The 57,671-nt window shown below is 44.4% G+C and carries 42 protein-coding genes and 4 tRNA genes (2 of these 46 cut by a window edge); 30 read left to right on the top strand and 16 right to left on the bottom strand.

What is annotated here, in order from left to right:
- Positions 1 to 1,317: the 5' portion of a glycosyltransferase family 4 protein gene (locus O9X84_RS11690; protein WP_269519950.1), read on the bottom strand. 3 nt of this gene lie to the left of the window's left edge; only the first 1,317 of its 1,320 coding nucleotides appear in the window; its start codon is at positions 1,315 to 1,317; the stop codon falls past the left edge of the window.
- Positions 1,318 to 1,705: 388 nt separating this feature from the next.
- On the opposite strand from O9X84_RS11690, the gene O9X84_RS11685 reads away from it, so the two are divergent.
- Positions 1,706 to 2,551 carry an HDOD domain-containing protein gene (locus O9X84_RS11685; RefSeq protein WP_269519949.1) on the top strand — a complete coding sequence of 282 codons (846 nt, stop codon included), beginning with the start codon at positions 1,706 to 1,708 and terminating at the stop codon, positions 2,549 to 2,551.
- A 76-nt stretch (positions 2,552 to 2,627) separates the two neighbouring features.
- Here the strand turns inward: O9X84_RS11685 and O9X84_RS11680 are convergent, their stop codons facing one another.
- A complete protein-coding gene (locus tag O9X84_RS11680) occupies positions 2,628 to 3,443 on the bottom strand; it encodes an acyl-CoA thioesterase (protein WP_269519948.1) in 816 nt (271 codons plus the stop codon).
- 169 nt (positions 3,444 to 3,612) lie between these two features.
- Here O9X84_RS11680 and O9X84_RS11675 point away from each other — a divergent pair, with 169 nt between their 5' ends.
- Together O9X84_RS11675 and O9X84_RS11670 are read left to right on the top strand one after the other, a co-directional pair.
- Positions 3,613 to 4,938 carry a spinster family MFS transporter gene (locus O9X84_RS11675; RefSeq protein ID WP_269519947.1) on the top strand — a complete coding sequence of 442 codons (1,326 nt, stop codon included), beginning with the start codon at positions 3,613 to 3,615 and terminating at the stop codon, positions 4,936 to 4,938.
- Positions 4,939 to 5,031: 93 nt separating this feature from the next.
- A complete protein-coding gene (locus O9X84_RS11670; RefSeq protein WP_269519946.1) occupies positions 5,032 to 5,838 on the top strand; it encodes an alpha/beta fold hydrolase in 807 nt (268 codons plus the stop codon).
- 28 nt (positions 5,839 to 5,866) lie between these two features.
- Here O9X84_RS11670 and glgC read toward each other — a convergent pair whose 3' ends face one another.
- Positions 5,867 to 7,132: a glucose-1-phosphate adenylyltransferase gene (glgC, locus tag O9X84_RS11665; protein WP_269519945.1), complete on the bottom strand. Its 1,266-nt coding sequence runs from the start codon at positions 7,130 to 7,132 to the stop codon at positions 5,867 to 5,869.
- A gap of 427 nt (positions 7,133 to 7,559) precedes the next feature.
- Here glgC and O9X84_RS11660 point away from each other — a divergent pair, with 427 nt between their 5' ends.
- Together O9X84_RS11660 and O9X84_RS11655 are read left to right on the top strand one after the other, a co-directional pair.
- Positions 7,560 to 8,093, top strand: coding sequence for an SRPBCC family protein (locus O9X84_RS11660; protein ID WP_269519944.1), 534 nt, complete (start codon positions 7,560 to 7,562; stop codon positions 8,091 to 8,093).
- A gap of 35 nt (positions 8,094 to 8,128) precedes the next feature.
- Positions 8,129 to 9,289 carry an MFS transporter gene (locus tag O9X84_RS11655; RefSeq protein ID WP_269519943.1) on the top strand — a complete coding sequence of 387 codons (1,161 nt, stop codon included), beginning with the start codon at positions 8,129 to 8,131 and terminating at the stop codon, positions 9,287 to 9,289.
- A gap of 33 nt (positions 9,290 to 9,322) precedes the next feature.
- Here the strand turns inward: O9X84_RS11655 and O9X84_RS11650 are convergent, their stop codons facing one another.
- The 6 genes from O9X84_RS11650 to O9X84_RS11625 are packed head-to-tail and all read right to left on the bottom strand — an operon-like array spanning position 9,323 to position 16,294.
- Positions 9,323 to 10,222: a hydroxymethylglutaryl-CoA lyase gene (locus O9X84_RS11650; RefSeq protein ID WP_269519942.1), complete on the bottom strand. Its 900-nt coding sequence runs from the start codon at positions 10,220 to 10,222 to the stop codon at positions 9,323 to 9,325.
- A gap of 5 nt (positions 10,223 to 10,227) precedes the next feature.
- A complete protein-coding gene (locus tag O9X84_RS11645; RefSeq protein ID WP_269519940.1) occupies positions 10,228 to 12,246 on the bottom strand; it encodes an acetyl/propionyl/methylcrotonyl-CoA carboxylase subunit alpha in 2,019 nt (672 codons plus the stop codon).
- Complete coding sequence (locus O9X84_RS11640) at positions 12,246 to 13,055, bottom strand: enoyl-CoA hydratase/isomerase family protein (RefSeq protein WP_269519938.1); 810 nt, start codon at positions 13,053 to 13,055, stop codon at positions 12,246 to 12,248. Before O9X84_RS11640 ends, O9X84_RS11645 begins: the two co-directional genes overlap by 1 nt.
- A gap of 11 nt (positions 13,056 to 13,066) precedes the next feature.
- The gene (locus O9X84_RS11635) at positions 13,067 to 14,674 is read right to left on the bottom strand and encodes a carboxyl transferase domain-containing protein (RefSeq protein WP_269519937.1); all 1,608 of its coding nucleotides are present in this window, start codon (positions 14,672 to 14,674) and stop codon (positions 13,067 to 13,069) included.
- A 46-nt stretch (positions 14,675 to 14,720) separates the two neighbouring features.
- The gene (locus O9X84_RS11630; protein WP_269519936.1) at positions 14,721 to 15,890 is read right to left on the bottom strand and encodes an isovaleryl-CoA dehydrogenase; all 1,170 of its coding nucleotides are present in this window, start codon (positions 15,888 to 15,890) and stop codon (positions 14,721 to 14,723) included.
- Positions 15,887 to 16,294, bottom strand: a complete 408-nt coding sequence (locus O9X84_RS11625; RefSeq protein ID WP_032095765.1) for a MerR family transcriptional regulator — start codon at positions 16,292 to 16,294, stop codon at positions 15,887 to 15,889. Before O9X84_RS11625 ends, O9X84_RS11630 begins: the two co-directional genes overlap by 4 nt.
- Before the next feature lie 358 nt (positions 16,295 to 16,652).
- Here O9X84_RS11625 and O9X84_RS11620 point away from each other — a divergent pair, with 358 nt between their 5' ends.
- The 4 genes from O9X84_RS11620 to O9X84_RS11605 all read left to right on the top strand — a co-directional run bounded on the left by O9X84_RS11620 (position 16,653) and on the right by O9X84_RS11605 (position 21,890).
- Positions 16,653 to 17,828, top strand: a complete 1,176-nt coding sequence (locus O9X84_RS11620) for a thiolase family protein (RefSeq protein WP_269519935.1) — start codon at positions 16,653 to 16,655, stop codon at positions 17,826 to 17,828.
- A 323-nt stretch (positions 17,829 to 18,151) separates the two neighbouring features.
- Positions 18,152 to 19,102: an alpha/beta hydrolase family protein gene (locus O9X84_RS11615; RefSeq protein WP_269519934.1), complete on the top strand. Its 951-nt coding sequence runs from the start codon at positions 18,152 to 18,154 to the stop codon at positions 19,100 to 19,102.
- The gene (kynU, locus tag O9X84_RS11610; protein WP_269519932.1) at positions 19,095 to 20,330 is read left to right on the top strand and encodes a kynureninase; all 1,236 of its coding nucleotides are present in this window, start codon (positions 19,095 to 19,097) and stop codon (positions 20,328 to 20,330) included. The genes O9X84_RS11615 and kynU overlap by 8 nt, the downstream gene beginning before the upstream one ends.
- 117 nt (positions 20,331 to 20,447) lie before the next feature.
- The gene (locus O9X84_RS11605; RefSeq protein WP_269519931.1) at positions 20,448 to 21,890 is read left to right on the top strand and encodes a diguanylate cyclase; all 1,443 of its coding nucleotides are present in this window, start codon (positions 20,448 to 20,450) and stop codon (positions 21,888 to 21,890) included.
- Positions 21,891 to 21,973: 83 nt separating this feature from the next.
- Here O9X84_RS11605 and O9X84_RS11600 read toward each other — a convergent pair whose 3' ends face one another.
- Positions 21,974 to 23,629 carry a DUF342 domain-containing protein gene (locus O9X84_RS11600; RefSeq protein ID WP_269519930.1) on the bottom strand — a complete coding sequence of 552 codons (1,656 nt, stop codon included), beginning with the start codon at positions 23,627 to 23,629 and terminating at the stop codon, positions 21,974 to 21,976.
- 181 nt (positions 23,630 to 23,810) lie between these two features.
- Positions 23,811 to 25,241: an exodeoxyribonuclease I gene (gene sbcB / locus O9X84_RS11595; protein WP_269519928.1), complete on the bottom strand. Its 1,431-nt coding sequence runs from the start codon at positions 25,239 to 25,241 to the stop codon at positions 23,811 to 23,813.
- A gap of 330 nt (positions 25,242 to 25,571) precedes the next feature.
- Between sbcB and O9X84_RS11590 the strand changes: the two genes are divergently transcribed.
- The 5 genes from O9X84_RS11590 (at position 25,572) to O9X84_RS11570 (ending at position 32,691) form a co-directional block, all read left to right on the top strand.
- On the top strand, positions 25,572 to 25,991 hold the full coding sequence (locus O9X84_RS11590) for a CBS domain-containing protein (protein WP_269519927.1): 420 nt from the start codon (positions 25,572 to 25,574) through the stop codon (positions 25,989 to 25,991).
- A gap of 330 nt (positions 25,992 to 26,321) precedes the next feature.
- Positions 26,322 to 27,653, top strand: coding sequence for a Na+/H+ antiporter NhaC family protein (locus O9X84_RS11585; protein WP_269519926.1), 1,332 nt, complete (start codon positions 26,322 to 26,324; stop codon positions 27,651 to 27,653).
- A gap of 65 nt (positions 27,654 to 27,718) precedes the next feature.
- Positions 27,719 to 31,705 carry an ATP-dependent RNA helicase HrpA gene (gene hrpA, locus O9X84_RS11580; protein ID WP_269519925.1) on the top strand — a complete coding sequence of 1,329 codons (3,987 nt, stop codon included), beginning with the start codon at positions 27,719 to 27,721 and terminating at the stop codon, positions 31,703 to 31,705.
- 130 nt (positions 31,706 to 31,835) lie between these two features.
- Positions 31,836 to 32,138, top strand: coding sequence for a PilZ domain-containing protein (locus O9X84_RS11575; RefSeq protein WP_163107205.1), 303 nt, complete (start codon positions 31,836 to 31,838; stop codon positions 32,136 to 32,138).
- A gap of 343 nt (positions 32,139 to 32,481) precedes the next feature.
- Positions 32,482 to 32,691 carry a DUF2061 domain-containing protein gene (locus O9X84_RS11570; protein WP_269519924.1) on the top strand — a complete coding sequence of 70 codons (210 nt, stop codon included), beginning with the start codon at positions 32,482 to 32,484 and terminating at the stop codon, positions 32,689 to 32,691.
- Between the two features lie 149 nt (positions 32,692 to 32,840).
- Here O9X84_RS11570 and O9X84_RS11565 read toward each other — a convergent pair whose 3' ends face one another.
- On the bottom strand, positions 32,841 to 34,034 hold the full coding sequence (locus tag O9X84_RS11565) for a class I SAM-dependent rRNA methyltransferase (RefSeq protein WP_269519923.1): 1,194 nt from the start codon (positions 34,032 to 34,034) through the stop codon (positions 32,841 to 32,843).
- 269 nt (positions 34,035 to 34,303) lie between these two features.
- Between O9X84_RS11565 and O9X84_RS11560 the strand changes: the two genes are divergently transcribed.
- Positions 34,304 to 35,281 carry an NAD(P)H-quinone oxidoreductase gene (locus tag O9X84_RS11560; RefSeq protein ID WP_269519922.1) on the top strand — a complete coding sequence of 326 codons (978 nt, stop codon included), beginning with the start codon at positions 34,304 to 34,306 and terminating at the stop codon, positions 35,279 to 35,281.
- Between the two features lie 17 nt (positions 35,282 to 35,298).
- Here the strand turns inward: O9X84_RS11560 and rnhA are convergent, their stop codons facing one another.
- Positions 35,299 to 35,769, bottom strand: coding sequence for a ribonuclease HI (gene rnhA, locus O9X84_RS11555; protein ID WP_269519921.1), 471 nt, complete (start codon positions 35,767 to 35,769; stop codon positions 35,299 to 35,301).
- A 241-nt stretch (positions 35,770 to 36,010) separates the two neighbouring features.
- On the opposite strand from rnhA, the gene dnaQ reads away from it, so the two are divergent.
- The 9 genes from dnaQ to O9X84_RS11510 all read left to right on the top strand — a co-directional run bounded on the left by dnaQ (position 36,011) and on the right by O9X84_RS11510 (position 42,696).
- Positions 36,011 to 36,715: a DNA polymerase III subunit epsilon gene (dnaQ, locus tag O9X84_RS11550; RefSeq protein WP_269519920.1), complete on the top strand. Its 705-nt coding sequence runs from the start codon at positions 36,011 to 36,013 to the stop codon at positions 36,713 to 36,715.
- Between the two features lie 96 nt (positions 36,716 to 36,811).
- Entirely contained in the window at positions 36,812 to 38,284 is a 1,473-nt protein-coding gene (locus O9X84_RS11545; protein ID WP_269520007.1) for a TIGR03503 family protein, read from the top strand.
- A 206-nt stretch (positions 38,285 to 38,490) separates the two neighbouring features.
- Positions 38,491 to 38,567 (top strand) — tRNA-Asp (locus tag O9X84_RS11540).
- Positions 38,568 to 38,595: 28 nt separating this feature from the next.
- A tRNA-Asp gene (locus O9X84_RS11535) sits at positions 38,596 to 38,672 on the top strand.
- A 41-nt stretch (positions 38,673 to 38,713) separates the two neighbouring features.
- Positions 38,714 to 38,790 (top strand) — tRNA-Asp (locus O9X84_RS11530).
- 57 nt (positions 38,791 to 38,847) lie between these two features.
- Positions 38,848 to 38,924: transfer RNA gene (locus O9X84_RS11525), tRNA-Asp, on the top strand.
- Positions 38,925 to 39,095: 171 nt separating this feature from the next.
- The gene (locus O9X84_RS11520; protein WP_269519919.1) at positions 39,096 to 40,646 is read left to right on the top strand and encodes an EAL domain-containing protein; all 1,551 of its coding nucleotides are present in this window, start codon (positions 39,096 to 39,098) and stop codon (positions 40,644 to 40,646) included.
- A 125-nt stretch (positions 40,647 to 40,771) separates the two neighbouring features.
- Positions 40,772 to 41,470 (top strand): lipoprotein-releasing ABC transporter ATP-binding protein LolD, encoded by a 699-nt coding sequence (gene lolD / locus O9X84_RS11515; protein WP_269519918.1) that lies wholly within the window; start codon positions 40,772 to 40,774, stop codon positions 41,468 to 41,470.
- On the top strand, positions 41,470 to 42,696 hold the full coding sequence (locus O9X84_RS11510) for a lipoprotein-releasing ABC transporter permease subunit (RefSeq protein ID WP_269519916.1): 1,227 nt from the start codon (positions 41,470 to 41,472) through the stop codon (positions 42,694 to 42,696). Before lolD ends, O9X84_RS11510 begins: the two co-directional genes overlap by 1 nt.
- A 156-nt stretch (positions 42,697 to 42,852) precedes the next feature.
- Here O9X84_RS11510 and O9X84_RS11505 read toward each other — a convergent pair whose 3' ends face one another.
- The gene (locus tag O9X84_RS11505; RefSeq protein ID WP_269519915.1) at positions 42,853 to 44,199 is read right to left on the bottom strand and encodes a dicarboxylate/amino acid:cation symporter; all 1,347 of its coding nucleotides are present in this window, start codon (positions 44,197 to 44,199) and stop codon (positions 42,853 to 42,855) included.
- A gap of 114 nt (positions 44,200 to 44,313) precedes the next feature.
- Here O9X84_RS11505 and O9X84_RS11500 point away from each other — a divergent pair, with 114 nt between their 5' ends.
- Complete coding sequence (locus tag O9X84_RS11500; RefSeq protein WP_269519914.1) at positions 44,314 to 46,863, top strand: beta strand repeat-containing protein; 2,550 nt, start codon at positions 44,314 to 44,316, stop codon at positions 46,861 to 46,863.
- 109 nt (positions 46,864 to 46,972) lie between these two features.
- Here the strand turns inward: O9X84_RS11500 and astB are convergent, their stop codons facing one another.
- Positions 46,973 to 48,313: an N-succinylarginine dihydrolase gene (gene astB / locus O9X84_RS11495; RefSeq protein WP_269519913.1), complete on the bottom strand. Its 1,341-nt coding sequence runs from the start codon at positions 48,311 to 48,313 to the stop codon at positions 46,973 to 46,975.
- A 376-nt stretch (positions 48,314 to 48,689) separates the two neighbouring features.
- On the opposite strand from astB, the gene topA reads away from it, so the two are divergent.
- Genes topA through O9X84_RS11480 form a run of 3 tightly spaced genes read left to right on the top strand, consistent with a single transcriptional unit; the run spans position 48,690 to position 52,386 of the window.
- Positions 48,690 to 51,365 carry a type I DNA topoisomerase gene (gene topA, locus O9X84_RS11490; RefSeq protein WP_269519912.1) on the top strand — a complete coding sequence of 892 codons (2,676 nt, stop codon included), beginning with the start codon at positions 48,690 to 48,692 and terminating at the stop codon, positions 51,363 to 51,365.
- A gap of 23 nt (positions 51,366 to 51,388) precedes the next feature.
- Positions 51,389 to 51,928, top strand: coding sequence for a DUF2058 domain-containing protein (locus tag O9X84_RS11485; protein ID WP_269519911.1), 540 nt, complete (start codon positions 51,389 to 51,391; stop codon positions 51,926 to 51,928).
- Positions 51,929 to 51,939: 11 nt separating this feature from the next.
- Complete coding sequence (locus O9X84_RS11480; protein ID WP_442864530.1) at positions 51,940 to 52,386, top strand: GNAT family N-acetyltransferase; 447 nt, start codon at positions 51,940 to 51,942, stop codon at positions 52,384 to 52,386.
- A gap of 75 nt (positions 52,387 to 52,461) precedes the next feature.
- Here O9X84_RS11480 and O9X84_RS11475 read toward each other — a convergent pair whose 3' ends face one another.
- On the bottom strand, positions 52,462 to 53,358 hold the full coding sequence (locus O9X84_RS11475; protein WP_269519909.1) for an AraC family transcriptional regulator: 897 nt from the start codon (positions 53,356 to 53,358) through the stop codon (positions 52,462 to 52,464).
- Positions 53,359 to 53,567: 209 nt separating this feature from the next.
- Here O9X84_RS11475 and exaC point away from each other — a divergent pair, with 209 nt between their 5' ends.
- A complete protein-coding gene (gene exaC / locus O9X84_RS11470; protein WP_269520006.1) occupies positions 53,568 to 55,088 on the top strand; it encodes an acetaldehyde dehydrogenase ExaC in 1,521 nt (506 codons plus the stop codon).
- A gap of 468 nt (positions 55,089 to 55,556) precedes the next feature.
- A protein-coding gene (locus O9X84_RS11465) for a TonB-dependent receptor (RefSeq protein WP_269519907.1) crosses the window boundary here: on the top strand, positions 55,557 to 57,671 show its 5' portion. Its footprint extends 219 nt past the window's final position; only the first 2,115 of its 2,334 coding nucleotides appear in the window; it begins with the start codon at positions 55,557 to 55,559; the stop codon falls past the right edge of the window.

Raw genomic sequence — 57,671 nt, 5'->3', positions numbered from 1 at the left:
TTTATTTTTTTCTTCTATCCACTGCGACATATACTTAGTCGCGTTGAGACTTTGATGCCACAGCAAGCTTTGCAGAAATAGTGATTTTCGATGAGTTTCTAGCCCGCTAGCGAGTAGCTTCAATTGCTCGGGAAGCGAAAATTCAGAAGCCTGCGATTTGTATGCGTTAAGCACATCTGCGGTTCTAACGCTGGCGCCCTGCCAGGTTTTTTCGTCGTTGTACAGTGTTACGGCATGTTCGACAAAATCATCCACTGCGTTTTTGTCCATCAATGCTGAGCAAATAGCGCCCGGCCATTGAGCAGACATCGTCTTTATTGCTTCGCTGAGGCCTATATTTTCAGGGGTGCTACCTTCCACATTTCCTTCAATGATGCCTTCGGCACTCAGGTCTTCAATGATGCCTTCGGCACCTAACCACGTAGTGACGCTTGGGGTTTGGGTGCGCATGGCATCAAGTAGCTTCCCTTTTATACCTGCGCCAAATCGAATGGGGGCAAGCAGTACGCGCGCGCTTGAAATAACATCCTGTGCACTATCTGCCCAGCCCTTAATCATAAAGCCTTGTGCTTCATTATGAAGTTGAGAGGCTTTCTTTGGTAAGTAAGCGCCGTAAATATGCAGTTGGGCTTGAGGTATTTTTTTACGAATTGCAGGCCAGATGTGCTGTTTAAGCTGCAGTACTGCATCCCAATTGGGGGCATGTCGAAAGTTCCCAATATGCACGAAATGTTGGCGCTGTGAGAACGCTAAAGTGTGTAGGGGAGGGGCTTCAACAAAAAGGGGATGCAAACGCAGTTGTGCCTTAGGCACGCGATAGTGGTTCTCGAGTAAGTGCTTTTCATACTGCGAAATGACTAATGTAAAGTCGCTGCGCAGAATGGCGGCAACTTCTCGCTGCGCCAGGTCACTATTGAGGTCAGCATGAGATGCATCGCCGGCGTTTTTTACTGCTTCATGCCTTGCTTGGCGAAGGCTGTGCAGGTCTTCCGTGTTTAAAACTCTAAGCGCATTAGGGCACGCTTCTTTTACTCGCCAAGAAAATTGCTCTTCTGTCATGTAGCGGTCAAAAATAACAATGTCGGGATTTATTTCACTTATGCGCTCGTTAAAGCTACTGCAGTTAAGAGCAATTGCTTCGCTGCCAACATCAAATTTTGTTAAGTCTGCTTTGTGAATACTGTCAGTTGCAGCAGTGAGAAAGGTTACTTTGTTGCCCACGTCACGATTTTGCTTTATCAGCGACAGCATGTTTTGCCCCGCAGCAGACGATTTTGGCTCAGGCCATACGTAACCAATTACCACTATGTTTAACATACAAAGATTTATTCCCAGTAAGATATGCGCGGACTATATCAAAACAACTGACATATGTTGAGAGTGAAGACATTGAACGATAGTTATTCCAATAAAAAGGGTTAAATTAAAATAAAAGAAGATTATAAGAAATCAACGCAGCACAGCGCTGAAATGCTACTTTGTTCTACTAACTTGATGAAAGATATCCATTTATTTAGTAGTGCTTGTATCCTTTGGTCTAACGGTATGATTTTAAGCTGTTGAAATTATTGGCAATTATACTTTTTGCTAACATAACAACTGTTGACCATTAGACGAAATACGCCTATACCTAAAGTATTGACGGAGGATCGGATCTCTCTAACAACACAAATACCACATTGGTTGCATTGGAGTGAGTGCACACATGAACATAGATGAATTAGTTTCGACAGCCGAAGACTTATTCGTATTACCAGACTCAGTTTTACGCTTGAAGCGCTGTATGGATGATTCAGCGTCAAGCATAGATAACATTAGCGAGATTATTGCTTTTGACCCGTCTCTAGCCGCACAGATTCTGAGGGTAGCAAATTCCGCACTGTATCGGTTCCCTAATCAAATAGAAACAGTAACCAAAGCTATACAGGTGGTGGGTACACGCTCAACTTACGACTTGGCTTTGGCCTACGGCGTGAGTCAAGCCTTTGGGAATGTTGATGCCCAAATTATTGATTTGGATAAGTTTTGGGAACACAGTGTATCGTGTGGCTTGTTGGCTAAATATTTCGCGGATATAAAAGCGCTCAAAGAGCCTGAACGATTTTTTGTCGCAGGGCTTCTGCATAATATCGGTGAACTCGTTGTCGTTTCAACTCTACCAGAGGCAGCGAAACGCTGCCTGAATTACAACGAGCAAGTCACACCCGCTGAACTTCAGTACGGCGTATTGGGGTATACCTACAGCGAGGTTTCGGCTCGCCTCGTTGAAAAGTGGGGCATTCCAAAAAGTATTTCGGAGCCAATTGCGAATATTCACAATGTGCAAAGTGAATCGCAATCAGATGCAAATCGCATACTCCAGCTTTCCTATGCGCTTTCACTGGACAATGTAAACCCTGAAATTTACCCCAGCTATCACAATTTAAAACCAGAACTGCACGAGCAACTTTTGTTGCAAAAAAACGATTTAGAAGACGCGCTAGATATCACCAATATTCAGTGTATCTCAGTAATATCGTTGTTTAACCCTAATGCGTTCATGCTGTATTGATAGCGTATGAAACTGCAAAGGCCAGCATAACGCTGGCCATCAAAGCTTATATATCAAAAGACTGGGCGCCAAGAGGCTAGTCGAACACCGCCACAGTCTGTCTACTTATCGCAATAACTTCGTTATCTTTGTCCCAAATGGTTGCCTCTGTATGCCCATAACCATCCGCTGCCTGCCGAGTATGTGCTTTATAAGCAAACCAGTCACTTGGTGACACCGGTTTGTGGGGGTGAATAAACTCTAAGTTCCAGCTCACCGTACTTGCCGGGGCAGGAAGCTTCATCATTTGCAGTAGGGTGGGCGGCCAGGCATCAATCATTGTGATGATATGAGCGTCAGTGATCTGCGCTGGTGGCTGCTTAAAACGCATGAACCCGTGATAGATAGTGGTTTTTTTGCGAGTAAACGGAATACCGCCATCTTCTATAGCGAGGTCGAAATAGCGCAAGAACTTGGGCGTTATTTTAGGAATTTGAGGAATGAATTTTGCCTTGTTAGGCGTAGACATCAGGTGGGTTTCGGTATTTTCCACTCGTATGCCCGACTCTCGACCCATGCCAAAACAGGCTTGGGAAAACACACAACTCTTACCATTTTGCATAGCGTGAGCTGTGTATTGAGACACATTTTTTCCCATTCTCAACAGCGTAACTTCTATTGAAAAAGGGGTGTCGAGCATAAGCGGCCCAACAAAGTTGGTGGTAAACGAGCGCAATACCCTATCATCGTTTATTTGTTGTTTCACTGCGGTGTACAACATGCCAGCCGAAATACCGCCGAATGCAGTTCTACCTTGTCCCCACGTTTTAGGGATCACAAGATTGTCTACCTTCCATGTGTTATCAGAAGTTTGTGTAAGGGAGGGAATATCTAACAGTTCATCTACTGTCATAACTGCCTATCTGGTCTGATGAGTCTTAAGTCAAATATCCTACCCTAAGCCGTAGGGAACAAAAAGCCTCAGTTACAAATTTTCGTTATGTTTACAAATAAGTAACAATTAGTTGCCAAATATTTTACCTCATGCGTAGACTGTCCTATCTTCATTTAAAAGGACTGTTATGGCCCATACAAGCGTTGAAGGTTTACCTGCACAAGAAGCGGGTGTATCTCGAAGTTACCGCAACTACGTACTTTTTATTCTCACACTTGTCTATGCATTCAATTTTATTGACCGTCAGATAATAGGTATTCTTTCTCCCTTCATAAAAGCCGATTTAGGTCTTGATGATGCGCAATTAGGATGGCTCAAGGGTATCTACTTTGCGTTGCTATACACGGTGATGGGAATTCCTATTGCTTGGCTTGCCGATCGCTATAGCAGAGTTAACATTATCGCCATTTCACTGACCTTATGGAGTGGTTTTACAGCCGCTTCAGGCCTAGCAGGTAATTATCTTCAGTTAGCCATAGCTCGCATTGGGGTAGGTATTGGAGAGGCTGGCGGAAGCCCACCTTCCCACAGTATTATCTCCGACTTATTCCCGAAAGAAAAACGAGCGGGCGCATTGTCTATTTATTCACTGGGGATCCCGTTTGGCATAATGCTCGCGTTTTTTGCTTCAGCGTTTTTCTTACAAGGCGGCTCGGCCGATTGGCGAACAGTAATGTACAGCGTTGGCATACCAGGCGTACTGCTTGCCCTGCTGCTTAAATTTACGGTGAAAGAGCCCACTCGCTCTGTTACCGCTCCTTCGCAAACAGAAAACGAAAATAAGCCAAGCGTTAAGAAGTCGTTAAAGCAATTGCTTAAAATTCCTACGTGGTGGGGGATGGCGTTGGGTATTTCTTTTGGCTCATTCGGTAACTATGCAATTTCGACCTGGATTATTGATTACTATGTACGTGCCTTTGCTGGCTTAGACATTACCCAGCTGCTGGTTGTTTTCGGCATCATTAACGGTACCGCTTATGCACTAGGCGTATGGTTAGGCGGCTACATCGCTGATAGATGGGGCAAGCACAATAAAAAAGCGTATGCACTGTTACCTGCTATTATGCTTATTGTGGGTTTACCCGCGTTTTATGCCTCTTTACAAGTGCAAGATTTATGGTTGTCTGTAGGGCTGATGGCGCTGCTTTTATTCACCAGTGGTTCGTATTTAGGTCCAAGCTTTGCAATGGCGCAAACGCTAGCACCCATTAACGTGCGAGCAATGTCTACCGCCTTGTTCTTTTTTGTGCTTAACATTATTGCTCTTGGTGGCGGACCAACGCTAACCGGTATCATCAGTCAATCCCTCGTGCCATCGTTAGGTGAGACAGAAGCGTTAAGGCAAGCACTGCTGTATCTCGTTATACCCTATGCATTGTCAATTGCGGTATTCCTGTGGACAAGCACAAAGATTGTGAAAGACTGGGAAATGGCAGAATCGAGAGGGTTATAGTACTATCTCGCCAACGTTCACAATACTGTATGATTAAGGGGCTGTAAGCCCCTTTTATTTTGAAGTCTTTTTATCAGGTTCAGGAGTGACACGGTGTCATCAGCAGAGTTAAGTTTTCACTTCGCCCATGCCAATGGCTTTCCCGCAGGAAGCTACAATACCCTATTTTCAGAATTGCCAAACAACTTTAATCGTTTACATGTTGAGCGCTTTGGTCACGATCCAAAGCTTCCCGTAAATGGTAACTGGCGCAATCAGGTACAAGAACTTATTCGCCACATAAGGGCTGAGAATAAGGACGAGCGCGGTGTATTCGCGGTTGGTCACTCTTTTGGTGCGGTAATATCGTACATGGCCGCGTGTGAGGCGCCGGAATTATTTAGAGGCCTAATATTATTAGACCCTCCCCTTGTTGTGGGGCCAATGAGCCACTTTTTTAGATTGGCCAAGTACACGCCATTAATCAACAAATTAACCCCGGCTAAGTTAGCTCAAACAAGAAACACACAGTGGCCCGCTAATACCGATATGGTGGCTTACTTTCATGGAAAAGCCTTATTTAGAGATATGGATAAACGCTGTGTAAGAGATTACGTTAATGCTGTAACAGCAAATGAGTCGGGCGGTATCTCATTAACATTCAAAGCAGATGTGGAAGCGGCGTTGTTTAGAAACGTGCCCCATAACCTTGGAAAGTACAGGGGTAAGCTTAAGTGTCCAGCAGTGTTAGTAACTGGTTCAAAAAGTAAGGTATGTAGACCAGAAATGTATTCTCGATTACTTCAGCATAACGCAATAACGCACATCGAGCTTGAAGGAGGGCACATGTTTCCGCTAGAGCACCCAGAGGCGGTAGCTAAATTTATTGCTACCACCTTACAACAATGGAATGCTTCGTAAACGAGGGTATAGTTAAATTGCTAGGCGCTTAGTATGCGCCTACGTGTTGACCTAACATTTCACGAGTAACGAGTACTACGCCTTTTTCCGATACTCGGAATCCTCTGGCACGGTCTTCCTCATGGTCATAGCCAATGACAGTGCCTTCAGGGATAACGCAGCCTCTGTCAATGATTACCTTTCTCAATTTGCACCCGCGCATAATTTCAACACCAGGCAGTATGACTGCATCTTCAATCAATCCGTATGAGTGCACGCGAACGTTTGAAAAGCAGATTGAATTTCGAAGAGTAGAGCCAGAGATAATACAGCCGCCAGACACCACTGAGTTGATGGCTTCGCCCCGTCTATCATCGTCTTCCCACACAAACTTCGCAGGTGGCAATTGTTCTTGATAAGTCCAGATAGGCCATTTTTTGTCATAAAGGTTAAGCTGCGGAACCGGTGATACCATTTCCATGTTAGCGTCCCAGAATGAGTCAAGTGTACCCACATCTCGCCAATACGCTTTCTCACCGTCGTCGGCTTCAAAGGGAAACGCATGAACCAAGTGCTCTTCAATGATGGAAGGAATGATATCTTTACCAAAGTCTCGTTGAGAGCCTCTGTTCTTAGAATCTACACGCAGCTGTTCAAATAAAAACTCAGTATCAAAGACATAATTGCCCATTGATGCCAGACAACGAGTGTCGTCGTGAGGAAGCGGAGTAGGGTGTTCCGGTTTTTCTTCAAAGCCGTTTATACGGTATGACTCATCTACCGACATCACACCGAACGAGCCAGCAGCCTCCTCAATAGGTACAGACATGCATGACACCGTCATTTTAGCGCCAGATTCAACGTGTTTAGCCAGCATGTCGCCGTAATCCATACGATAAATATGATCGCCTGATAAAATCATCACATACTTTGGAAGTTCATCCCTAATGATATCAATATTTTGAAATACCGCGTCTGCGGTTCCCTCGTACCAATTATCTGAAAAACGCTGAGAGGCTGGTAGAATTTCTACAGATTCACCTAACTCTCTTTTGAAATGGCCCCAACCGCGAACAAGATGGCGAATAAGAGAGTGGGATTTGTATTGCGTGACAACACCAACGCGTTTTATTCCCGAGTTAATACAATTTGATAAAGGAAAATCAATGATTCTGAATTTACCACCAAAATATAGCGCAGGTTTTGCTCTCCATTCTGTGAGCTCGTGTAACCTAGAGCCTTTACCACCAGCTAGAATTAACGCATAGGTATCACGAGTAAGGTTGCTTATGTAACGAGAACTTCGGTCAGTCATCTGTTAAAAACTCCTGTTTATTAAACGGTGCAGGCCTAAAACGATGGAAGTGCTATCGCGATTAGGTTGGCTGTATGCGCTCTTTGATTATAAAATTCTAGGGAAGCACGCTGACAGACACGTGGTCTTTCTACTACTCATATTACAGAACAACCGTGAAAATAATAGGTTGAATTGATAACTTTATATGACTTTTCCATTAACATTTATGTCGATGATGGCGCTTTATTTTGTTTTATACATTTAAGAGTAAAGCGCCCTAGGTGTATTGGGCTTATCAGGACCGAGCCATTATGGCAATTTTGCGGGGTACTTCGGTTATTTAATAAGAACACTTGTCAGTTAAAAGCGTTTTCGTGCAAATGCACAATGACATTTGTTAATTAAATGTTATATTTTAATGCCAGTGACTAAAGAGGAGTAGAACATGGGTGTATTAAAAAAGTTGTTGTTTACGATAAGTGGTTTGATTGTTCTTGTGATTGTCTGCAGCTTCTTTATGTCTCAAAAATACTCCGTGGAACGCAGTATCATCATTGACGCAGAAACGTCAGAGGTCTATCCGTACTTAGTGAACTTAAAGCAATGGGAAAAATGGGGGGTATGGTTCAAACGAGACCCAAATATGGAACTTACCTATGAGGGGCCAGACCGGGCCATCGGAATGCGACTTGAGTGGAAAAGTAATACCGAGGGCGATGGGGAAATGGAAATCACCCAACTAGAGCACAATAGCAAAGTAGGTTACACACTTTATTTCCCAGAAATGGATATGGGGTCTAACGGCGTTGTAGAAATTGAAGCCATTGAAAGTGGAAGCCGGGTAACCTGGCGCGATGAAGGTACAGTGGATAACAACCCGATTAACAAGCTGTTTGTTTTATTTATAGATGACATTATAGGCCCCGATTTCGCAATGGGCTTAGAGAATTTGAAGACTGTGGTTGAAAACAATGCGTAAATACTCAGCCTCTTAATAAAAAACGAATTTACACGATGGCTAAGAAAAAGCACCTATTGGTAACTGGCTTATCCTTTAATAAATTAGCCGATTTACTTATTTCTGCGAAAACCACGCTTCCCGCCTTACTCATTATTCTGGGCGCTCCGGCTTGGATGGTAGGGTGGTTGGTTCCAATACGCGAATCTGGTGCACTCTTGCCTCAAGTGCTCATTAGCATGTATCTACGTAACAATGTCGCTAGGTATGTAGTGTGGCGTGTGGGTATATGTATTCAAATTGCTGCAGTGGCGGGAATATTGTGCTCTGCACTCTTTCTTGAAGGTTTTAACGCTGGGCTGTGTATTTTAGGTTTTCTCATACTGCTGAGCTTAGGTCGTTCTGCATGCTCGTTAACCGTTAAAGACATTGAAGCAGATGTAGTGCCTAAAGGGGAACGGGGTAATCTTGTTGGATTGGCGTCTACTATTTCAGGCGTAATGACGCTGCTGGTTGCAGTTCCTCTACTCATTTTTAATGATACGTTTAAAGATAATGCCTTACTGGGCGTTTTATTTTGCGCTGTGTTGTCGTTCACGATTACGCTGTTATGCATGTTCAATTTGAAAACAAAGGTAGAGGACAACGGCGATGATAACGGAAAAATGTTTTCTATCCGTTTCGATAAAACCGTTTATCAGTTTGTCTTTGTGCGAGGTCTCTTTGTTCATTCTGCGCTGGTTGCCCCATATTTTATGCTAGAAAACGGTGATAATGCGCAAAAGTTATTACCCATTTATATTGCCGCTCAAGCATTAGCATCGATGTGCTCTTCGTTACTTTGGGGAAAGGTTGCCGACCACAGCGCTAAGCTAACACTGCAAATAGCGGGCGTGCTTACTGTAGCTGCTTGCGTGGGGCTACTTATTATAGAGTCTGACACGCTTATTATTTCTGCCATTTTGTTCTTTGTTTTGTCTATCGCCCACTCAGGTGTTAGAACGGGACGAAAGACATACAGTTTGGATGTGAAAGAAGGGCAGGAGCGAACAGAGCTTGTCGGGTTTTCTAACACTGCTATTGGGGTTATCTTACTCACCTTCGGTGCGGTATATGCCGCGATAAGCCCACTTTTGTCGTTCTCGGTGGTGTATATTATGACCGCTATGATGGTGTTAGCCACTATGGCCACGCTCATATTACCAAACGAAAAATAAACTCAAGTCGCGCTCATCGCTCAAGCCTGCGCGCTAGTTAGTTAAGAGCGCGTTTGCCACTTTGGAGGCAGGAGATTTATTGATCACCTTTGAGATAAAGTCTGTTGCTACAAGCAGCTTTTGCATATCAATATTTGTTTCTATGCCCATGCCATTTAACATATAAAGTACATCTTCAGTAGCCACATTACCGCTTGCACCTTTAGCGTAAGGGCAGCCGCCTAAGCCTGCCGCAGCAGAATCAATGGATGCCACTCCGTATTGCAACGCTGCGTAAATATTGACAAGGGCTTGACCATAGGTATCGTGAAAGTGAACGGCAACATCGTCGACGGACAACACAGTTAACACACTATCGAGTAAGCGCTGAGTTGCCGCAGGTGTACCTGTGCCTATGGTATCGCCTAATGATATCTCATAGCAGCCCATGTCGAGTAGCTGCCTAGATACCTTTGAAACCGCACTAGGCGCTATTTCACCTTCATAAGGGCAACCCATCACACATGATACATATCCACGTACTTTGATGTTATGGGCACTGGCTTTTTCAATAACGGGTTCAAATTTCTGCAAACTCTCGTCAATTGAACAGTTTATGTTTTTCTTAGAAAACGACTCAGAGGCAGCACCAAAAACTGCTACCTCTGTCACTCCAGCCTCTATGGCAGCGTCCAACCCTTTAACGTTTGGGGTTAGGGCTGAATAGACAATAGCGTTGGCTTTGTTGATGCCGGCAAATACGTTGCCAGTGTCAGCCATTTGCGGTACCCACTTAGGGGAAACAAAACTTCCAGCCTCAATGCGTTTTAGCCCTGTTTGAGACAGCAAGTTGATAAACGCAATTTTGTCATCAACCGTTACGATGGACTTTTCATTTTGAAGACCATCTCTTGCCCCAACTTCAACAATACTGACGTGCTGTGGTATACCCATGGCGACTACGCTCCCTGTGCGTCGGCACTTGTGAATTCAAGCAGCGCCGCGCCGCCGTCTACCAATTCACCGGGCTCAAAGTAAAAGCTATCCACAACACCATCGCTAGGCGCTACAATGCTGTGTTCCATTTTCATGGCTTCCATAACGAGGATTGGCTCTCCTTTTTTAACCATTTCACCGCATTTCACTAGGTGGGCCACTATGGTGCCATTCATAGGGGCATCGAAATTCGTGTTACCACTATTTTCATCGTCATCGCCCTGTGAAGGAGTAACAACACTGAAGTTAATATGCGTATCTTGGTTGTATAAGCCAAAATCGCCATCGCTGACTGCGACGGTGTAATTCGATTTACTCCCTGCTACGTCAACACTAAGCTTGTGCTCATTCAGAACGCCGCTGACTTTAACCGTTGAATTTGCCGTGGTAATTTCCCACGCCGCAGATGCATCGGCATTAAACACATGACACACCGTTACCGTGAATTCTTCTTCGCCAACTAATAGCGTAAGCTGTTCTTTGTGGGACGCGTTCGCACGCCATGCACCGGCCGTAAACCACGGTGATGAGCTTGCGCTGTCAGCAGCTAAGCCTTTTTCAAAACGGCGACGTAATACGGCTAATATCGCCATTACCGGTAACTTTGCCTGAATGTCGCGCTTAGCCTCAGCAAATAATGCGTCGTTGTGTTTTTCAACAAAGGTTGTGGTTAATTCTGCAGCCTCAAATGCGCTATTACTTGCTACGCGCTTTAGAAAATCGATATTGGTTGTTACACCCGCAATATGATAATCGCCAAGGGCATGCAGTAATCTTTTAAGCGCGATATCACGAGATTCACCCCATACCACAAGCTTTGCAATCATAGGGTCGTAATAAACACTCACCTCGTCACCTTGCACAACACCGGTGTCTACTCGTATAAGTGAAGACTCTTCAGGTGGTTGCAACAGATGCAGAACACCGGTGGACGGTAAGAAGTTATTGGCTGGATCTTCAGCGTAAATACGGGCCTCAAAAGCGTGACCGTTTAAAGTGAGTTGCTGCTGGGTTTTGGGAAGCGTATTGCCTTCTGCTACACTCAGCTGCCACTGAACTAAGTCTTCGCCTGTAATCATCTCCGTTACAGGGTGTTCTACCTGAAGGCGGGTATTCATTTCCATAAAGTAGAACGAGCCGTCCTCATCTAACAAAAACTCGACGGTGCCAGCACCTTCATAATTAATCGCTTTTGCTGCCAATATTGCCGCTTCACCCATACTTTCCCGAATGCTCTGGGTCATGTTTGGCGCAGGCGCTTCCTCAATAATTTTTTGATGACGACGCTGTACCGAGCAGTCGCGCTCAAATAGGTACACACCGTTGCCATGGCTATCGCAGAATACTTGAATTTCTACATGGCGAGGACGAGTAAGATACTTTTCTACAAGCATATGGTCGTCGCCAAAGCTTGCCATAGACTCGCGTTTTGCCGCGTTAAGCGCCTGAGTGAATTCGCTTTCGTTCCACACCTGACGCATACCTTTACCGCCGCCACCAGCGGCCGCTTTTAGTAATACTGGGTAGCCCATGTCATCCGCGGCTTGTTTAAGTGTGGACTCTTGCTGATCATCACCATGGTAGCCTGGTACTAGCGGTACACCCGCTTCTTCCATAATGCGTTTGGCCGCAGATTTAGAGCCCATGGCTTCAATAGCAGATGCTGGCGGCCCCACAAAAATAATATCGTTAGACTTACAGAGATTGGCAAACTCTGCGTTTTCCGATAGAAAACCATACCCAGGATGAATCGCGTCAACGCCCAGTGCTTTGGCGTGCTCAATAATAAGCTCGCTGCGTAAATAGCTATCCTTTGAGGGGGATGGCCCAAGATGAATGGCTTCGTCGGCCATAGCAACGTGACGAGCATTAATATCTGCATCAGAATAAACGGCGACGGTTTTTATACCTAGATGCTTGGCCGTCTTCATCACGCGACATGCTATTTCGCCGCGGTTTGCCACTAAGAGTTTATTTATCATTATTTTGCCTCCAACCAAGCTGCTTTGCGCTTTTCAAGAAATGCACTCAGGCCTTCTTGGCCTTCTTCAGAAGTTCTTACTTTGGCGATGAGTTTGCTGGTATCGTTTAACATGTCGCTGTCTATAGGTTTATGTGATACCCACTGAACTAACGCCTTTGACTGGGAGACGGCTTGTGGACCGTTCTTCAAAATACTGGCAACAATATCGTTCACCGTGCTGTCTAGGTCTTCTTCATTAACCGCTTCGCTGAGCAAGCCCAAACGTCTGGCTCGTCTTGCAGAAAACACTTCAGCCGTTTGAAAGTATCGTCTACACACCCGTGCCCCCATTGCTTCAATCACATAGGGGCTGATGGTGGCAGGCACTAAACCAATTTTCACTTCACTTAAGCAAAAGTTGGTTAGCTTGCTGCCGATGGCGATATCACAGCAGGCGATAAGTCCTACGGCTCCGCCGAAGGCAGCACCTTGCACTCTTGCAATAGTGGGTTTTGGCAGCGTATAAAGTGTATGAAGCATTGAGGCGAGCCCCATGGCATCTTCATGGTTTTGTGCTTCGGTGTAACTGGCCATTTTCTTCATCCAGTTAAGATCGGCACCAGCACTAAAACTCTTTCCTTCAGCTCGTAATATCAGCGCTCGAACTGAGTCATCGCTACCCGCCTTCTTGAAAAGCCTTTCTAATTCAGCAATCATGTCATCGTTAAATGCATTGTGCTTTTCAGCACGGTTCAAGGTAACGATAGCTATATTGTTGGCATCAACGTGATAGGTTACTGCGGTGTTGTCTGTTGGCGTGTTGTCCATTCGTGCTGCTCCTACATTCTAAATATGCCGAATTGCGTTTCTTCAATTGGCTTATTAAGTGCTGCAGATAATGACAAACCCAAAACTAAACGCGTATCTGCGGGATCAATGACACCGTCGTCCCATAGTCTCGCTGATGCGAAATAGGGGTGACCTTGCTCTTCGTATTTATCAACAACAGGCTGTTTAAATTGTTTTTCTTCTTCTTCGCTCCAGCTTTCGCCAGCACGCTCTTTTTGATCCCGTTTAACCTGCGCCAATACGCCAGCTGCTTGTTCACCGCCCATCACTGAGATACGTGCATTGGGCCACATGAACATAAAGCGCGGGTCGTATGCTCTGCCGCACATGCCGTAGTTACCAGCACCAAAACTTCCGCCAATAAGCACCGTTAGTTTAGGTACATTGGCACAGGCTACAGCCGTTACCATTTTGGCGCCGTGTTTCGCAATGCCGCCATGCTCGTACTGTTTACCCACCATAAAGCCGGTGATGTTTTGTAAGAATATAAGTGGGATTTTCCGCTGAGCGCAAAGCTCGACGAAGTGTGCCCCCTTCATGGCGCTTTCACCGAATAGGATCCCATTATTGGCAACGATGCCAACTGGATTGCCGTAAAGGCGGGCGAAGCCGCACACAAGAGTGGTGCCGTAAAGTGGTTTAAACTCATCAAAGTCGGAGTCATCCACAATGCGAGCGATGATCTCTCTCACGTCAAAAGTCTGCCTGCTATCTTTAGGTACAATCCCGTAAATTTCTTTCGGATCGAACTTAGGTGGCTTAGGCTCTTTTACATCGGGAAGATGCGGCTTTTCTCTGTTAAGGCGTGACACTGCGTTTCGAGCAAGCGATAAGGCGTGGTGATCATTATTGGCTAATTGATCAGCAACTCCAGAAATGCGGGTATGAACATCTCCGCCACCTAGTTCTTCAGCGGTAACCACTTCACCAGTGGCCGCTTTTACCAGCGGTGGGCCGCCAAGAAATATGGTGGCTTGTTCTTTCACAATAATACTTTCATCAGCCATGGCGGGAACGTAGGCACCACCTGCGGTGCATGAACCCATCACTACCGCAATTTGCGGAATATTTTTCGCCGACATATTCGCTTGATTGAAAAAGATTCGACCAAAATGCTCTCTGTCAGGAAATACTTCATCTTGACGAGGTAAGTTTGCGCCACCTGAGTCTACAAGATAGATACAAGGTAGGTTGTTCTGCTCGGCAATTGTCTGTGCTCTCAAGTGTTTTTTAACAGTAAGAGGGTAGTAGGTGCCGCCTTTGACCGTGGCGTCGTTAGCCACAATCATGCATTCAGTGCCGGCAACCATACCGATACCCGCTACCACACCCGCACATGGTACGTAGTCGTCATAGACTTCCCATGCTGCGAGCTGGCCAATTTCAAGAAATGGCGTGTCTTCGTCGAGCAGCGCGTTAATGCGGTCTCGAGGAAGAAGCTTGCCTCTTGAAATGTGACGTTCGGCGGCTTTTTCTCCGCCGCCCTGTGCGATTTTCATTATTTTTTCATGCAAGTCATCAACTTGCGCCTGCATATGTTCGCGGTTTGCTGCGAACGTATCAGATTTGGTATTTACACTTGAACGTAGAACGGGCATACCCCCTCCTGTGTTTTAGCACGTCGATTGCGGCGCTATTAAATGGTTACTTAGATTCGTTAAATAGCTCTCGGCCTATCAGCATACGTCTAATTTCAGAGGTACCTGCGCCTATTTCATACAGCTTGGCATCGCGTAAAAGACGACCTGTAGGGTATTCGTTGATATAGCCGTTACCACCGAGCAATTGAATGGCATCCAGCGCTATTTTCGTTGCTAGCTCAGCAGAGTAAAGAATGGCGCCTGCCGCATCTTTTCGAGTGGTTTCGCCGCGATCGCAAGACTTCGCTACTGCATACACATAGGCTCTTGATGCATTCATTTGCGTATACATGTCGGCAACTTTGCCCTGTACTAGCTGAAACTGGCCGATGGATTGACCGAACTGCTCTCGATCGTGTACATAAGGCACTACAATATCCATGCAGGCTTGCATGATCCCAAGTGGACCGCCAGAGAGCACAAGTCTCTCGTAGTCTAAGCCACTCATTAATACGCGAACGCCTTCGCCTTCTTTGCCTAAAATATTTTCAGCTGGTACTTCACAGTCTTCAAACACGAGTTCACACGTATTCGATGAGCGCATGCCAAGCTTGTCTAATTTTTGTGCTCGGCTAAATCCTGGGAAGTCGCGCTCTACGATGAAGGCCGTAATGCCACGCGGGCCGGCTGCTGGGTCGGTTTTCGCATAGATTACAAAGGTGTGGGCATCTGGACCATTGGTGATCCACATTTTGTTACCGTTTAAAATGTATTTGTCGCCTCGCTTTTCGGCGCGAAGTTTCATACTTACCACGTCAGAACCGGCATTTGGCTCACTCATCGCAAGGGCGCCAATATGCTCACCAGAGACAAGTTTTGGAAGGTACTTTTCTCGTTGGGCTTCGTTACCGTTGCGGTATATTTGGTTGATACATAAGTTTGAGTGAGCGCCATAACTTAAGCCGATGCCGCCAGAGGCACGGCTTACTTCTTCCATGGCAATAGTATGGGCTAAATAACCCATTCCTGAGCCGCCATACTGCTCTGACACTGTCACGCCGTTAAGGCCCATATCGCCAAGCTTTGTCCAAAGCTGGTTAGGGAACTGGTTATCTTCGTCAGCCTGTGCCGCAAGTGGAGCAATTTCGTTTTGAGCAAACTGATAGACCTGATCTCGAAGCATATCGATTTCTTCGCCAAGTCCAAAATTCATCGTAGGGTAGGAGGTGTTCATGCAATTTTTCCTCGTTTAAGTTCTGCGAGTTCTTCTCTACATCTGGTTTCAACGTCGTCCAGTTCTGTCATCAACATTTGTATGTCTTCTAATTGTTGATTAAGCACTGCACGTTTTTGCTCGGACATTTCTAGCATCGCTTCTAACTGAACGGCCGAGTTTGGATTACTGTCGTACATGTCAAATAGGGTCTTTACTTCGGCAAGTGAAAAGCCAAGGCGCTTGCCGCGCAATATTAGCTTTAGGCGAACTCGGTCTTTATTTAAATAAACACGGTTTTGCCCAGTGCGAGTGGGAGATAGAAGCCCTTGCTCTTCGTAAAAACGAATGGAGCGGGGCGTAATATCGAACTCTCTCGCAAGCTCACCAATGGCGAAAGTAGTTTCATTGTCCGACTGACTCATTACATGTACCTTGTCGTATAGCATTTTCTTGCTGTCCAAAATTTAAACGTGGACTCATGTCCTTAACGTTGCGCGTATACTTCGAGTGCGCATACCTAACTGCCATTTCTTGTATTACGCTTGGGCTGTTCTTACTCTTTGTGGTGTAAGAATGTTGCGTTTGGTTGACAGATCCCTGTTACAGGTTTACGTTAACGTTAATTACATTTTACGTAAAGGTAAAGTAACATTTTGCTAACGTCAATTTTTCATGATGACGGTCTTTGTTTAGCACGGTTCAAGGTGTTTACTTTTTTATACATGGCGCAAAGTGAACGCATTTAAGTAATTGAAAAAATTAAATATTAAAGGTGTGATTATGAGTGATAGAACAGTAGTTATTGTTGCAGCTAAGCGTACGCCAATGGGCGGTTTTAACGGTAGCCTAGCGCCAGTGAGTGCAACAGATTTAGGTAATGTGGCGATTAAAGCGGCGTGTGAAAGCATAGATGTCTCTCAAATTGACGAAGTGGTAATGGGCTGTGTATTGCCAGCGGGTCTCGGTCAATCACCTGCGCGTCAAGCGTCGCTAGGTGCTGGTTTACCGCTAAGTGCAGGTGTTACCACAATTAACAAAGTTTGTGGTTCAGGGCTGAAGGCCGTCATGCTTGCCCATGATCTAATTAAAGCGGGAAGTGCAGACACGGTTGTTGCCGGTGGTATGGAAAGTATGAGTAATGCACCCTATATGCTGCCAAAAGCTCGTTCTGGTTATCGAATGGGACACGGCCAAGTGCTCGATCATATGATGCTGGATGGACTTGAAAACGCCTACGACGGAAAAGCAATGGGGTGCTTCGCTCAAGACACCGCCGACAGTGAAAACATTACTCGAGAAGAAATGGATGAGTTCGCATTAAGCTCTCTGTCAAAGGCTCATGAAGCCATTAATAGCGGAACCTTTGGTGACGAAATTGCAAAAGTTACGATTTCTGGTCGCAAGGGCGATGTGGTTGTCGATACCGATGAAGGTCCTGGCTCAGCCCGCCCAGAAAAAATTCCATCACTTCGACCTGCTTTCAAAAAAGACGGCACCGTTACAGCCGCAAACTCCAGCTCAATTTCAGACGGTGCAGCAGCACTAGTAGTAATGAGCGAAGAAAAAGCAAAAGAAATGGGGCTAACGCCGCTAGCCAAAGTGGTGGCCCACGCAACACATTCTATTGAGCCAGAAAACTTTACCGTAGCCCCAGTAGGTGCAATGGAAAAGGTACTAAGCAAGGCGGGTTGGACAAAAGAAGAAGTAGACCTGTTTGAAATAAACGAAGCATTTGCCATGGTCACAATGCTTGCCATTAAAAAGTTAGGCCTCGATGAGAGTAAAGTAAACGTAAAGGGAGGCGCTTGTGCGCTTGGCCATCCAATTGGCGCTTCGGGTGCTCGGTTACTTGTTACATTGCTTCATGCGCTTAAACAGCGCAATGAAAAGCGTGGCATTGCCTCTTTGTGTATTGGCGGTGGTGAAGGTGTAGCTCTTGCCGTTGAGATGCTGTAGATTACATTCATACAACGATTTTTACTGTGTGAACAGTAATCGAGTGTAATTAAACGCACTTAACAGCGGTTAGGTAGCTAGGAAGATTATTCACTATGTAAGTACATCGATAAGTACATAAATAGTTACATAATTTTAATAGTCGAAATGGCACCATTTGTGGTGCCATTTATGTTTAAATAATCAAAAAATACATAATAAGAACGTTATATGAAGTTTAAAACTTACTCTGCCAAAATAGTTTTTATTTACTTAGACGCCAATGTAAACGTCGGTGCCAATGCAAGCGCCTACAAAAACGCATCTTCAAAATTAGCGCTGTCATGAACTGGGCTGCTACGGATTGGCATGAGAAAGCCTGGCCTGTAATGTTCAGGTTACCGAATAAATTACTTTTGCTAGTCGTTACCATGTTGACCTTGGCCGGGTGTTCATCACTGACAGCTGTCGATGAAAAACACAGCGAAATTAAGACGCCAGAAACATTAGCCACCTTTGACCAAGTTCCCTACAGCTCACTATTATTGCTGCCTAAAACTGTGCCTACGCGCATAATTTCTTACGGCAGCGATGCGCTTCAAACGGTGTCAGTGTACGAAGCACAAAAAGATAGCGGGGGAGTAAGCTCTTCTAACTCTGCGATTATTTTTGTTCACGGCGGCTGCTGGCTAAATGCATACGATGCTTCCCATGGCGCTGGCTTCTATTCAGCGTTGGCTAACACAGGCATCGATACTTACGCGGTGGAATACAGAAGAACCGGCGATGAGGGCGGAGGTTGGCCTGGCAGTTTTCACGATATTCAAGACGCGATAAACACAATAACGCACTCACTTTCCCAAACAAACGAAGAAAAAAATGTATTCATTGTAGGCCACTCGGCGGGAGGCCATTTGGCCCTGCTTGCTGCCGCTTCTCAGCTAAATATACCGAAGAGCATAAATATAAAAGCCGTTATCGGCCTTGCAGCAATTACCAATGTAACCGAGTACGCCAAGGGTACAAATAGCTGTCAAACCGCTACGCCTGATTTTATGGGCGGCAAGCCCGAAGTACGTGTTGAGGCGTATAAGCAAGCAACACCACATTTAGAGCGTATTGGGTATCCGGTTGTGCTGATGCAGGGTGATTCGGACGCCATCGTGCCCGCTTCGCACAGTGAAAGCGAGCATGCCAAAACAATCTCTATTGTAAACGGTGGCCATTTTGATTGGCTACATCCTAAATCAGACTCCTACAAAGCACTCGTAAAGGTAGTGACAGCAAATGATTAACAAGGTTTTTTCCGCCAAGCAGTTAGACGATAAAGATCCCTTACGCCACGTTGTCAGTCAATTTGCACTGCCTCCCGATACCATTTACTTAGACGGGAATTCACTGGGGCCACTACCAAAGGCCGCTGAGGAGCGAGCTCGCGACGTGGTAACTAACCAGTGGGGTAAGGATTTAATAAAAAGCTGGAACTGTCACGACTGGATAAGACTCCCTCAAAAGGTTGGCGATAAAATTGGCGCGCTTATTGGGGCAGAGGCAGGGCAAGTCGTTTCCTGTGACTCAATATCCATTAATCTGTTTAAGGTGTTAAGCGCGGCGCTCAATATGCAGCCTAATAAAAAGGTGATAGCAACCACCCGTGACAACTTCCCAACCGATATTTATATGGTTCAGGGGCTACTCACGTTGCTCGGTGACGACTATAGCATTCGTTACATTGAGGAAAGTGAGATTGAAAGCCAACTATCTGATGACATCGCAGTGCTTATGCTCACTCAGGTAAACTTTCGCTCCGGTTTTAAATTGAATATGGAGACGATAACTCGCCAAGCACAGAAGCTTGGTATTCTTACATTGTGGGACTTAGCGCACAGTGCAGGGGCGTTTCCAGTTGAACTAGACAAGTGTAATGTAGATTTTGCGGTAGGTTGTACTTACAAATACCTAAACGGTGGCCCAGGTGCGCCGGCGTTTGTGTATGTAGCGCATAGACATCAACAACAATATAAGCAGCCTTTGTCAGGGTGGATGGGGCATAAATCTCCATTTGCATTTACGCCTGATTACGAAGCTGATGATTCAGTGAGTCAGAACCTATGCGGCACCCCAGGTATTTTGAGCATGAGTGTGCTTGATGCCGCTTTGTCAGTATTTGACGAAATAAGCTTGAAAGCGATAGATGAAAAATCCAAAAAGCTTCAAGCGTTTTTCGCCGCAGAAGGAAAGCGCGCAGGCCTTTGCGACTATATGGATATTGTCAGCCCTCCTATCGAAAACAGAGGAAGTCAGGTGGCGCTATCGCACCCCGAAGCCTATGCAATATGCCAGGCGTGGATTGCTGAGGGGGTTATTGCAGATTTTCGGGCCCCCAATATTTTGAGAATAGGCTTTGCACCACTTTATCTATCATTTGAAGATATTGAAGTCGCGGTGTCTAAACTGGCGGATATTATGCAGAAAAAGACATACGAAAAGGCCGAGTTTCAACGCAAGCAGCACGTTACGTAACCAGTTAACTGCAAAATCACAGAAATTCGCATAAAAACGTTCTTGAAAATATTGCAAAATGGCGGTGAAGAATGAATACTTTCTCGCTGTTTTTGCAGGTAGTGTTAATGGTAAAATTTGAAATTATTTAGCTATGTCGGATGGACAATTTTCTTTAGCGTAAATATGCTTATTTGCGCGGCATCAGCTCAAATTGAAAATGAGTTTGAGAGCGAAATACTCGACAATAGTATTGAGAATGTGACCTACTGTGTCGATCCGAATTGGGCACCCTACGAAGCCATCCGCAATAACCTTCATGTTGGTATATCTGCTGAATATCTCGATATTATCGCCGACATCGGCAATCTCTCTTTTACGTTAGTTCCTACGGAGAGCTGGCAGCAAAGCTTAGAATTTGTTCAACAAGGGCGTTGCCAAGTCATTCCAATGCTGAATACTTCAGACTATCGCCGGCAGTTTCTCGATTTTAGTCTCCCTTATTTTGAAGCCCCCAATGTGTTGATTGCAAAAGAGGGAACTGTGATGCTGCAAGGGTATGCAGGGGTAGGTAACCGAACAGTTGGCATCGTTGATGGCTATCGTCAGCTTGAATATATTTATCGTCATTACCCCAATGTACGTTTAGCGATGGTGCCGTCTGAGCGAGAAGGACTTAAGCTTCTAAGCGAAGATAAGTTCGAGGTAATGGTTGGTTCACTGCTAAGCGTGAACATGCATATCAATAATCAAAATTTAAAAGATTTAAGCATAGTGGGGTATGCAGAGCCACACGACTCACTAGCGTTTGGCGTAAACAAATCGTCGAGCTACTTAATACCAAAACTCAATTTTGCTATAGAGCGTATTCCTGAAGAAAAGAAAGTAGAAATCTATAAGCGTTGGAATAACGTTAAAATGCGCTATAGCCGCAGCTATTCTCAATTAATACTTTGGGTAAGTATCGTATTGCTTGTGTTGCTATGGTTAATCTACCGCAATCGATATGTGCGAAAATACCAACATATTGTTGCGCAAAAAGATGCTGAAATAGGTGCACTTCAAGCAACGCTTCTAGAAAAGAATCGTACGCTCGCTTTTTTATCTGCCCATGACAAAACGACTGGGCTGTATAATCGAAATCACATGATTCAGCGTGCTGAGGAGGAAATTTCTCGCTTCCTGCGTTTTCATACAACCGCAACGCTTATTCTTATCGATTTATCGCAGCGAGATCCTAACGCTAAAATTATCGATGATTTTGTACGCGAAGATGTATTAAGAAAAACAGCGGCAAGCTGTTTAAGTACAATTCGAGAAGTGGATGTGGTGTCTCGTTTTCATGAACAGTTGTTTATAATTTTGTGCCCGCAAACAGAATTGAATGCGGCAACAACTCTAGCCCATCGTTTACAAGAGCGCATAAAGCAAGAGGATGCCATTTCATCGTTAATGAGCGTGTCTATGGGTTTAGCCGAATTGAAAGGAGAAGAAGAGTTTTCAGATTGGTATGAGCGCACATTAAAAGCGTTGAATAAAGATAAACGCGAGGGTCAAAATACTATTTCGGTGGCAGAGTAAAATACTCAAGCGAACAAGCTAGCGTGCACCTTTGTGGCATATCAACAATAGACGCCGCCTATCGCAACCGCTAAACATAAAGCTTAAACGATAGGGTCGTAGTGCCACTGGTGGGCATCGTAGCGAATCTGTGAGCGGTTATACTCGCGCTCTGAACGCCAGTTTCTATTGTTTAGTTTGGCAGTAACTCCGGGATAAAGACGCTTATTCGCTATCAGCTTAACGTCAGACTGGTAGGATTCTTTTGCTCCTTTTATTTCAGAGGCTTTTCCTTCAATCCATTCAAGCAACGCCGTTTCGTTGTTAAATAACTCAAGGGCATCAGTCATTTTTTGTTTGAGTTCTTTCGGGACTTTTTTACTTTTCAGTAAATCGATTTTTTCTTTGTGCTTTGAGTTGTTTTCGCGAATTTGCTTAAGCAGCTCATCTAAGCCGTCTTTTCGCTCTAACAATAAATTAAAGCCCGGACTAAAATCTATTTTTAACGTACTGCCAGACACCGCACCTAATGTGCCAGCTTCAACACGGCCTTGGCTGATGATGTCGCAGGCAAACAAATTTCCCATAGGATTGTCTAATTGGCCTACGATAACAGCGCCGCCACAGCGCAATCTGCTGTAGGCTAGTTGTCTGCCAACAGTAACATCGCCTTTGCATTGAACCTCAACACCTTGCCCGTGCTGAACGTGAATGCTGCCTGCGGCGACTAACTTACAATGGTATTCACCATCGTTATCGTTGACCTTACCCATGGCGCCTTCAGTAATAATAATATCACCACCTGATTCAATGAATGCAGATTCTACAAAACCATTAATAGTGACATCGCCAGAGGCTTTAATTTGCATTTTTTCGGTAACATCACCGTTAACCAATACAGCACCGTCATAATTAACATGCCCAGAGCCCACATTAACGCCCGTGCAAATAAAGGTGTCGTCTATGTTCATTATTTGATCGCGGTATTTCGGCATACCAGATATCGATGAAACAAGCAGGTTTGAATCGCTGTCTGACACCACGGTACCGCTTCCCATTTTGAAATCAAGCCATTCGCCTGGTACGGAAGGAAGCTTATTGCCTTTAACGTCAAATCCTGTGCGGCCTTTTGTAGGCGCAGTGCGCTTTAGCACTGGTGTATCTACTTTTACACAAATTACTTCGCCTAAATTACGCATATCAACTCGCTCACCCGCTTGGGTTTGGGGTTTCAAAATTCTTTCTAATGCATTAGGAACTAAAGGGATGAATTTGGAGTTCTTGCCATTTCTAGGGGGGAGACCCTTAGCTATTGTGTCTTCAAGAATGTTGCCACTTTTGGCTTGTTTAGCCTGAAAAAGTAATGTTTTGATGCGCTTAGTACTTATGCCCTTAACAATTTTACTTTTCATTGCAAGAGACATTATTGAACCTATAGAGGGTAGTTTGCCGCCGTAAGGTGCCGTTAACACTAAGTTAGCCGACATATTATCCTCGGGAATACGAAACTCTACTTCGGCATTTTTTCGCTCGCCTATTCGCTCTCGTACTATCGTTTTGTCGCCAGTTTTAAAATAGTGGTTGGCAGTATCACATGCAGATTTTAGCGATTTTTCTGAAACGTACAGACCAGATGTTTCGCCGCGTTCAAGCTCAGCACGAATGTCACTGATATTGATATCGGCATCAAATAAAGATGGGTCGAGTTGAATATTTATATACGTTCTAGATTTATCGAAACTAATTGTAACGCCATTCATGACAACATAATCCTCTGAGCACACCTTGATGTGTTATCGGCCGCTCGTATTGTTACTTAATGGTACTTTTTCAGGCTGTTGTTATTATTACTTAGTGTTTGTTTTTTTCAAAACACAGCTAATTAGCAATCTAGCCATCATTTCCTTATACCCAACAATTTATTCTGATACTGGCTTTGGGTCAAAGGTTTTCAGCGTATTGGTATAACGCACGCAAAATTGCCTGCTTATCAGGGTTGTCGGCATACTCATGGGCGAGCTGTTCCAGTTGAACCAAATAAGTATCTAAGGTGATAGAGCCGTGTGATGAAGCATCGGTTAAACGGGCGTGGCGATGACGCTGCCATCGTGTCATCTCATCAGCGGTAAGGGTATTTGGAAAGTTTCTAGCGCGATATCTAAAGAGTAGCGTCCGTAAACCCTGGTGCTGGGTATTATCGGCAATAGCTATTAAGTTTTCAGGTCTCGACTCAATGACTTGTTCGCACCAGCGCCTATCTTCCTCACTTAAAAAGCCACCACTGTATAGAGCGTGGTCGATATCCTGTTCACCATGTTCATCTTCTATGTCGTAAAGAGCGACAAGCTTTTGTGCTATGTCGGGGTTGGCCACAATGGTTCTGTAGTTATCTAGACAGCGCTCGCGGTCAAGGCCTAAGCGTTGTGCATTTTCTTCAGACATGGCTTTCGCTGTGGTAACAAACGGGGACCGATTGGCGTGGATAACCTTTATGCCAGGACGCTCTTGTTTAGTCGCGAATTGCTCAGACGGGGCGTAAAGCTTTTGTTTTATCTCTTCAGGTGTGTCGTTCACTAAACTATCAACATCGTGAGATAAATCGATAGTAATAAATCCATTGCTGTTTTTAGGGTGTTTTGCAACGGGCATTATCCATGAACAACAGCCTTGGGCTGCGGGTAGCTTGGAAGAAATGTGGAGTAATACTGATGGTTTTGAGAGGTCGAATTGCTGCGTTACCGCGTGTTTACTGCGAAGAGAAAAAGCGTAGTCAAACAATCTTGGTTGTTTTTCTTTAATCAACTTTGCAAGGGCAATGGTGGCGTAAACGTCGCTTAATGCGTCGTGGGCATGACCATGTTCAAGTCCATTGGCTTTGGTAAGCAGTTCAAGTTTGAAGCTTGGCGAGCCATCATCACGCTCAGGCCAAATAATACCCTCTGGCCTTAACGCGTAGCAGGCTCGCGCTAAGTCGATGATGTCCCAGCGGCTATTACCGTTTCTCCATTCTCTTGAATACGGGTCATAGAAATTGCGATAAAACAAAAAGCGTGATACTTCATCATCAAACCGAATGCTGTTGTAACCCACGCTACACGTGTTGGGTGTCGACATTTCTTGATAAATTTTGGCTGCAAAGTCGGCTTCATTTGAGCCGTCTCGTAATGTTTGCTGGGGTGTGATACCCGTTACTAAGCAGGCTTTAGGATGGGGGAGATAGTCATTGGCTATGGCGCTCATTATATTAATGGGCTTGCCCACAATGTTTAGGTTTTCGTCGGTACGCACTGCCGCAAATTGGCAGGGTAGGTCCTTGTGGGTGTTTGTGCCAAAGGTTTCAAAGTCGTGCCATAAAAAAGTAGGTGTTTGCATAACCACCGAAATGTTCCCTTAAATTTGTGTGGCAGTTTACACTGGGATACTGCTAGCGCCAAATTTCTATCCTGTAACGCCTGCTTTAAGCCATAGAGTTTTATTTGTTGTAAGGCATTCAACATCTCTGGGGAACGGGAATTTACAATCACTTTAAGCGGTTGCTGTAAAAAAAATGTTAAGTTGGCTGGATTGAGCAAGTTTCTCGGTCTACGCTAACACTGTGAACGTTTGTCGCTTTCACAGATTTTTATAATAATTAAAATGTCGCATCGCTTATTCATTTGTAACGCTTTAACTGCAAGTAGGCGCATCGACTGGAGAATAAAGATGGAATCGTTGCAAGTCAGTGATTATATGAATACGCACCCAGTGAAATTGAATGCTGAGATGCCCGTTGCGCAGGCAGTAGAAGCTCTTCTGTCAACCCAGCAGAGTGGAGGTCCTGTTCTTGATAGTAAAGGTAAGGTAATTGGCTTTCTGTCAGAGCAAGACTGCATTGCCACCATGATAGCGTCTAGCTACTACCGAGAACAGATATGCCGGGTGGGTGATATAATGAAATCGCCGGTATTATCGGTAAAGCCCTACATGTCAGTGATTGAGCTTGCAGAGCTATTTCTGAAACAAAAACCGAAAGTGTACCCTGTTGTAGATGATGATGGCATTTTGCTAGGCTGCATCAACAGAACCTCGGTGTTAAAAGCCATTGATGTGCAATTAAATGATGGCTATCGACACGCGGTTTAACCAAATGCATTGGCTTTGTCTCTTTTTACCGATAGTTGCGAGGTTATCTGAAAGGGACAAGGTCAACACGCCAAGTAACACTGCAATCTGTCTAATTCCCTTTTTTTCATTGCGCCCCCTTAAATGCATTGGGCGTGGTGAAAATTCGAAGCAGTGTTTACATTAAGCTTTGTATTTCTACCCTCATTTGGACGTGTCACTTTTTTAATGCACAGAACACGTGCGTGATAAATTGAAAGCCCATCAGGTTTTTAATTTTCTTTTGCAATATAATCAAAACGTTTTATCCTCTCCACCTAATGAAATTTGACGAAACATAAACGAGTTCCTGTGCATCCAACTAATTCTGTCGCGCCAAATCCAATAGGGCTAACGCCCATTCTTCTTTTTGTCATCCTTGTGGTTGTAACGGGTATTACTACCAACGATATTACTTCGATGCCCATACTTGTTGCGTTCTTCATTAGCGCAGGCTACGGCCTTTGCCTTAACCCTAAGAACGAAAAGGTCAGCTTTTCCGAAAAGGTCCAAACCTTTTGCAAAGGCGGTGGCGATAAAAATATTATCTTGCTAGTGCTTATCTTCCTTCTTGCAGGAGCGTTTTATGCAGTAACCATTGATATTGGTGCTCGTGATGCTACGGTAAACATGGCGCTGCAGTTTGTGCCTTCTTCACTTATTTTGCCCGGCCTGTTCCTTATTTGCTGCTTTATTTCTTTTGCAATGGGAACGTCAATGGGAACAATAACGGCGCTTTCACCCATAGGAGCAGGCCTTGCTACTAATCTTGGGCTGCCAATTGAAATGGCGCTGGGAATAGTGGTGGGCGGGGCTATGTTTGGTGATAACCTCTCGTTCGTGTCAGATACCACTATTGCGGCAACCAGAACTCAAGGTGTGCAGCTTAAAGATAAGTTTCGGGCTAACCTAATGGTTGCTCTTCCTGCCTGCATTGTGACTATGATTTTACTTCTATTTGTTGATGTGGACACATCGGGAATTGTGCAAGCACAGAGCTATGATTTTTGGCGAATAGTGCCGTACTTGTGCATTATAGGTTTTGCGCTAAGTGGGTTTAACGTAATAAGCGTTCTTGCGGTAGGTATTGCCAGTGCATGCATAGTTGGCCTTGCTCAAAGCAGTTTTACTTTACTGTCAATGATGCAAAGCATTCAAAAAGGCATGGGCTGGATGCAAGACTTGGCGATGATTGCTATCACTATTGGCGGCATTGTGGCGTTAATGCATGCTAATGGCGGTATTACGTGGCTTATTCAACGATTAACAAAAAGAGTCACCACCAAAAAAGGCGCTGAATTTAGTATTGCTGGGTTAGTTAGCTTCTTAGATATTACGACTGCCAACAATACTATTGCTATTGTCACTGCGGGACCAATTGCTAAAGACTTGAACGAAAAGTATGGGGTTGATCCTCGCCGCACCGCTTCGTTACTGGATATATTTTCATGCAGCTTTCAGGGGCTCGTGCCCTATGGCGCCCAGCTTCTTAGTGCTGCGGCAGTAGTGGGAATTTCTCCCTTAGCCATTACCCCTTATTGTTGGTATCCCATGTTGATTTTCGTTTTCGGGATAGCGGCAATTAGCTTTGGTTTTCCTCGATTCAGTGAACCACAGGGCGATGAGTTAACCCAGTCACGCTAAATCTCCGTACTAGTTGCCAATATTTGAATTTAACGCTCTAAAGTTATTTTTCGTAGGATGTTACTTTGTCTTCACCCATTGCAATAAAACCGCTTTATCTACAGCTCGACTCCTGCCTTACGGCAGATAAGTTTCGGTTAAAGCGACGTATTACTCAGCTTGCCCAAGCGCTCAATGCCTCTGAAATTAAGGCCTCATCTGAAACCAAAGCTGCGGCACAAGGAAAGACCGCCTCTGAAACTTCGACCGCTTCAAAAGGCATTGAGCGCAATAATGATAAACTGCTGCAGCAGTTTGAAAAATTAGAGAATGACATTGCACGCTCTGTTGAGAAAAAAGCACAGCGAAAAGCAAATTTACCGAAGGTTGAATATCCACCGCTTCCTGTCAGCGACAAAAGAGAGGATATAAAAGAAGCCATTGCAAATAACCAAGTTGTTATTGTTGCGGGTGAAACGGGCTCAGGGAAGACCACACAGTTGCCAAAAATCTGTTTGGAGTTAGGCCGCGGTGTTGACGGTATGATTGCTCATACGCAGCCAAGACGACTTGCCGCGCGAAGCGTAGCCACGCGAATTGCTGAAGAATTGAACACGCCTTTAGGTGAAAAAGTAGGCTTTAAAATTCGCTTTAGCGACCAAGTCAGTGAGCGAAGTTACGTAAAGCTGATGACCGACGGTATGCTGCTAGCTGAAATGCAGCAAGACAGATTCTTAAATCAGTACGACACTATCATTATTGATGAGGCTCACGAACGAAGCCTCAATATTGACTTCTTGCTTGGGTACCTGAGCCAGTTGCTAGATAAACGCCCAGATTTAAAGCTTATTATTACCTCCGCGACTATCGATCCAGAACGATTCTCTGAGCATTTTAACAATGCGCCCATTATTGAGGTAAGTGGCAGAACTTATCCTGTAGAGGTTCGTTATCGCTCTAATGAAGACAGCGACTCAGAGGTAGAGCAAACTGATGCAATCATACATGCTGTGGATGAACTTATGGGGGAGGCGCCAGGTGATATATTGGTGTTTCTTAGTGGTGAGAGGGAAATACGCGATACCCAAGATGCATTAAGTAAGCAGCACTATCGCAATACTGAAGTGGTTCCACTGTACGCACGTCTGTCTGCTTCGGAGCAAAATCGAATATTTCAGTCTCACAGCGGTAGGCGCATTGTACTTGCTACCAATGTAGCGGAAACCTCTCTTACTGTGCCAGGTATCAAATACGTTATCGACCCAGGTTTTGCACGTATTTCCCGCTATAGCGCTCGAAGTAAAGTACAGCGATTGCCCATAGAAGCCATTTCTCAAGCGTCGGCAAATCAACGGGCAGGGCGCTGTGGTCGTGTGTCTGACGGCATCTGTATTCGACTTTATAGTGAAGACGATTACTTAGGCCGTCCTGAGTTTACAGATCCAGAAATATTGCGAACAAATTTAGCGTCAGTCATTCTGCAAATGCTGGCCCTAGGTTTAGGTGATATTGCAGCCTTCCCATTTGTACAGCCGCCAGATAATCGCAATATCAACGACGGCTTTAGGTTGCTGGAAGAAATTCAGGCAATTGCAAAACACAAAGACAAGATGCAGCTGACAAAGATGGGTAGAAGTATTGCGCGACTCCCTATCGATCCTCGCTATGCGAGAATGGTTATTGAGGCAGACAGTACCAACGCGCTTAGCGAAGTCATGGTTATCGCTGCAGGCCTCTCTATACAAGACCCACGAGAGCGGCCCCAAGAAAAACGTCAGCAAGCGGATGAGAGTCACAGTGAGTTTGCAGATAAAGACTCAGATTTTATTAGCCTTCTTAACCTTTGGTTAGGTTTTAAAGCGCAGCAAAACAACCTTACCCAAAACCAACTTAGGAAATGGTGTAAAACGCGGTTTATCAACTACCTGCGTATGAGAGAGTGGCAGGACATTGTCAGCCAACTGAAAAAATCTATCGCCGAATTAGGGTTTGGTATTAGCAGTCAAGAGGCCGACTACCAGGCTATTCATCAAGCTATTGCAAGTGGCCTTCTATCTCATTTGGGTTTCAAGGATAAAGACCGAGAGTATTTAGGCTCTCGAAATACCAAGTTTATGATCTTTCCGGGCTCGGGTTTGTCGAAAGCACAACCTAAATGGATAATGGCGGCGGAGCTAGTAGAAACATCAAAGCTGTTTGGGCGTATGGTTGCCAAAATTGAGCCGTCTTGGATAGAGCCCCTTGCCACACACGTGACGCAAAGCAGCTATTCAGAGCCTCACTGGTCCAAAAAAAGAGGCGCAGTTATTGCCTTTGAAAAAGTGACGCTGTTTGGCCTGCCCATTGTGATGAAACGCGCGAAAGTCTATAGTCTTATTGACCCCGCAATTTGCCATGAGCTATTTATTCGCGAAGCGCTGGTGGCCGGCAACACGAAAATCAATTATCAATTTCTGCAGGAAAACCAAGCACTGCTTGAGCAAGCTGACGAATTTGAGCAAAAGACGAGGCGTCGAGATCTACTTGTCGACGATGAAGAGCTTACACACTTTTATGCTCAGCGAGTTCCCGTTGAAGCAAACAACGATGCAGCTTTTAAAAAGTGGTTTAAACAGCACGGTAGTAATGAAAACCTCACGTTTAGTGAAGAGGATGTATATCGTCAACAGCCAGGCCAGTCCGTTGCCAATGCGTTTCCTGATATTTGGCGACAAGGTAACATCACTCTGCCCCTTAGCTATAATTTTGAACCAAATGCTGAAAACGATGGTGTCACTGTTCTAATCCCGCTGCCCGTACTTAACCAAGTCGATGATGTTGGCTTTGATTGGCTGGTGCCGGGGTTAAGGCATGAACTCATTGTTGGAATGATAAAAACCTTGCCCAAGCGCTTGCGCAGAAATTTTGTTCCGGCGCCTAACTTTGCTGATGCCTGTCTTGCAGATATAACCGAGACGGATAAAAACAATCGCCCAATAGCGATAGTAGAAGCCGTTGCCGATAAGTTGCGAAAAATGACAGGGGTTGTGATTGAGCCAGAGGATTGGAATTTCGAACAACTAGACAAGCACTTAAAGATGCATTTTGCTGTGACCAACGACAACAATGAATTTATTGCGTCTGGCGACGATTTGCACGCGCTGAAACAGCAATGTGCAGGACAGGTTCAAAAAACATTTGAGAAAGCGGCTACCCCTGATTTAGAGCGAAACGACATTGAGCAGTGGGACTTTGAATCTATACCTGATACTTTTGTGCAAAAGGTGGGTGGATTTGAAGTACAGGCATTTCCGGCACTGGTGAAACGGGGCGATAAAGTGGATATTGCTCTTGTCGATGAGGCTGATAAAGCTGCGGTTGAGCATCGACAAGGCGTGAATGTTTTAATTAAAAACGCCATGCCTTCTCCATTGAATTACTTGCAAAATAAGCTGCCAAATAAAGCAAAGCTAGGTCTTTATTTTAATCCTTTCGGTCACGTGAAAGCGCTTATCGATGACTGTATTTTTGCGGGTATTGATGCCTTGGTGTCTGACTATTGCAAAGCGCATAATACTGATATTAGAAAAAAAGCAGACTTTGAAGCCTGTGTTGATAAAGTCAGGGCTGACATTAATGACAAAGTGCTCGGTATTGCTAAGCAAGTAGAGCAGGGGCTTACGCTTGCCCATCAATGTCAAAAGCAAATGAAGGGCAATGTGCAGCTAACCATGATTAACGCATTAGGCGATTGTAAGGCTCACTTGGCGTCATTGGTCTATCCAGGGTTTGCTTCTCACATTGGAGAGAGCAGGTTAGAAGATTGGAATCGATATATAAAAGGCCTTTCACGTCGATTAGAAAAGCTACCTATCGATCCTAATAAAGACAGGATGCATCAGCTTACGATTGATAAAAGTATTAAAGAATGGGAAAAAGCGTGCAGTAAATATCCGAAGGGAAAGGTACCAGAGGCCCTTGATGATGCGCGGTGGATGATTGAAGAGCTAAGAGTATCTTTATTCGCACAGCAGCTTGGTACTGCGTACCCCATATCGGCAAAACGTATTTCCTTGTTCTTAGACGATTTTTAATTCTTGCTATTACACACTGTATGTACACATAATTGTACGTAATTTAATCGCTTGGTTTGACAAGTGATTATCCTCAATCTATAACAGAAAGAGGGTAGTAAGCGTGAGCTAAAAATCAGAGGAAGTAGGCATGCTAGGATACGACGATAAGCGTAATTTTTTCAGGATGATGGTCAACTCGCCGTGTCAATTACAGGTTACAGACGATGAGTCTAGCCGTACGATGCAGGCGATGTGTAGGGATATAAGCGCAACGGGCATGTCTCTGGAAGTGGATGAACCTGCTATTGAGGTGGGAACGCAGATTAGTGTCGCCATAGAATCCTCCAGTTCACAGATACCATCACTTGCAGCCCTTGCTAATGTGGTGCGATGTGAACCTGAAACCGATGCAAGCTGCATCATTGGTGTTGAAATTACTCAAATGAAATAGCACGAATTAGGTAGCACGACTTAGGTATCACGCATCTGGCACCGCACAGCAAAAGGCGTATAGGTGTTGCTCGTACGTACTGCTGTCACGCAACAGATGCGAGGTGTTATTTGATATTTAAAAAACGGCGTAGGTCACTTTGGATCTTACGCCGTTTTTTTGTGTCTTGATTAAAAAAAGCGATTACCTTGTTATTTAAAATGGATGAGCATTTCGCTTGCAATTAATAATAATTCTCATTACGATTTCCCTCATTGCGATATTGGTTGTTAGAACATTAACCAACTCGATAAAGCATCACTGTTTAAACAAAATCAATTGAAGCGAATTTGAGGAGCCAATTGTGAAAAAGACAATAACATTTGCCATTATGCATTTTGCGGTAGCGTTTACCGTTGCCTATTTACTAACGGGCAGTATGGTCGTAGGTGGTCTGGTGGCACTCGTTGAGCCAGCAGTGAATACGGTGGCTTTTTACTTTCACGAAATGGTGTGGAGAAAGCTAGAGCAAAAGCCTGAAAGTGACAGTGGTATGTCTCAGCTCGCTTTATAAGGTAAAAATAGCGTAAGGTAAATCACAACCTTAGTAATGCCAACAGCTACCTCATACAACTGCTTCCTCGCACAATTGAGTAGCGTTTGAAAAGCGTTTGCGAAGCGTTTGCAAACGCTAGTTTAGTCCGACGACTAAAGCGATTTTCTCTAGTCGTCAGTGACCTCACAAACCAGACCTTTTAAGTAATAACCTTCAGGGTAGCTGCCAATGATAGGGTGGTCAGAGGCTTGATTAAGCCTAGCAATAATTTTTATCGTACGACCTGCATCAAGGGCGGCATCGGCAACAATTTTTTGAAATAAATCTGCTGGCATCAAGCCAGAGCAGCTAAATGTTAGTAAAAGCCCCCCTGATCTTACCGCGTGAATACCATACATATTTATGTCTTTATAGCCTCGTGCTGCGCGATTGAGGGTGGCCTTGTTATCGACAAACTTTGGCGGGTCGAGAATAACCATATCAAACTGCTTTCCTTCACTTTGATACTCTCGTAATGCTTTAAAGACGTCTTTATTAATGTATTGCGCTTTATCTTCGTCAAGCCCATTAATAGCAACGTGATGCTTCGCTAAGTCTAATGCTGGTTGAGAAACATCTACATTAGTTACGGATCTGGCTCCGCCCTGTAGCGCATAGCATGAAAAGGTGCCGGTATAGCTAAAGCAGTTTAATACGTCGGCGTCTTTTGCATAATTGCCAGCGGCAGCCCGGCTGTCTCTCTGGTCGAGGTAAAATCCTGTTTTGTGACCATTTTCAATATCAACGACAATTTTGAGCCCGTTTTCTAATACGGTAACTTTGCTAGGTGGTGTACCGTGTAATACGCCCATCACTGGCTCTAGCCCTTCTTTTTTGCGAACATCTACATCGCTGCGCTCATAGATATGCACATCGGGAAGTAATTTAGTGATTGCCCACACTATTTTGCTTCTGTGTTTTTCTCCACCAGCACTGAGCAGTTGAACCACGGCCACGTTGTCGTACAAATCGATAGTAATGCCAGGCAGGCCATCACTCTCTGAGGCCACCCATCTAAACGCATTCGTTGTTGCGGGATTGAACAAGCGTTTGCGAAGGACCAGCGCAGTTTCTAATTTGCGCATAAAAAAGCCATTGTCGATGCTTTCATCTTTTTTAAACGTCCACATACGAATCCGAATCTTTGATTCTGGAGAGTAAGCACCACGACCTAACCATTCACCTTCAGAATCGAAAACATCAACCGTATCGCCAAATTTTGCTCGACCTTTTACTTCTGCCACCGCGCTTTCGAAAATCCAAGGGTGACGCCGACGCAAAGATTTATCTCGGTTAGGTTGAAGTATGACTTGTGCTGACATGAAGGCTCTCTTAATAAATAAAATAGATGTAATAACGTTTAAAGAGGGTAAAAAATGCGCGGTTAAACTCATGGGTAATCATGGGACACCCTACGGACGACAACGCGGCCCTATCATACCGAAATTTAGCTTACCGTGTGCGGGTATCTGTTGTGAAAAACCATATTGCGACAGCAAGTTCAGTAGGTCTCAGCGCTAACTAAACTTTAACCCTAGTCAGCGCGTAAAGAAATCACATCCGCAAATGCGGCTATCTACTGGAGAGTAAAATGTATTACGTAGACTTTGAAAAAGGATGTTCGCCTTCAGAACTCACTGTAAAAGAAAAAGAGTCCTATGGGCTGCCTGATGGAATGGTTAAAGTAGAGGTTAAGGCTTTTGGGGTTAATCGTGCCGATACATTGCAACGTCAGGGGCACTATCCCCCACCGCAGGGCGAAAGCACAATACTAGGGTTAGAGGTTGCTGGTACCGTAACAGAAGTAGCATTAGGTATCTCCAATGTTAAAGAGGGCGATCGGGTTTTCGGACTAGTTGCCGGCGGTGGCTACGCAACAGAGGTTATTGTTAACCCTTTTCACTTAATGGCCATCCCCGACGGTATGCCATTTGTTGAAGCGGCTGGACTGGCCGAGGTATTTTTAACGGCCTTTCAATGTTTGCGAACTATTGCCCATGTGAAGCCTGCTCAGCGCGCTCTTATTCATGGGGGAGCCAGTGGGGTAGGGCTTGCCGCTACCCAGTTATGTCGCTATTGGGGCGTGCACAGTGCTGTTACTGCTTCATCACAGGAAAAACTGACGTTATCAAAAGACAATGGTGCCGAACTACTCATAAACTACAAATCACAATCATTTGCTGAGGAAATAAAAAGGGAATGGCCTGAAGGCATCGATATGGTGCTTGATATGGTGGGAGGAGACTACCTCAATAAAAACCTAAGCGTGATAAAGCAAGACGGCATTATCGTTAATCTTGCTATGCTAGCCGGGCGCTATGCTGATAATCTAGATATGGCACTATTACTTGGTAAGCGAGCAACGATAACAGGGACCACGCTGCGCAATCGCAGCGATGCGTACAAAGCGAATCTTATTCGAGACTTCGCCACGGTGTGCTTACCGGCGTTTGAGACCGGCGAGCTGGTGGTCAATCTAGATACCCACTACAACATTAAAGATATAGGCAAGCCCCATGCTCGTTTAGAAAATAATGATACAAAGGGCAAGATAGTGGTGTCTTGGTAAATTGAACCTATAGCAATCTATTTACCGGCGAAACCGTCGTCTGGTTTCGTCGGTTTAGATTCAGCGGCGGTTCTTGCTAATACGTCACATCGCTCATTTTCGGGGTGACCTGAATGCCCTTTCACCCAATGCCAGTTAACCGAGTGTTTTTTTACCGCTTCATCGAGTCTTTTCCATAAGTCTGCATTTTTCACTGGCTTTTTATCTGATGTTTTCCAACCGTTCTTTCGCCAGTTGTGGATCCACTGATTAATCCCATTTTTAACATATTGGCTATCGGTGGTGAGCTCCACGTTGCATGTTTCCGTTAACGAGTTTAGTGCTTCAATGGGCGCCAGTAGCTCCATTCGATTGTTAGTGGTGTGGGCAAAACCATCACTCAACTCTTTCCTGTGACCTTTATAGATGAGCACAGATCCATAGCCTCCTGGGCCTGGGTTTCCCAAGCAAGAACCATCGGTAAAAATGTCTATGGTTTTTTGTGTCATATCGTGTTTTCCGTGTGTTTTTACCGCACGTCTTTTCGACTGCAGCCTTTTTAATCGTGCACTCTATTGCAATAGAATTGGCAAATGCAGCTTTCGGCAAGAAGTGCCCTTTTAATGGTGAGCCATTATCAGCTCTTATGTGAGAGGGCTGCACATTTATTTTTTACTTATTTCCCTTAGCCTGTGGCGATGGGGTTGATATACTATCAAAAAATAGAAACACATTAATAGCAGAGGATGTATGCGCCAAATTGTTTTAGATACTGAAACGACGGGTATTGACCCCAAAGAAGGCCATAGAATCATTGAAATTGGCTGTGTAGAGGTCGTAAATCGCCGTTTAACGGGTAATCACTTCCATGCCTACATCAATCCCGGTCGCCATATAGAGCAAGAGGCGATAGAAGTGCATGGCATTACCAATGAATTCCTTGCAGATAAACCCGTGTTTTCATCTGTGGCAAATGACTTCGTAAACTTTATTAAAGGTGCTCAGCTTGTTATTCACAATGCGCCGTTTGACGTTGGGTTTATGGATCATGAATTTAAGATGGAAGCGCGCACCAAAGGTGTTATTACCAGTCAAATTTGCGATGTACTGGACACGCTAACCCTTGCCAGAAAAATGCATCCGGGGCAGAAAAATAACCTTGATGCCTTGTGTAAACGCTACGGTATAGATAATAGTCATCGAACGTTGCACGGTGCTTTGCTTGATGCCGAAATTCTTGCCGATGTGTATCTTTTGATGACGGGCGGACAGACTAAGCTCAAATTGGCGTCTAACGGTACTAGCGACGCTGATGCTACAGCGCTTCGTCGTATTGAACGCACGGCAAATAAATTAAAGGTTATTAGGGCTAGCGCCGATGAGTTAGAAAGGCATGAAGCTCGGCTAGATATAGTCGAGGAAGCGGGTGGCAGCTGTATATGGCGTCCTCAATAGTCGAATATAACCTAAGGCAGGTAAGTAATCTTGGTGGATAACCAATTTAATCAATTGCAGCAGCACTACAGCGTGAGAGTGTGGATTTATTGCGCAATGCTCCTTTTAGGCACATGGTGTACAAACGCGTCGTCACAATCGCTGCGGGAACAGCAAGATGTTGCATTGCAAACTGCTGATGGCGCGGTAACCCCTAGTGAAGGGAAAAAGCAATCGGTAGACACGTCGGTTATTTCTCAGCTTGGAGATGACTACACTAATTCCATAGAATTATTAAAAAATCGTTTTCGCGTGGACTACAACGTCGAAGAGATCACCATGGTGTTCTTTCGCAAATACGGTTCTGCACCCGTTGTGCTAGTTCGACCCGATGGCTCTAAATTATTTCAAGGCCGGGTAGACGAAGAAAAAGTTAAGTGGTTCGATTCCGATTCCTTCGACATGATCACGATTAAAAATCCTGTCCCCGGTCCGTGGCAAGCAGTGGGTCAAGTGCTACAAGAAAGCCGGATTATGGTTATTTCTGATATAGAGTTAACCGCCGACCCACTTCCAAATATCCTTTTTTCTGGCGAAATTTTAAAGTCGACCGCCTATCTAACCAATGGCGGAGAGGAAATTACGAACAAGGAATTTCGAAATGTTGTGGATGTAGATATAGAGTTTATAAGCACCAACAATGCAAACTATAATAATTTTGGTGCGGTAGACGAGTTAGTCGCCACGTTTGAAGACGATGGCTTGGGGATGGACGAGCGGCCTGGAGATGGTATTTTTACAGGCCAGTTTAATTTAAAAATTGCGTCAGGAGAATGGAAGCCTGTTTTTTCTGTCGAAACACCAATGATGACCCGAGAGCAGGAAGGCTCTCCGATAATTTTGTACGAAAATCCTGTCGATATTTCGGTGGAAATAAACGAAAACGATTCCGGCTACCACAACTTGCTCATTGATGTAGACAGAGAGCTCGTTCAGATCGAATCCTTGCTGGTGGATGGCAAAGTGCGCTTTCCCAACGGAGATACACAAAATTTCTCTCTTACCGAAGGTGGAGCTGAGGCGAGAGAGTACCCAATTGTTGCTTATGAAAAAGGGGTATTCCGTGTAAAGCTTACGGCTTACGGAGCAACGATAGATGGCCGAGACTTTATTCTCGATGTGCCAGAATACACGTTTTTAGGTCAGGGGCCGCTCGAACCCGAGGTTGAAGATCCACTTATAAATGGCGAAGACCCTATTGTAGATGGAAGCGCCCCTGTAGTGCCCCCCGAGCCTGAAATGCCCCTTGAAACAGAAGAGAAGTCACCTGTTGATACTATAGATTCTGCTACCTTCACGCTGCTGGCTATCGCCATCAATGGCTCAATACTGCTTATTGGCATCATTATCGCAGTTATCATTATCTTGAAACGGAAAAAAGGAAGCGCGAGTAATACTGCGTCACTAAAACCAAAGCAAAAACCAAAACAAAAACCCATGGATGAGTCATCGCTTACACTAGATGACAAACCTAAAGGAATTAAGAAACTGTTTGCCGTGTTTAAAAAGAAAAAGCAGGGTGAAAGCTAGGTCTGTTGCTCTCGATGTTGTCGTAAAATTGCTCACCTTGGATTTTATTTCGACATTGTGTTTATTAAACGGTCAAACAAACTGCAGATGACAATTTTATTAATAAAAAGCATTGACTCCACATTGGGGAATACGTATTATCTGCGCCGCAGTGAGGGCACAGGGTTACAGCAACCTTTTTAACTCACTGATAACATTGAATATGTGGAGCGGTAGTTCAGTTGGTTAGAATACCGGCCTGTCACGCCGGGGGTCGCGGGTTCGAGTCCCGTCCGCTCCGCCACTTTCAATGATATAACTAAAAGGTCTTCGGAGCGGTAGTTCAGTTGGTTAGAATACCGGCCTGTCACGCCGGGGGTCGCGGGTTCGAGTCCCGTCCGCTCCGCCATTTAGTTATTAATTAGTTTTACCATATTAGCTCGGTTATGTGGAGCGGTAGTTCAGTTGGTTAGAATACCGGCCTGTCACGCCGGGGGTCGCGGGTTCGAGTCCCGTCCGCTCCGCCATTAACTGCGAGTCAAATATTAGGTTAAATTAATTTCATTTATGTAAGTCCATTGTGTGGAGCGGTAGTTCAGTTGGTTAGAATACCGGCCTGTCACGCCGGGGGTCGCGGGTTCGAGTCCCGTCCGCTCCGCCATCAATGGTCCTTGCACAGCATGATACCCATCGTAATTTTTTCAATTTCCCAATCTTTATTCGCCTTTATGTCTAATTACGCCTCTTTGTAATTGAACCAAAGTACAAGTGTTTTTTTTGCAAAATAGTCTACTCTTGACCTGGTATTGAACTATTAAGCACATGCACTCAGATGCCTCAGGAATCCACCAACAACTATATTCTTGCTGATAAAGCAAAAGCGACATTTGTAGCCTTCCTAAGCGTGGTAGTTGTTACATTCCTACTCATGCTCATCATGTTTTCCTTCGTGCGCTCAGAGGAAGAAAAGCGTGCCGTTGGCATTCTGGATAGTGTAGGTGTGGTGTTTCAAGATGCCGCTGCAACACTTGATAGAGTGAATACGTTGCCTTTTTTGGTTTGCGATGACGCCCACCTGTTTGAGATGAGGAAGATCTTATTTCGCTCTCGCTTCGTCAAAGAAATCGGTTTTTATGAAAATGATGCGCTTAGCTGTAGCACGTATTTGGGTATTCTAGATACTCCCTTCATCGATGCCGAGCCTGATTTCGTTACCGTGCAAGACGACATCTTTTGGATAAATACCCCTCTTGCACTGTTCGACGAGAAAGCGGCCGGCACCATTGTTAGAAGAGGACGCTATAACGCTGTTCTCGATATGGAGAGTATTATTGGCTTTAGTCGTTCTCAAGACTGGCAGCTTTTCTATAATGGCGATAAGTTTTATCACATGGCGGGTAACGAATCACTTATCGACAATGCCATTGCTGAAAATGAGTTGACAGATAGTTCTTATCTAGCTCTAGATTTTAGTCTGTGCCACGACATTTATTATCTTACATGTTTAAAAGTAAAACCGGATATGAATCGGTTGTTCGAGCTGCATATTGGGAAACTGTTTCTGTTGTTTCTTATCATGCTGATGACAGCAGCATTCTCTCATATATTTACGTTTAACTACCTTCGCCATAAACATTCCCTTGAGTCGAGAATAAAAAGAGGGCTCGCCAAATCGAGCTTTTATTGTGTATATCAACCCTTCGTTGACCTTGATTCGGGTAAAGTCATTGGCTGTGAGGTATTAAGTCGGTTTGAGGATGAATTAGGTACTATTTTTCCAGATGAGTTTATTCCACAAATAAAGGCGATGGGAATTACCCGAGACTTCACAGAAGATATGATTAAAAAATCTATGCTAGAGCTCACCAACAATGAGGGAATTCCTGAAGGGTTTAAGGTTTCGTTTAACCTATTTCCCATGGATTTTAACCAAGAATATTGCCTCGACCTAGACTTTGCCCTTAAATTGAATACTAAAGATTTTAAGTTAGTACTGGAAATTACCGAAGACGAGCAAATTTCAACACACAGCGCTATCAAGCATATTAAGTCACTGAAGAGTAAAGGCTTCCTTTTTGCTATTGATGATTTTGGGGTTGGCTACTCAAACCTTAGTCAGTTGAAGACGATGAACTGCGATTTTTTAAAAATTGATAGAAGCTTTGTTATGGAAATGGAAGAGAACAGTATTCGTTCATCACTTATTCCCCATATTGTTGGTATTGCCAACGGCCTTGAGATTAAGCTTATTGCTGAAGGCGTAGAAAACAGCGAGCAGGCCAGTGAACTACACAACCTGTCCGTTGGATTCGGACAAGGCTGGCTATTCGGAAAACCTCAATCAGTGGAAAGCCTCGCAGAAAGTGTACAACAAAGCACATAAGCGAATCGCCTTAATCTTGAGAAAGTATAAAGCGCCAAATTCACATGCCGCTGTCATTTTCTATTTGGTGTTGGTAGTGTTTAACGCTACCATTCGCACACTGACAAATAGAGAAGAAAAACCGCATGCAGTACGTGCTTTGTTGCCACAACATTTATAAAAGTTATCACGACGGCAGTAATGAAACTCCCGTTCTTCAAGACATATCACTTTCAATTAAAGCCGGTGAGCATGTTGCCATTTTAGGTAGCTCAGGCTCAGGCAAGAGTACCTTACTTCACCTGCTGGGTGGGCTCGATAAGCCAAGCAGTGGGGAAGTACAATTTAAAGGCAAAACCTTATCCTCCTTAAACGCGAATACTCTCGCCGCGTTACGCAACGAAGAGATGGGGTTCATTTACCAGTTTCATCACTTACTTGGTGAATTTTCTGCGCTAGAAAATGTGGCCATGCCTCTTAGAATTAGAGGGCTTTCAACAAAGGGTGCACAAGATAAAGCCAAGGCTATGCTTGAAGAGGTTGGGTTATCACACCGCACCTCTCATTTACCTTCTGCGCTCTCTGGTGGAGAACGCCAGCGCGTTGCAATTGCACGAGCACTTGTAACCGAACCCTCCATTGTACTGGCCGATGAACCCACCGGTAATTTAGACGATACCACTGGCGAGCAAATATATAAGCTACTAACCTCTTTAAGTGAAAAAAAGCACACCGCATTTGTGGTCGTCACTCACGATCTAGCGTTAGCAAACAGAATGGATAGAGTGCTGCGCATTAAAGATGGAAAGCTGGTTCAGTCTGACGCTGTAGGGATGCTGTCATAATGTTCGCATTAGAACTTGCAAGGCAGTTTCGTAAAACCCGCAGCCAGCAGCGTTTCATTTCTTTTATTTCCATGTCGTCAACGGTAGGAATTGCCCTTGGTTGCTTTGTACTAATTCTGCTATTAAGCGTAATGAACGGATTTGAAAAAGAACTGACCAATAGAATTCTCAGTGTTATTCCCCACGGAGAGCTATACAGCGTAGACAAGACAGGTATCGAGAACCTAGATGCTCAGCGCTATCGCTTGGAGCAAGACGAAAGAATAACGCGTGTGACACCTTACACCAAACTAACGGGAATGCTGCAGTACAAAGGGGAGTTGAAAGCTATAGAGCTCACTGGCGTTATTGCAGCCGACAATCAGCAACATTTTAGCGATCGCGTGACGCAATCTCAGTGGCTGTCCTTTCAAGATGACGAAAAAGGGGTGCTTATTGGTCAAGGTATTGCTGAAAAGCTTGGGGTTGAGCCTGGCGATGCTGTGCAGGTATTAGTGCCTGTAGCAACGAGCGACCTAACCTTTAAAGCACCTAAAACAATTACCCTTACAGTTAGCGGCTTTCTATCCATCGGCGGTGAGTTGGACAATTTAGTAGGATTAATGCATCTCGATACGGCATCAAGTGCGGCCGAGATAACGTCAAAAGCTCAAGGTATGCAATTTACGTTCGATGATGCCTATTCTGCAAACGCTATTATGAGAGAAATTGGCTATAGCTATCCCCAAGCAGTGTACATGTCTGACTGGACTCGCACGCAAGGGCATCTCTACAACGACATTCAATTGGTCAGGGCAGTGGTTTACATTGCCCTTGTACTGGTGATTGCTGTTGCATGTTTTAATATTGTGTCTTCTTTGGTGATGGCAGTCAGAGAAAAACAAGCCGCTATCGCTATTTTAAAAACAATGGGCGCTACAGATTCGCTCATACGCAACGTGTTTATTTTACAGGGAGCAATAAACGGGGTAGTGGGCATTACAGCGGGTGTTCTACTTGCGTTATTAATAGCGCCTAACTTATCTGCCATCGTGTTGTTTCTCGAAAATGTATTTGGCATTGAGGTGCTCTCAGGCGATATCTATTTTATTGATTTCTTACCGTCCGAGCTTCATTGGGGAGACGTTGGCATAACCATCGCCGTGGCCTTATTGTTATGTGTGCTGGCAACTTTGTATCCAGCGCAAAAAGCGGTAAAAATTTCACCGTCTTCAGCACTACATTAAAGACTTGTGGGCTGGCGAAACGGCCTTTGAGCTACTAGCATTCTTTTTCAGAGCAGAGTTAGGATGAGATAAAGTGGCAATAAAAAAGGTAGCATTTAAGCTACCTTTCTTGTTTATGGTAAATAATGAAAGACAAACACCCCGTTTATACCGCCATTACGTATTTCGATCAAAATGTTCAAAGTCTACGTCTTCTTGTTTTTCACCCGCGTTAGGGTCATTAAATATTTTCTCATCCAACGCTCCCTCACTTTTAGCAACAACACACGACACCATGCAATCGCCAGTAATGTTAACGGCGGTACGAGTCATATCAAGCAGCCTATCGACACCGATAATAAGGGCGATACCCTCTACCGGTAAATTAACTTGCTGGAGAACCATAGCAAGCATGATGAGACCAACGCCTGGCACGCCTGCGGTACCGATAGATGCTAAGGTAGCGGTTAACACTACCATCATGTAATCGCTTAAGCTTAAGTCCACAGCGTAAACTTGAGCGATAAACACCGTAGCAACGCCCTGCATAATCGCAGTGCCGTCCATATTAATGGTTGCACCTAATGGCAAGGTAAACGAGGACACAGAGTTACCCACCCCAAGCTTGTTCTTTGCCGTTTCCATCGTTACAGGGAGTGTTGCACTGCTACTTGATGTACTAAAAGCGAACAGGGCGGCATCGCGCATTTTCTTAAGTAATATAAGCGGGTTTAGCCCAGCAAGCACTTTAAGAAGTACTGAATAGGTGACTAATCCGTGGAGAATAAGCACTCCCAACACGAGAAAAAAGTACTTGGCAAGACTGAGGATAGTGTCTCCGCCAATAGTTGAGAATAGCTTTGCCATTAACACATACACACCATAGGGTGCGAGATTCATGATAATAGTAACCAAGCGCATTATCACAGTATTTATATCTTCAAATACTGCGGTAAGGCGCTTACCTGCGTTCCCTGTCATTGCCATAGCTATGCCAAATAGCACCGCAAAAACAATTATTTGCAGCATATTGCCTTGTGCCATAGAATTGATTGGGTTACTGGGGAACATGTTAACAATAACATCTGACAGGCTTGGTGCTTCTTTCGCTTCGAAGGTTGTTTCCGTTGCTAAATTTAAGCCTTCTCCTGGAGCAATAATTAGCGCTATACTCATAGCGAGTGTTATTGCTATGGCGGTTGTGACAACGTAAAGCCCAACGGACTTTGCGCCTAATCGACCTAGCTTACTGGGATCTGATAATGTACTTGTTCCACATATTAGTGAAACAAATACGAGTGGGACTACCAGCATTTTTAAGCTTGCTATGAATATTTGGCCTAAAGTTGAAAATATACCTTCTACAAGAATGTTATACGTTGATACTTGCAATCCGAATATCGAAAATGTGAAATCCCCGTTATCATCAAACAATAATTGAAGAATTACGCCAGTTAAGATACCGGTTGCCATGCCGATAAAAATTCGAGCGGTTAAACTATATTTGTGTGCAGATTGAGACATGAAAGTTCCCTGTGCATTATTATATTTTTAGTCTATCGTAGTGTGCCAGATTCATTTGATTTTTAAACATTTAAAACGACGCAATTACTAATAATAGAGGTTCAGGAACGAATTATGCGGACATTAGCGAAGACGCTAAGCTTATTTAGCGCAATATTTATGCTAACAGCATGTGGGGGAGGCGGTTCTGTCTCCAGGGATGATACAGACAATGGTGCAGGAAATGGCGACGGTGGAACAACCACACCAACCTATTCAGTTTCTCTTACACTTGAGAACACCAGCGGAGAAAGCGATAACAACTTAACAGAAGAAAATAGCTTATTCGCGGTAGCCTCAGTAGTCGACCAAGACGGTAATTTAGTGTCTGACAAATTAGTGACTTTTGCACTGAGTAATTCTGCGTTAGCAACGTTTGGCAATGACACTGCCACTGCGAGCACTAACGAAAGCGGTATTGCGCGCATTGGTCTCAACGCTAGTACAGCCTCTGGCGATGGTGAAATAACCGCAAGCCTCAGTTCTGGAGAATCAGGGACGACGACGTTTTCTGCGACTGCCATTGCGACAGGCGCAACAGAAAATTCTGTTACGCTAACGTTACAAAACAGTGATGGCGAAGAAGACAATAATTTGTCGACAAATAGTGCTCTAACCGCAGTGGCGACAGTAAAAGACGCTGATGGAAATCCACTTGACGATATTTTGCTTACTTTCTCACTGAGTAACGGCGAATTGGCGGAGTTTTCTAACGACACTGCTACTGCATTGACAAATGAAGCCGGTATAGCATCAATTGGAATGACGGTGAGTGATTTATCCGGCGATGGTGAGGTCATTGTAACTCTCCCTTCTGGAGAGTCGGACTCGACAACGTTTAGCTCTACCGGTCGTACAAGTGTTAGTGAGCAACCTGCTTCACTAGAGTTGTTTGCCGATAGCATTCAATTAGCATCAAGCGGTAGCGATGAAGTTGAGTTAATTGCACTGGTGAAAAACGAGCAAAGCGTGCTGATGGAAGGCGTGGAAGTGAGTTTTTCAGCACCTAGCACAGATGGTGTTGAATTACAGCTTATTCAAACCAATACAGCGGCAGATGGCACAGCACGGGCGCTATTATCTACAAGAAACAACGCAGCCAACAGAATTGTGACTGTGTCAGCTCAGGCGGGCTCCCTTAGTCCACAGAACGTCTCTATCGAAATCGATGGTACGGAAGTGACGGTGAATGGCGCATCATCAGTTATCTTAAATGATACTGTAGATTACACTATTCGCGTTCAAGACTCAGACGGTACGTCGATACTCAATCAACCTGTTTCACTTAGTGCCAGCGGCGGTGTTTTGGGTACTACTGAAGTAAATACTGGCTCTACTGGGCAGGCAACAGTGTCTTATACTGCGTCTGAATCAGGTGAGAATACAATTACTGCTACGGCATTAAACGCCAGTGCAACATTTACTTTGCAAGTTCAGCAAGATGAATTTAATTTCGTTAATTTACCAACAGAAGAAGTACCCGTTGGTCAACAGCAAGCCATTACCGTTCAGTGGCGTCAAAATAATGCGCCAGTAGTTGGCGAAAACATCACCTTTAGTGCATCTAGAGGAGCAATAAACGGTGCCTCGACGGTTGCAACCGACGCAGATGGTGAAGCTACAATTAGCATAAGCTCTACCAATGCGGGTATTTCATCTATTACCGCAACCGCTTCGGATGCTAATGGTGACGTACTTGTTTCTGCACTCACGCAAATTGAATTTGTAGCTACCACGCCGCATACCCTTATTGCTGATGCGTCGCCTGATTTATTGGGTCCAGATGGTCAAACAAGCACCATAAGTGCAGTAGTGCGGGACGTTGATGGCAATTTGGTCAAAAATAGTGTAATTAACTTCACCGTTTCAGACGTATCTACGGGCTTTGTGTCACCTTCACAGGCAACGACAGATAGCAAAGGTATTGCCACTACTGTATTCACGTCTGGTTCAGTGTCTACACCTGATGCAGTGGTGATTACCGCGTTTGTGGCTGATGATCCTTCAATAGAAGACGATGTTGTTCTGACCGTTGGTAACCGCGCGTTTGATATATCTATCGGTACCGGCAATGAGTTAGAAGAGCCTACCTCTACAACTTATTTAAAACGCTTTAGTGTGTTTGTATCAGACTCTGTGGGTCAGCCTGTTAGTGGTGTAGAGCTTACTGCATCTGTTACACCGGTTAAATTTGTTGATGGCGGCGAGTATCGGACTGGCTTTTGGGTTTATAATGACGACGAATCCATTTGGCAGGCTGTTGTTAACCAAAACTGTGAAACAGAAGATGTGAATGACAACGGCATTTTAGATACGACTCCTCGCGACGAGGATACCAATGGCGACGATATGTTAACGCCAGGCTCAGTGGGCACAATCACATTTGCAGTTGACTCGGTGACTGATGAGAATGGCTATGCAGAACTAGAGTATCGCTATCCTGCGAGCTATGCTGTTTGGTACGATGCAGTGATCTCCGTGTTCGGTCAATCGACAGGTAGTGAAGCAAAGGCATCGATGCATTATACATTAAGCATTTCTGCTGATGATGTAACTGATGAAGGTTCATCTCCGCCAGCCAATCCGTTTGGCGTAACAGACCAATGTACTGAGGTGACTCCGTAATGCCATTAAATTGGTATTGAGACAATAGTTAACAATAAAAAGCCGGCTTCATTTGCCGGCTTTTTAGTCTGTTGTGTAAGCTATTTGCACTAAAATGTGTTGAGTAGATTTACACCTGCTGGAACGGATAAACCGAGCCTATCTGAAGGAGTTGTGTCAGCTCGTCAAGGGCAGTGCGAGATTCAATCAGTAGTTGAGGATCTCTCAAGTCACCTTCACTTAATTCATCGCGATAATGCTTATCTATCCACGCATTTAGTCGCGCGAATTGTGTATCGTTGATCAGCGTAGACTGATTAACACCGTTCAATTCTTCTTCATTCATTGCTACGCGCAAGCGTAAGCACGCTGGCCCACCACCATTTCGCATACTTTGTTTAACATCAAAATAGTTTACCGATTTTATTGGCGTACCCTGAGTGACCAAGTTGTCTAAATAGGCTTTAACAGAATCGTTTTCAGCACAGTCGGTAGGCGCAATAATCGTCATTTCGCCGTTTGGTAGCGTGATAATTTGCGTATTGAATAAATACGTCTTTACTGCGTCTTGAACAGACACTTGTGCAGTAGGTACTTCAATGAAGTGTAATGGCTTTTCGCCAAACTTACGTTGTAGTTCAGCAAACCCCGCTTGTTTATCATGAAACGCTTGTTCATGGAAAAAGAGCACGTTTTGGTTGCCTACGGCGATTACGTCGTTATGAAATACGCCTTGATCGATAACGTCAGGGTTTTGCTGCATGTACACAACACCTTCGTCACGCAAGCCATGTAAACGCGCTACCGCTTGGCACGCTTCCAGTGTTTGTCTAGCGGGGTATTTTGTTGGTGCAGGCTTAGAAGGGTCGAAGGCATGTCTACCATAAACGAAAAGCTCAATACCTGCTTCGTTATATTCGTTGCACAAACGGGTATGGTTTGCTGCACCTTCATCGCCAAAATGTTCATTGTCAGGCAAATGTTGGTGATGGGCAAAGTAGGTATCGTTTGCAAACGTACCGCGCAAAATATTGCCGGTTACTTGAGGTTCTAACGATCGATGAAACTTATTTGTTAAGTTTGCAGGGGTAAAGTGCACTCGTCCATCTGCCGTATCGGCACTAGGAGAGACAGTGGCGGCATTTGCAGTCCACATGCTACTAGCAGAGCAACATGCTAAAAATATCTCGCGAGATTGCTTTGCAGCGCTTTCTAGTACTCGAGCATCTGAGCCCGTGAAGCCTAAACGACGCAGTGCGTAAATGTCAGGTCGTTCTTGCGGTGCCAATACGCCTTGCTTCATTCCCATATCCGACAGCGCTTTTGCTTTTGCTAATCCCTGTTTAGCTGCCTGTTTTGGACTACTTACTGCATTGGCATTGTTGAGAGAAGCAACATTACCGAATGATAGGCCGGCGTAATTGTGGGTTGGGCCAACAAGACCATCAAAATTCACTTCAAATTGCTTCATACTTTCCCTCTATTTGGTGTTTGGGCATTTGAACGCTACGCTGTATAGTTCAAGACATTTAGCGTTACGTTCATCAATCGCGCTTTTTTATCACCAAGGCTTGTTAAACCCTTGATAGGGAGCAATGGTGTTAGTGGAATGGCTGGCATTATACGGTTTTTAAAGGCTTTGCCAATCGCACTGCTTATTTCTTGTACTGTTTTTGTGCGAGATTGAAGCAAGCGAAAGAATAAGTATGAAGAAGATCTTGTTTTCCATTCACTTTGTAGATATATGTTAAAAAAGAGCGGGCACCCTATATATAGTGCAAGGTTGCATCAATTTTCGGTATTTGACGTAAAAAGTCATTCAAAATCAATAGGTTTAGTTCAATTATATGGCAAAATCACTGGTCATAGTCGAGTCACCAGCCAAAGCGAAAACGATAAATAAATATCTTGGCAAAGATTTTATTGTAAAAAGTTCGGTTGGCCATGTTCGGGATCTTCCAACGAAGGCTTTAGGTAATGTAGAGCCTAAAAAACCGGCAAAAGAACTTAAAACATACAGCGACGAAGCACGTGAAGAATACCTTCGCCGCCATGAATATTTGAAACTTGTAGACAGAATGGGCGTCGATCCTGAAAAGAATTGGCATGCTCATTATCAAGTACTGCAAGGCAAAGAAAAAGTTGTCAATGAATTAAAGAAACTGGCTAAAGATGCCGACACCATTTATCTCGCAACGGATTTGGACCGAGAAGGAGAGGCCATTGCCTGGCATCTACAAGAATTACTCGGCAGCAAAGGCAAAACCTACCAGCGAGTGGTGTTTAACGAAATCACCAAAAATGCTATTCAAGACGCATTCTCTGCGCCTGGTGAACTGAATATTTCTCGCGTAAATGCGCAGCAAGCACGACGTTTTCTCGATAGAGTCGTAGGCTTTATGGTGTCGCCTTTACTTTGGAAAAAAGTAGCCCGAGGATTGTCTGCAGGCCGCGTACAGTCTGTTGCAGTACGCTTGGTTGTAGAGCGCGAACGTGAGATTAAAGCGTTTGTTCCAGAAGAATTTTGGGATATCCACGCAGACCTTACCAGCAAAGAGCAAGCTGCGCTAAAAATGCTAGTTGCTAGGTATCAGGGCAGCGCATTTAAGCCTAAAAATAAGGACGATGCAGATAAGGCATTAGCCGATTTAAAGGGGGCAGACTACACCGTTGAAAGTCGCGAGTCTAAGCCTACACAAAGCCGTCCATCAGCGCCGTTTATTACATCAACGCTTCAGCAGGCGGCAAGTACTCGTCTAGGCTTTGGCGTGAAAAAAACCATGATGATGGCTCAGCGTCTTTATGAAGCTGGCTATATTACCTACATGCGTACAGATTCTACGAATTTAAGCCAAGAAGCAGTGGAAAGTGCCAGAGCCTACATCACTGACAATTTCGGTGATAGCTATCTACCAGACTCTGCCATACGCTATGGCAGTAAAGAAGGAGCGCAAGAGGCTCATGAAGCGATTCGTCCTTCAAACGTGACTATTAGTGCGGCAAGTCTAGGTGATATGGAGCGTGATGCTCAGCGTCTTTACGAGCTAATTTGGCGTCAATTCTTAGCCTGTCAGATGACGCCTGCTAAGTACGATGCAACTACAATAAAAGTGGTTGCGGCTGATTATGAACTTACCGCAAAAGGGCGAGTGCTTAAATTTGACGGTTGGACTCGTGTTCAGCCTCAGTTGCGCAAAAAGGGTGATGATGAGTTGTTGCTACCTGATGTGCAAAAAGGTGACTCACTGACGTTAAATCAATTAGATCCAAAGCAGCACTTCACCAAGCCTGTTGCGCGTTTCAACGAAGCCTCTTTGGTAAAAGAGCTTGAAAAACGTGGGATTGGCCGTCCTTCCACTTACGCTAGTATTATCTCGACTATTCAAGATCGCGGATATGTAAGACTGGACAATAAACGCTTTTACGCTGAAAAAATGGGCGAGATAGTGAACGATCGTCTTATGGAAAATTTCGACGATTTAATGAGCTTCGACTTTACCGCGAACATGGAGCAGCACTTAGATGATATTGCCGAAGGTAATAAAGATTGGAAAGACGTGCTTAACGACTTTTACAGTGATTTTTACGGTAAATTATTAAACGCTGAAAAAGACCCTGAAGATGGTGGTATGCGCCTAAACCAGGCTATACCTGCTGGCATTGAATGCGACAAATGTGGTCGTGAAATGAATGTTAGAACTGCCTCAACAGGGGTCTTTTTAGGCTGTTCGGGCTACAACCTTCCACCTAAAGAACGCTGTACTAACACCATGAACCTGACATCTGGTGATGAAGTGGTGAAGGTTGATGACGAAGAAGAGCTAGAAACCGAAGCATTACGCTCTAAAAAACGCTGCGAAAAATGCGGTACTGCGATGGATAGCTATCTCGTGGATGAGACGAGAAAGTTACACGTGTGTGGTAACACGCCTACGTGTGATGGAACAGTTGTTGAAACCGGTACCTTTAAAATAAAAGGGTACGACGGCCCTATCATTGAATGCGATAAATGCAGCAGTGATATGGAGCTTAAAAACGGTCGATTTGGCAAATACTTTGGTTGTACTAACGAAGAATGCAAAAACACCCGTAAACTGCTTCGAAATGGTGAAGCGGCTCCACCTAAAGAAGATCCGGTGGATTTACCTGAACTGCCATGCGAGAAAACCGACGCACACTTTATGCTGCGTGATGGTGCTTCAGGTATTTTCTTGGCAGCCCACAATTTCCCTAAGTCCAGAGAGACTCGTGCGCCTAAAGTTCACGAACTTGCTCGCTTCAGAGACCGTATTTCGCCTAAGTTCTATTATCTTGCCGATGCGCCAGCTAAAGATTCAGACGGAAACGAGACTATTGTTCGATACAGTCGCAAGACTAAGCAGCAGTACGTAATGAGTGAGAATGCAGAGGGCAAAGCTACCGGATGGTCGGCATGGTATGAGAACGGCAAGTGGCAAGAGCAGGCAGCGAAAAAGCCTGCGGCTAAGAAGCCAGCAGCAAAATCTAAAGCCAAAAAGAAGTAACTTAATAGGTAATTGAACGATATATGGCCTCTTTACAAGATCAACTTTTGAAAGCGGGATTAGCGGACAAAGGTACGGCTAAAAAAGCCCGTGCTGAAAAGCGTAAAAAGCAGAAACAGAAGAAGCCAGTAGTGGACGAAGCCACTCTGGCTGCTCAAAAAGCAGCAGAAGAGAAGAAGGAGCGCTCACGAGAGCTGAACCAGCTTCAGCAAAACGAACGAGAGAAACGCTCTATTGTTGCTCAGGTTAAACAGCTTATTGAAACCAATAAACAAGCGCGTAAAGGCGATACGGTACTCAATTTTACCCACGATAATGTAGTGAAGCGTATGTACGTGAGTGCAGACATTCATCGCCAGGTGACAAAAGGTCGTTTAACCGTCGTGTTACTTGATGATGCGTATGAGTTAGTGCCTACGCCTGTGGCAGATAAAATAGCCCAGCGCGACGATAGTTTTATTGTTTACCGTGCCGATTTAGATAAAAGCGGCACCGACGGTAAAGATGAAGCAGAAGATGATTGGTACGCGGATTATGATATTCCTGATGATTTGACGTGGTAACTGGCTTGGTAATTAAGTGGCGCCTGTGCGCTTTTAATGAATTGACGACTCATCAACTCTTCGACTTATTAAAGCTGAGAGTTGATGTGTTTGTGGTGGAACAAAGCTGTCCGTACCCTGAACTCGATGAAAAAGACAGACACCCTGACACAAAGCACCTTATGGGGTTTGTCGATGGTGTCTTAGTCGCTTGTGCGAGATTGCTGTCTAAAGGGGTTAGCTTTCCGTCAGTCAGCATTGGGCGTATAGCAACGCATAAAGACGTTCGCGGTAAAGGGGCGGGTAAAACGTTAGTTAATAAAGCGATAGCAGAGTGCGAAATGCTGTGGCCTAATGAATCCATTGAAATAGGAGCGCAGGAGTACCTTTTGTCTTTCTATAAAAGCTTTGGTTTTGTTCCTACATCGCCCATGTACTTGGAAGATGATATCCCTCATGTGGATATGAAAAGGGCGTGAATGGCATTGAGTCGATAAAATCCTTCAATCCTTCAATTGAACAATCTTGTTATCTTTTCACTCTTTTTAACTGCGCTAGTGTCGGCATTCCCTTGGAGCAATGCCAAAAGCCTGTTTGAATAATCGGCTGAAGTGACTGGCGCTATTAAACCCTAAACCAAAGCAAACACTGCCGATAGGCTCACCTTTTAATAAGAGAGAGCGTGCCTTTTCCAACCTAAGCTGCCGTTGAAACAGCGCTGGTGTAGTGCCAAAGGCCAGTCTGAATTGCTGATAAAACTTACTTCGGCTCATACACGCGATTTTGCATAACTCATTGATATCCAATTCTTCTGCTAAATGGCTTTCTATGTATTCAATCGCGTTACTTATTTTCCCTTTAAGTTGCAGTGTCTGTGAGCTAGCAAGCAGCAAATCTCGGCTCTGTTGCTGAAGCAAACGAGTGATCAGTTCATTCAGCGATAAATCAATTAAATAGTGACGCTCTGCGCCTTGTTCACTGAATAAATGTACCATTCGCTCTAAAAGCTGTTGGGTTTGAGCATTGTGCTTTGTATGCACTAATAAATCTGGTGTGTATTCAAACAATCCGTCTGACGCTATTCTCTGCTGCATATTCAGCGCCTCAGATACTGCGCTAATCTTATCTTTACTAATCTCAATCGCAAGGCATGTGGTGGGGGTATTTAACGAGGCTTGAGGGAAGTCAATCAGCACCTTCTGTTTTGGCGCAATGACAAAAGACTCGTGAGGTAAAAAAGCGTTGTGATACTGACTACTATCCACATGCATAATTTTTTTGCCAGACAGCATGGCGCAAAAAAGAAGTTCATCTGAGCGCAACGCCACTTTTTGAGCGCTTTCGTAGGTATCGTAAATACTCAGCTCACTGTTGTCGGCAGCAAACGTCACCTTATTTTCAATCAATACATCAAGCTGTTGACGCTTTTTATCTAATCTTGGTGTGTGCATCTTTAACCTTTACTTTTTCCTGTACTTCTTACTCTTGTACTTTTTATTCTGGAATTACAGACAAGTTTCTTGGACAGCAAATCAAGAGAACGTCAATTTGTTAGTTTAATGTAAAGCAATGGTAAATATAAAGCATGTTTTTTCGTCAAGAGTTACGACTAATAGCGATAGCGATTTACCCCTTTAAACCACAAAAAGAGAGTAAAGATATGATTTATGCAAATCCTGGAAGCGATGGTGCCCTTGTAAACTTTAAATCTGAGTATGGGAATTACATTGGAGGAGAGTGGGTGAAGCCGGTCAACGGGAACTATTTTGACAATATTAGCCCAGTTAACGGCAAAGTATTTTGTAAAATACCCCGTTCAGATAGTGCAGACATTAATCTTGCGCTGGATAAAGCCCATGCCGTGAAAGCTGAGTGGGGAACCACTTCGGTTACTGAGCGCAGCAATATCCTCCTTAAAATTGCAGATCGCATTGAAGAAAACCTCGAACTTTTGGCCGTGGCCGATTCGTGGGATAACGGCAAAGCAGTACGAGAAACCCTCGCTGCAGATATTCCTTTAGCAGCAGATCACTTTAGATATTTTGCCGGCTGCTTGCGTTCGCAAGATGGCTCTATTGGTGAAATTGATGAAACAACGGTTGCCTATCATTTTCACGAGCCACTGGGTGTGGTTGGGCAGATAATTCCTTGGAATTTTCCGATTCTAATGGCCGCTTGGAAATTAGCGCCTGCGCTGGCCGCTGGGAATTGCGTTGTGCTTAAGCCTGCCGAGCAAACGCCAGCATCTATCTTAGTGTTTGCTGAACTAGTGGGTGATTTACTTCCGCCGGGAGTACTCAACATTGTTAATGGGTTTGGCAAAGAAGCCGGAGAAGCGCTAGCAACGAGCACACGTATTGCCAAGATTGCCTTTACAGGCTCTACCCCCGTTGGCTCTCATATTTTGAAATGTGCTGCAGATAATATTATTCCGTCTACCGTAGAGCTTGGCGGTAAGTCACCTAATATATTCTTCAACGATGTCATGGACCATGATGATGCGTTTCTTTCAAAAGCAATAGAAGGAGCTGTGCTTGCATATTTCAACCAAGGAGAAGTGTGTACCTGTCCGTCTCGCTTGTTCATACAAGAGGATATATACGACACGTTTATGGAGAAAATACTAGAGCGTACGGCACAAATTATACGCGGTAACCCTCTGGATACCGAAACCATGGTTGGTGCTCAGGCATCTGAAGCCCAGTTTAATAAAATCTTGAATTACATTGATATCGGCAAAAAAGAAGGCGCTGAAGTACTGACCGGCGGCAACATAGAAAAGCTAACTGACGAACTTAATGGCGGCTTTTATATCCAGCCAACGCTGTTGAAAGGCACCAACGATATGCGAGTATTTCAAGAGGAAATTTTTGGCCCCGTTATTTCTATGTCTACGTTTAAGGATGAAGCTGAAGCGCTTAAATTGGCCAATAGCTCTGAGTTCGGTTTAGGTGCTGGTGTGTGGAGTCGAAATATGAATTTGGCCTATCGCATGGGACGCAAAATAGAAGCGGGCAGGGTATGGACTAACTGCTATCACATGTACCCAGCCCATGCCGCTTTTGGAGGATATAAAAAATCAGGGATTGGTCGAGAGACCCACAAGCTAGCACTTAGTCACTATCAACAAACCAAAAATCTGTTAGTTAGTTATAGCGAGGATCCACTCGGTTTCTTTTAAAGTCAGTATGTTATGAGATAAAGGTTGCAGCGCTTTCAATAAAAAGTGCCTGCAACCCTTTATTTTATTACCTCACCAATCGAGATCAAATCTTGCGTTAACATTTCGATTTCTATTTTTTCTACGCTCGGTGGTATAAAGGTTACGCCACAGTGCTAATAAAGTCTTTTAACGACCGACTATAATCCGAACTTTAATAGTGCATCTTACGTTTTCATGCACCTTTCAAATGCAAACCTGTGTCATAAAGTTCAATGATTGACGACTTGACGTTTTTGACAAAGCTCAAAAAGTTATTTTAATTCAGCTTTTTACATTCTCTGCACGGTTGTTGTCCAATTGGTCAGTAAATTGGCATCCTTTCTGCTGTTTCCCGTAAATGAAAAACAAAAATCTTCATCTTTTATAAGAATCGTGACGATAGCGCATCTCGAATAATTCGATGTTCATTTATTTTAGGGAAAAGTAATGAATAAAAAAAACGGTAATGTAAAGACAATAGCAACTGCTCTCATCATGTCGGGATTAGCCTGCCAACATGTTTTTGCGCAACAATCGAAAGAAAGCGATAAAAAGTCTCTCGAACGCGCTATTGAAAACATTACGGTGACAGCTGAGAAGCGCAGCGAGAGTTTACAAGAGGTTTCTCAAGCTGTTACCGCTATTTCTTCAAATGAGCTAGATAAAAAATATATTTCTTCTTTTGTCGATTTAAGTGCAGTTGCTCCAGGCGTCACAGTAGCGAAAAACGAAGGCTTTAAATCAATTATTTCGATTCGCGGTGTGGGTAATGAAGCAAACCAAAATGCCACTGCAAATCCATCTGTTTCATATCACATGGACGGGATCTATATTGCGTCACCATATGCTCTGCAAACTGATTTTATCGATATCGAACGGATAGAGGTGTTGCGGGGGCCTCAGGGAACACTTTTTGGTCAAAATTCAACCGGTGGTGCAATTAATGTGATTAATACGTTGCCCGTTTTTGATGAGTTTGCCGGCAAAGCGGATATCACAATTGGTAACTTTAATCTGAGAAAGTTCCGCGGCACGCTTAACGTTCCAGTGAGTGATAGTATAGCAACGCGAACGTCTGTTAGTGTGGTCAAACAAGATGGCTACACACAAAACGTATACAACGGCCCGAGTGTCACTGAGCGAGATGAAACATTTATTGGTGAAGATTTGGATAACATTGATAACCTTTCATTTAGAACAGACTGGCGTTTTGCTGTGACTGACGATTTAAGTGTCCGTCTTTTAGCTCAACTTTTTTCTGGAGAATCTAATGGCGCGGGTATAAAGGGCATTGATGATCCTACGCCAGGCGCGCGAAACCTGTCTCAAGATACGGAATCATTTTACGAACTGGATTCACAGGTGATTGGCCTTATTGCTGAGTGGAACGCAGACTTCGCGGTCATTAAGTCGTTAAGTAGTTATCAAAAAGATGACATAACCGTTATTCGAGACAATGACCGTCATTCATTTTTGACCAACCCTGAAATTCAAATTAGCCAGTTTAATCCAGAGATTAATATTCAAACCACATTTACCCAAGAGTTAAATATTATTTCCAACGAACCATTATTTGGTAAGTTGGACTGGCTTGTGGGAATGTTTTATCTTGACACAGATATTGAAATTACGATTCGCGAAGAGCTTGATGTGGGACGAGATGGCTTTCTAGATGGATATGAAACAACATTTCCTGAAGTTTTTGGCGGAGATAGAGGGTTTATTTCAGATTCAAATCCAAAGCGAAAGTCGCTGTCGTTTTACGGACAAACAACCTATCCATTTAGCGAATCAGTGCGTCTTATCACAGGTTTACGATACACAGATGATGAAGTTGAAAGTACCGTTTCTAATTTCTTCAGCCCGACTCCTTCATTTATTAATCCGAAAACGTCAGATTTAACTGGACGAATTGCACTTGAGTGGGACCTTGCTACGAGTACAATGGCCTATGCGTCTTACACACGAGGACTTAAGCCAGGAGGAAGTAACTTAACCTTTTCAGAGGGCGTCGATGCGTTAGTTCGAGAAGCTTTTGAGGATGAAACGATTAATGCGTATGAAGTCGGATATAAAGCTGATTTACTTGATAATTTAGTTCGTACGAACGTAGCAGCATTTTACTATGATTATACTAATTTACAGTTTCAAGCCTCAGATTTTAATGAGTTCGGCAGTGGCGTTTCGAATATTCCTAAGTCAGAGATATATGGTTTAGAATTTGAAATGACCGCACTGCTTGGCGATCACTTTAGTCTTGATGTAAAACTCGGTGTAACTGAATCAGAAGTGTCCGCTGATTATTTAGCATTAGACAATCGATTATTAATTGAAAACGTGTTTTTAGCTGATGGAGTCACGCCGGCGAAAGAAGAGATCCACGGCGCTACGCGAGATGTTGCCGGATTTCTACAAAATTTAAATGGCAATGAGTTAGCGAAAACACCGGGCTTAACGGCAGACATAACCTTAGCGTATGAAAATCAACTTGCAAGCGGGGCGTACATTGTGACGAGTTTACAATATACGCACAGGGGAGACTTCGAACAACGCGTGTTTAAC

This window comes from Alteromonas sp. BMJM2, from assembly GCF_027257845.1.
Taxonomy (GTDB): domain Bacteria; phylum Pseudomonadota; class Gammaproteobacteria; order Enterobacterales; family Alteromonadaceae; genus Alteromonas.
Note: the sequence above shows the minus strand (reverse complement) of the source record. Positions and strands in the feature narration are given on the sequence as shown.

Coding starts and splice junctions, on each gene's coding strand:
- O9X84_RS11650 (WP_269519942.1), bottom strand. CDS start 10,222: ATGGGTATACCACAGCACGTCAGTATTGTTGAAGTTGGGGCAAGAGAT.
- O9X84_RS11685 (WP_269519949.1), top strand. CDS start 1,706: ATGAACATAGATGAATTAGTTTCGACAGCCGAAGACTTATTCGTATTA.
- O9X84_RS11675 (WP_269519947.1), top strand. CDS start 3,613: ATGGCCCATACAAGCGTTGAAGGTTTACCTGCACAAGAAGCGGGTGTA.
- O9X84_RS11505 (WP_269519915.1), bottom strand. CDS start 44,199: ATGTCTCAATCTGCACACAAATATAGTTTAACCGCTCGAATTTTTATC.
- astB (WP_269519913.1), bottom strand. CDS start 48,313: ATGAAGCAATTTGAAGTGAATTTTGATGGTCTTGTTGGCCCAACCCAC.
- O9X84_RS11565 (WP_269519923.1), bottom strand. CDS start 34,034: ATGTCAGCACAAGTCATACTTCAACCTAACCGAGATAAATCTTTGCGT.
- glgC (WP_269519945.1), bottom strand. CDS start 7,132: ATGACTGACCGAAGTTCTCGTTACATAAGCAACCTTACTCGTGATACC.
- O9X84_RS11500 (WP_269519914.1), top strand. CDS start 44,314: ATGCGGACATTAGCGAAGACGCTAAGCTTATTTAGCGCAATATTTATG.
- O9X84_RS11575 (WP_163107205.1), top strand. CDS start 31,836: ATGCTAGGATACGACGATAAGCGTAATTTTTTCAGGATGATGGTCAAC.
- O9X84_RS11630 (WP_269519936.1), bottom strand. CDS start 15,890: ATGAACACCTCCTACCCTACGATGAATTTTGGACTTGGCGAAGAAATC.
- O9X84_RS11600 (WP_269519930.1), bottom strand. CDS start 23,629: ATGAATGGCGTTACAATTAGTTTCGATAAATCTAGAACGTATATAAAT.
- O9X84_RS11680 (WP_269519948.1), bottom strand. CDS start 3,443: ATGACAGTAGATGAACTGTTAGATATTCCCTCCCTTACACAAACTTCT.
- O9X84_RS11655 (WP_269519943.1), top strand. CDS start 8,129: ATGGCTAAGAAAAAGCACCTATTGGTAACTGGCTTATCCTTTAATAAA.
- O9X84_RS11545 (WP_269520007.1), top strand. CDS start 36,812: ATGCTCCTTTTAGGCACATGGTGTACAAACGCGTCGTCACAATCGCTG.
- sbcB (WP_269519928.1), bottom strand. CDS start 25,241: ATGCAAACACCTACTTTTTTATGGCACGACTTTGAAACCTTTGGCACA.
- O9X84_RS11560 (WP_269519922.1), top strand. CDS start 34,304: ATGTATTACGTAGACTTTGAAAAAGGATGTTCGCCTTCAGAACTCACT.
- O9X84_RS11645 (WP_269519940.1), bottom strand. CDS start 12,246: ATGATAAATAAACTCTTAGTGGCAAACCGCGGCGAAATAGCATGTCGC.
- rnhA (WP_269519921.1), bottom strand. CDS start 35,769: ATGACACAAAAAACCATAGACATTTTTACCGATGGTTCTTGCTTGGGA.
- lolD (WP_269519918.1), top strand. CDS start 40,772: ATGCAGTACGTGCTTTGTTGCCACAACATTTATAAAAGTTATCACGAC.
- topA (WP_269519912.1), top strand. CDS start 48,690: ATGGCAAAATCACTGGTCATAGTCGAGTCACCAGCCAAAGCGAAAACG.
- exaC (WP_269520006.1), top strand. CDS start 53,568: ATGATTTATGCAAATCCTGGAAGCGATGGTGCCCTTGTAAACTTTAAA.
- O9X84_RS11590 (WP_269519927.1), top strand. CDS start 25,572: ATGGAATCGTTGCAAGTCAGTGATTATATGAATACGCACCCAGTGAAA.
- O9X84_RS11625 (WP_032095765.1), bottom strand. CDS start 16,294: ATGAGTCAGTCGGACAATGAAACTACTTTCGCCATTGGTGAGCTTGCG.
- kynU (WP_269519932.1), top strand. CDS start 19,095: ATGATTAACAAGGTTTTTTCCGCCAAGCAGTTAGACGATAAAGATCCC.
- O9X84_RS11635 (WP_269519937.1), bottom strand. CDS start 14,674: ATGCCCGTTCTACGTTCAAGTGTAAATACCAAATCTGATACGTTCGCA.
- O9X84_RS11620 (WP_269519935.1), top strand. CDS start 16,653: ATGAGTGATAGAACAGTAGTTATTGTTGCAGCTAAGCGTACGCCAATG.
- O9X84_RS11660 (WP_269519944.1), top strand. CDS start 7,560: ATGGGTGTATTAAAAAAGTTGTTGTTTACGATAAGTGGTTTGATTGTT.
- O9X84_RS11510 (WP_269519916.1), top strand. CDS start 41,470: ATGTTCGCATTAGAACTTGCAAGGCAGTTTCGTAAAACCCGCAGCCAG.
- O9X84_RS11475 (WP_269519909.1), bottom strand. CDS start 53,358: ATGCACACACCAAGATTAGATAAAAAGCGTCAACAGCTTGATGTATTG.
- O9X84_RS11485 (WP_269519911.1), top strand. CDS start 51,389: ATGGCCTCTTTACAAGATCAACTTTTGAAAGCGGGATTAGCGGACAAA.
- O9X84_RS11640 (WP_269519938.1), bottom strand. CDS start 13,055: ATGGACAACACGCCAACAGACAACACCGCAGTAACCTATCACGTTGAT.
- dnaQ (WP_269519920.1), top strand. CDS start 36,011: ATGCGCCAAATTGTTTTAGATACTGAAACGACGGGTATTGACCCCAAA.
- O9X84_RS11520 (WP_269519919.1), top strand. CDS start 39,096: ATGCCTCAGGAATCCACCAACAACTATATTCTTGCTGATAAAGCAAAA.
- O9X84_RS11615 (WP_269519934.1), top strand. CDS start 18,152: ATGAACTGGGCTGCTACGGATTGGCATGAGAAAGCCTGGCCTGTAATG.